General features: G+C 70.3%; 49 protein-coding genes and 11 pseudogenes. 24 read left to right on the top strand and 36 right to left on the bottom strand.

Annotated features, from left to right (window positions below; genetic code table 11):
* A partial coding sequence (locus tag ACZ573_RS35805; protein ID WP_471312636.1) for a tetratricopeptide repeat protein occupies positions 1-416 on the bottom strand: 416 nt, incomplete at its 3' end.
* Between the two features lie 164 nt (positions 417-580).
* Between ACZ573_RS35805 and ACZ573_RS35810 the strand changes: the two genes are divergently transcribed.
* The gene (locus tag ACZ573_RS35810; protein ID WP_471312638.1) at positions 581-1,114 is read left to right on the top strand and encodes a hypothetical protein; all 534 of its coding nucleotides are present in this window, start codon (positions 581-583) and stop codon (positions 1,112-1,114) included.
* A gap of 5 nt (positions 1,115-1,119) precedes the next feature.
* Here the strand turns inward: ACZ573_RS35810 and ACZ573_RS35815 are convergent, their stop codons facing one another.
* Together ACZ573_RS35815 and ACZ573_RS35820 are read right to left on the bottom strand one after the other, a co-directional pair.
* Positions 1,120-1,980 (bottom strand): IS5 family transposase, encoded by an 861-nt coding sequence (locus ACZ573_RS35815; protein WP_471312640.1) that lies wholly within the window; start codon positions 1,978-1,980, stop codon positions 1,120-1,122.
* Between the two features lie 34 nt (positions 1,981-2,014).
* Positions 2,015-2,209: a hypothetical protein gene (locus tag ACZ573_RS35820; protein WP_471312643.1), complete on the bottom strand. Its 195-nt coding sequence runs from the start codon at positions 2,207-2,209 to the stop codon at positions 2,015-2,017.
* Between the two features lie 86 nt (positions 2,210-2,295).
* Here ACZ573_RS35820 and ACZ573_RS35825 point away from each other — a divergent pair, with 86 nt between their 5' ends.
* Positions 2,296-2,724, top strand: coding sequence for a DUF6192 family protein (locus tag ACZ573_RS35825; RefSeq protein WP_471312645.1), 429 nt, complete (start codon positions 2,296-2,298; stop codon positions 2,722-2,724).
* Positions 2,725-4,202: 1,478 nt separating this feature from the next.
* Here ACZ573_RS35825 and pip read toward each other — a convergent pair.
* Positions 4,203-5,164: pseudogene (gene pip, locus ACZ573_RS35830) on the bottom strand (prolyl aminopeptidase).
* 261 nt (positions 5,165-5,425) lie between these two features.
* On the opposite strand from pip, the pseudogene ACZ573_RS35835 reads away from it, so the two are divergent.
* A pseudogene (locus tag ACZ573_RS35835) lies at positions 5,426-5,647 on the top strand (SAM-dependent methyltransferase); the annotation flags it as partial.
* A gap of 80 nt (positions 5,648-5,727) precedes the next feature.
* Positions 5,728-6,474 (top strand): PepSY domain-containing protein, encoded by a 747-nt coding sequence (locus tag ACZ573_RS35840; protein WP_471312647.1) that lies wholly within the window; start codon positions 5,728-5,730, stop codon positions 6,472-6,474.
* A gap of 48 nt (positions 6,475-6,522) precedes the next feature.
* On the opposite strand, the gene ACZ573_RS35845 is transcribed toward ACZ573_RS35840, so the two are convergent.
* Positions 6,523-8,334 carry a serine/threonine-protein kinase gene (locus ACZ573_RS35845; RefSeq protein WP_471312649.1) on the bottom strand — a complete coding sequence of 604 codons (1,812 nt, stop codon included), beginning with the start codon at positions 8,332-8,334 and terminating at the stop codon, positions 6,523-6,525.
* 1,083 nt (positions 8,335-9,417) lie between these two features.
* Here ACZ573_RS35845 and ACZ573_RS35850 point away from each other — a divergent pair.
* Positions 9,418-14,271, top strand: a complete 4,854-nt coding sequence (locus ACZ573_RS35850) for an RHS repeat-associated core domain-containing protein (RefSeq protein ID WP_471312651.1) — start codon at positions 9,418-9,420, stop codon at positions 14,269-14,271.
* 17 nt (positions 14,272-14,288) lie between these two features.
* Complete coding sequence (locus tag ACZ573_RS35855) at positions 14,289-14,777, top strand: hypothetical protein (RefSeq protein WP_471312653.1); 489 nt, start codon at positions 14,289-14,291, stop codon at positions 14,775-14,777.
* Between the two features lie 256 nt (positions 14,778-15,033).
* Here ACZ573_RS35855 and ACZ573_RS35860 read toward each other — a convergent pair whose 3' ends face one another.
* The 5 genes from ACZ573_RS35860 to ACZ573_RS35880 form a co-directional block, all read right to left on the bottom strand.
* Positions 15,034-15,630 (bottom strand): hypothetical protein, encoded by a 597-nt coding sequence (locus ACZ573_RS35860; protein WP_471312655.1) that lies wholly within the window; start codon positions 15,628-15,630, stop codon positions 15,034-15,036.
* Positions 15,630-16,091 carry a hypothetical protein gene (locus tag ACZ573_RS35865; RefSeq protein WP_471312657.1) on the bottom strand — a complete coding sequence of 154 codons (462 nt, stop codon included), beginning with the start codon at positions 16,089-16,091 and terminating at the stop codon, positions 15,630-15,632. The genes ACZ573_RS35860 and ACZ573_RS35865 overlap by 1 nt, the downstream gene beginning before the upstream one ends.
* A 55-nt stretch (positions 16,092-16,146) precedes the next feature.
* Positions 16,147-16,668, bottom strand: coding sequence for a hypothetical protein (locus ACZ573_RS35870; protein ID WP_471312659.1), 522 nt, complete (start codon positions 16,666-16,668; stop codon positions 16,147-16,149).
* A 402-nt stretch (positions 16,669-17,070) separates the two neighbouring features.
* Entirely contained in the window at positions 17,071-17,232 is a 162-nt protein-coding gene (locus ACZ573_RS35875) for a hypothetical protein (protein ID WP_471312661.1), read from the bottom strand.
* Between the two features lie 182 nt (positions 17,233-17,414).
* Positions 17,415-18,008 (bottom strand): tetratricopeptide repeat protein, encoded by a 594-nt coding sequence (locus ACZ573_RS35880; RefSeq protein WP_471312663.1) that lies wholly within the window; start codon positions 18,006-18,008, stop codon positions 17,415-17,417.
* A gap of 425 nt (positions 18,009-18,433) precedes the next feature.
* On the opposite strand from ACZ573_RS35880, the gene ACZ573_RS35885 reads away from it, so the two are divergent.
* Entirely contained in the window at positions 18,434-19,432 is a 999-nt protein-coding gene (locus ACZ573_RS35885) for an L-threonylcarbamoyladenylate synthase (protein ID WP_471312665.1), read from the top strand.
* Positions 19,433-19,705: 273 nt separating this feature from the next.
* Here the strand turns inward: ACZ573_RS35885 and ACZ573_RS35890 are convergent, their stop codons facing one another.
* Positions 19,706-20,317: a hypothetical protein gene (locus ACZ573_RS35890; protein ID WP_471312667.1), complete on the bottom strand. Its 612-nt coding sequence runs from the start codon at positions 20,315-20,317 to the stop codon at positions 19,706-19,708.
* Positions 20,318-20,412: 95 nt separating this feature from the next.
* Here ACZ573_RS35890 and ACZ573_RS35895 point away from each other — a divergent pair, with 95 nt between their 5' ends.
* Positions 20,413-20,934, top strand: a complete 522-nt coding sequence (locus tag ACZ573_RS35895) for a hypothetical protein (protein WP_471312730.1) — start codon at positions 20,413-20,415, stop codon at positions 20,932-20,934.
* Between the two features lie 272 nt (positions 20,935-21,206).
* On the opposite strand, the gene ACZ573_RS35900 is transcribed toward ACZ573_RS35895, so the two are convergent.
* A complete protein-coding gene (locus ACZ573_RS35900) occupies positions 21,207-21,503 on the bottom strand; it encodes a hypothetical protein (protein WP_471312669.1) in 297 nt (98 codons plus the stop codon).
* 120 nt (positions 21,504-21,623) lie between these two features.
* Here ACZ573_RS35900 and ACZ573_RS35905 point away from each other — a divergent pair.
* A pseudogene (locus tag ACZ573_RS35905) lies at positions 21,624-21,809 on the top strand (helix-turn-helix domain-containing protein); the annotation flags it as partial.
* A gap of 290 nt (positions 21,810-22,099) precedes the next feature.
* Here ACZ573_RS35905 and ACZ573_RS35910 read toward each other — a convergent pair.
* Positions 22,100-23,500, bottom strand: a complete 1,401-nt coding sequence (locus tag ACZ573_RS35910) for a DUF7507 domain-containing protein (protein WP_471312671.1) — start codon at positions 23,498-23,500, stop codon at positions 22,100-22,102.
* 677 nt (positions 23,501-24,177) lie between these two features.
* On the opposite strand from ACZ573_RS35910, the pseudogene ACZ573_RS35915 reads away from it, so the two are divergent.
* The 4 genes and pseudogenes from ACZ573_RS35915 to tpg form a co-directional block, all read left to right on the top strand.
* Positions 24,178-24,345: pseudogene (locus ACZ573_RS35915) on the top strand (helix-turn-helix domain-containing protein); the annotation flags it as partial.
* Positions 24,346-24,706: 361 nt separating this feature from the next.
* Positions 24,707-25,096 (top strand): hypothetical protein, encoded by a 390-nt coding sequence (locus ACZ573_RS35920; protein ID WP_471312732.1) that lies wholly within the window; start codon positions 24,707-24,709, stop codon positions 25,094-25,096.
* Positions 25,093-26,253, top strand: coding sequence for a telomere-associated protein Tap (tap, locus tag ACZ573_RS35925; RefSeq protein ID WP_471312727.1), 1,161 nt, complete (start codon positions 25,093-25,095; stop codon positions 26,251-26,253). Before ACZ573_RS35920 ends, tap begins: the two co-directional genes overlap by 4 nt.
* 5 nt (positions 26,254-26,258) lie before the next feature.
* Entirely contained in the window at positions 26,259-26,813 is a 555-nt protein-coding gene (tpg, locus tag ACZ573_RS35930) for a telomere-protecting terminal protein Tpg (RefSeq protein WP_471312673.1), read from the top strand.
* A 522-nt stretch (positions 26,814-27,335) separates the two neighbouring features.
* Here tpg and ACZ573_RS35935 read toward each other — a convergent pair.
* The 5 genes from ACZ573_RS35935 to ACZ573_RS35955 form a co-directional block, all read right to left on the bottom strand.
* A complete protein-coding gene (locus tag ACZ573_RS35935) occupies positions 27,336-30,356 on the bottom strand; it encodes a hypothetical protein (RefSeq protein ID WP_471312675.1) in 3,021 nt (1,006 codons plus the stop codon).
* A gap of 92 nt (positions 30,357-30,448) precedes the next feature.
* Positions 30,449-30,817 carry a hypothetical protein gene (locus ACZ573_RS35940; protein WP_362238714.1) on the bottom strand — a complete coding sequence of 123 codons (369 nt, stop codon included), beginning with the start codon at positions 30,815-30,817 and terminating at the stop codon, positions 30,449-30,451.
* A gap of 227 nt (positions 30,818-31,044) precedes the next feature.
* Positions 31,045-31,380 carry a hypothetical protein gene (locus ACZ573_RS35945; protein ID WP_471312677.1) on the bottom strand — a complete coding sequence of 112 codons (336 nt, stop codon included), beginning with the start codon at positions 31,378-31,380 and terminating at the stop codon, positions 31,045-31,047.
* 233 nt (positions 31,381-31,613) lie between these two features.
* Positions 31,614-31,859, bottom strand: coding sequence for a hypothetical protein (locus tag ACZ573_RS35950; protein ID WP_471312679.1), 246 nt, complete (start codon positions 31,857-31,859; stop codon positions 31,614-31,616).
* Positions 31,860-31,967: 108 nt separating this feature from the next.
* Positions 31,968-32,765: an NADPH-dependent F420 reductase gene (locus ACZ573_RS35955; RefSeq protein ID WP_471312681.1), complete on the bottom strand. Its 798-nt coding sequence runs from the start codon at positions 32,763-32,765 to the stop codon at positions 31,968-31,970.
* On the opposite strand from ACZ573_RS35955, the gene ACZ573_RS35960 reads away from it, so the two are divergent.
* Both ACZ573_RS35960 and ACZ573_RS35965 read left to right on the top strand, forming a co-directional pair.
* A complete protein-coding gene (locus tag ACZ573_RS35960; RefSeq protein ID WP_471312683.1) occupies positions 32,735-33,160 on the top strand; it encodes a winged helix-turn-helix transcriptional regulator in 426 nt (141 codons plus the stop codon). The genes ACZ573_RS35955 and ACZ573_RS35960 overlap by 31 nt on opposite strands.
* Positions 33,161-33,321: 161 nt before the next feature.
* Positions 33,322-33,459: pseudogene (locus ACZ573_RS35965) on the top strand (transposase); the annotation flags it as partial.
* Between the two features lie 19 nt (positions 33,460-33,478).
* On the opposite strand, the gene ACZ573_RS35970 reads toward ACZ573_RS35965, so the two are convergent.
* The 3 genes from ACZ573_RS35970 to ACZ573_RS35980 all read right to left on the bottom strand — a co-directional run bounded on the left by ACZ573_RS35970 (position 33,479) and on the right by ACZ573_RS35980 (position 34,620).
* Entirely contained in the window at positions 33,479-33,733 is a 255-nt protein-coding gene (locus ACZ573_RS35970; RefSeq protein ID WP_471312685.1) for a hypothetical protein, read from the bottom strand.
* A 158-nt stretch (positions 33,734-33,891) separates the two neighbouring features.
* Positions 33,892-34,026: a hypothetical protein gene (locus ACZ573_RS35975; RefSeq protein ID WP_471312686.1), complete on the bottom strand. Its 135-nt coding sequence runs from the start codon at positions 34,024-34,026 to the stop codon at positions 33,892-33,894.
* Positions 34,027-34,179: 153 nt separating this feature from the next.
* On the bottom strand, positions 34,180-34,620 hold the full coding sequence (locus tag ACZ573_RS35980) for a hypothetical protein (RefSeq protein ID WP_471312688.1): 441 nt from the start codon (positions 34,618-34,620) through the stop codon (positions 34,180-34,182).
* Between the two features lie 1,219 nt (positions 34,621-35,839).
* On the opposite strand from ACZ573_RS35980, the gene ACZ573_RS35985 reads away from it, so the two are divergent.
* On the top strand, positions 35,840-36,178 hold the full coding sequence (locus ACZ573_RS35985; RefSeq protein ID WP_471312690.1) for a hypothetical protein: 339 nt from the start codon (positions 35,840-35,842) through the stop codon (positions 36,176-36,178).
* Positions 36,179-36,594: 416 nt separating this feature from the next.
* On the opposite strand, the gene ACZ573_RS35990 is transcribed toward ACZ573_RS35985, so the two are convergent.
* Complete coding sequence (locus ACZ573_RS35990) at positions 36,595-36,930, bottom strand: hypothetical protein (protein WP_471312692.1); 336 nt, start codon at positions 36,928-36,930, stop codon at positions 36,595-36,597.
* 197 nt (positions 36,931-37,127) lie between these two features.
* Positions 37,128-37,517, bottom strand: coding sequence for a peptidase inhibitor family I36 protein (locus tag ACZ573_RS35995; RefSeq protein ID WP_471312694.1), 390 nt, complete (start codon positions 37,515-37,517; stop codon positions 37,128-37,130).
* A gap of 582 nt (positions 37,518-38,099) precedes the next feature.
* Here ACZ573_RS35995 and ACZ573_RS36000 point away from each other — a divergent pair.
* A pseudogene (locus tag ACZ573_RS36000) lies at positions 38,100-38,834 on the top strand (IS481 family transposase); the annotation flags it as partial.
* A 238-nt stretch (positions 38,835-39,072) separates the two neighbouring features.
* On the opposite strand, the gene ACZ573_RS36005 reads toward ACZ573_RS36000, so the two are convergent.
* From ACZ573_RS36005 to ACZ573_RS36020, 4 genes are all read right to left on the bottom strand, one after another.
* On the bottom strand, positions 39,073-39,261 hold the full coding sequence (locus ACZ573_RS36005; RefSeq protein WP_471312696.1) for a hypothetical protein: 189 nt from the start codon (positions 39,259-39,261) through the stop codon (positions 39,073-39,075).
* Positions 39,249-40,007, bottom strand: a complete 759-nt coding sequence (locus ACZ573_RS36010) for an ABC transporter ATP-binding protein (RefSeq protein ID WP_471312698.1) — start codon at positions 40,005-40,007, stop codon at positions 39,249-39,251. Before ACZ573_RS36010 ends, ACZ573_RS36005 begins: the two co-directional genes overlap by 13 nt.
* On the bottom strand, positions 40,000-40,263 hold the full coding sequence (locus ACZ573_RS36015) for a hypothetical protein (protein WP_471312700.1): 264 nt from the start codon (positions 40,261-40,263) through the stop codon (positions 40,000-40,002). The genes ACZ573_RS36010 and ACZ573_RS36015 overlap by 8 nt, the downstream gene beginning before the upstream one ends.
* A gap of 71 nt (positions 40,264-40,334) precedes the next feature.
* Positions 40,335-40,772: a hypothetical protein gene (locus tag ACZ573_RS36020; protein WP_471312702.1), complete on the bottom strand. Its 438-nt coding sequence runs from the start codon at positions 40,770-40,772 to the stop codon at positions 40,335-40,337.
* A 710-nt stretch (positions 40,773-41,482) separates the two neighbouring features.
* On the opposite strand from ACZ573_RS36020, the gene ACZ573_RS36025 reads away from it, so the two are divergent.
* Positions 41,483-42,703 carry a DUF418 domain-containing protein gene (locus ACZ573_RS36025; RefSeq protein WP_471312704.1) on the top strand — a complete coding sequence of 407 codons (1,221 nt, stop codon included), beginning with the start codon at positions 41,483-41,485 and terminating at the stop codon, positions 42,701-42,703.
* A gap of 847 nt (positions 42,704-43,550) precedes the next feature.
* On the opposite strand, the gene ACZ573_RS36030 is transcribed toward ACZ573_RS36025, so the two are convergent.
* A complete protein-coding gene (locus ACZ573_RS36030; RefSeq protein WP_471312706.1) occupies positions 43,551-44,432 on the bottom strand; it encodes a hypothetical protein in 882 nt (293 codons plus the stop codon).
* 530 nt (positions 44,433-44,962) lie between these two features.
* On the opposite strand from ACZ573_RS36030, the gene ACZ573_RS36035 reads away from it, so the two are divergent.
* Positions 44,963-45,358, top strand: a complete 396-nt coding sequence (locus ACZ573_RS36035; RefSeq protein WP_471312708.1) for a hypothetical protein — start codon at positions 44,963-44,965, stop codon at positions 45,356-45,358.
* Positions 45,359-45,828: 470 nt separating this feature from the next.
* Here ACZ573_RS36035 and ACZ573_RS36040 read toward each other — a convergent pair.
* The 3 genes and pseudogenes from ACZ573_RS36040 to ACZ573_RS36050 form a co-directional block, all read right to left on the bottom strand.
* Positions 45,829-46,963 (bottom strand): annotated as a pseudogene (locus tag ACZ573_RS36040) (IS630 family transposase).
* A gap of 533 nt (positions 46,964-47,496) precedes the next feature.
* Positions 47,497-47,790: pseudogene (locus tag ACZ573_RS36045) on the bottom strand (helicase associated domain-containing protein); the annotation flags it as partial.
* 231 nt (positions 47,791-48,021) lie between these two features.
* The gene (locus tag ACZ573_RS36050) at positions 48,022-48,441 is read right to left on the bottom strand and encodes a MarR family winged helix-turn-helix transcriptional regulator (RefSeq protein WP_351161944.1); all 420 of its coding nucleotides are present in this window, start codon (positions 48,439-48,441) and stop codon (positions 48,022-48,024) included.
* Positions 48,442-48,546: 105 nt separating this feature from the next.
* On the opposite strand from ACZ573_RS36050, the gene ACZ573_RS36055 reads away from it, so the two are divergent.
* The 5 genes and pseudogenes from ACZ573_RS36055 to ACZ573_RS36075 all read left to right on the top strand — a co-directional run bounded on the left by ACZ573_RS36055 (position 48,547) and on the right by ACZ573_RS36075 (position 54,336).
* Positions 48,547-49,305: an alpha/beta fold hydrolase gene (locus ACZ573_RS36055; RefSeq protein WP_471312710.1), complete on the top strand. Its 759-nt coding sequence runs from the start codon at positions 48,547-48,549 to the stop codon at positions 49,303-49,305.
* Positions 49,306-49,327: 22 nt separating this feature from the next.
* Positions 49,328-50,173, top strand: a pseudogene (locus ACZ573_RS36060) (IS5 family transposase).
* Between the two features lie 563 nt (positions 50,174-50,736).
* Positions 50,737-51,192 (top strand): hypothetical protein, encoded by a 456-nt coding sequence (locus ACZ573_RS36065; RefSeq protein ID WP_471312712.1) that lies wholly within the window; start codon positions 50,737-50,739, stop codon positions 51,190-51,192.
* A 651-nt stretch (positions 51,193-51,843) separates the two neighbouring features.
* Entirely contained in the window at positions 51,844-53,562 is a 1,719-nt protein-coding gene (locus ACZ573_RS36070) for an amidohydrolase (RefSeq protein ID WP_471312714.1), read from the top strand.
* A gap of 318 nt (positions 53,563-53,880) precedes the next feature.
* Positions 53,881-54,336 (top strand): RpiB/LacA/LacB family sugar-phosphate isomerase, encoded by a 456-nt coding sequence (locus ACZ573_RS36075; RefSeq protein WP_471312716.1) that lies wholly within the window; start codon positions 53,881-53,883, stop codon positions 54,334-54,336.
* Between the two features lie 183 nt (positions 54,337-54,519).
* Here ACZ573_RS36075 and ACZ573_RS36080 read toward each other — a convergent pair.
* The 5 genes and pseudogenes from ACZ573_RS36080 to ACZ573_RS36100 all read right to left on the bottom strand — a co-directional run.
* A pseudogene (locus tag ACZ573_RS36080) lies at positions 54,520-54,790 on the bottom strand (IS5 family transposase); the annotation flags it as partial.
* Between the two features lie 54 nt (positions 54,791-54,844).
* Positions 54,845-55,009, bottom strand: a complete 165-nt coding sequence (locus tag ACZ573_RS36085) for a hypothetical protein (RefSeq protein WP_471312718.1) — start codon at positions 55,007-55,009, stop codon at positions 54,845-54,847.
* A gap of 681 nt (positions 55,010-55,690) precedes the next feature.
* A pseudogene (locus tag ACZ573_RS36090) lies at positions 55,691-55,786 on the bottom strand (plasmid stabilization protein); the annotation flags it as partial.
* 349 nt (positions 55,787-56,135) lie between these two features.
* Positions 56,136-56,543: a DUF5133 domain-containing protein gene (locus ACZ573_RS36095; RefSeq protein WP_471312720.1), complete on the bottom strand. Its 408-nt coding sequence runs from the start codon at positions 56,541-56,543 to the stop codon at positions 56,136-56,138.
* Positions 56,544-56,696: 153 nt separating this feature from the next.
* On the bottom strand, positions 56,697-56,971 hold a 275-nt coding region (locus ACZ573_RS36100; protein WP_471312723.1), incomplete at its 5' end, for an STAS domain-containing protein.

The raw sequence follows: 56,971 nt of genomic DNA on the forward strand, positions 1-56,971 counted from the left end.
ATGCTCTCCTCCCGCCGACCCGCCTCACTCAGCCGGCTGGCCAGGTTGTTCAGGGCCAAGGCGAGGTCAGGCAGGTAGACATCGGGGTTGCCCTCGGCCAGCATGCGGTAGTGGCTGGTGGCTTCCTCGATGGCGGCCATGCTCTCCTCCCGCCGACCCGCCTCACTCAGCCGGCTGGCCAGGTTGTTCAGGGCCAAGGCGAGGTCAGGCAGGTAGACATCGGGGTTGCCCTCGACTAGCCCGCGGTAGTGGCTGGTGGCTTCCTCGATGGCCGTCAGGCACTCCTCCCGCCGCCCCAGTGCGCCCAGCCGGTTGGACAGGTTGTTCAAGGAGCCAGCGAGGTCGGGCAGATAAGCGCCGGGATTGCCCTCGGCCAGCAGGCGGTAGTGGCTGGTGGCTTCTTCGATAGCGGCCATGCCCTCCTCCCGTCGGCCCGCCGCACCCAGCCGGTTGGACAGGTTGCTCAGTGGTTGTTTTTGAAGCTTGGCCGCGGTTGTTCTGCTTCTGACGTGGCACGAGGAGAGCAACTGAGGCCAGGGGTGCCTGCAGCGTGGCGCGAGTCGTGAGAGATCCTTCGTGTATGGAGAGCAGAGTGGGCACCGGCGGATGGCCACGGAACTCCATCGAGGAGGTCCGTGAGTGGGCGGATCGTGCTGGTGCCGATGGCCAGGAGATGGAGCACATCCGGTCGGTTGCGCTGTCCCGCGCCGAGGACAGGAGGCTCCCCGCGGGGTTGAGGAAGCAGTGGGCCAAGCTGTCGCTTCAGGTCAACAGCCGCATGCATGGCGACGACCCGTGGGGTCAGGCACGAATGGCCGCGAACAGCTTCGGGCTCCGGACGCTGATGATCGAGGAACTTGGTCCGGATCCCGACGACTCTGACTGGGACGCTGCTGCCGTCGTCTCGGACGTCGTGAGTGCGGTGATTCTGACGCCGGCGCAAGCCCATGAGATGAGTATCCGGTGGCAGGACCAGCCAATCGAGCTGATCAGTCTCCTGCGCCGCGTCAAGAACGTCACTGCTCCGCTTGAGCGGCTTCAGCACCACCTCCGGCCTGGTCCACTCCATGACTTGGTCCTGGAGTGGCTGTCCGTCCGGAAACGGCTGCCCTGAACGCATCAGTGGGTGGCAGGGGTCTTCTTGTCCCAGCTGTCGGTGCGGGGACCCTTGCGGGCGATGCGCCTGGTCATGAGGGTGATGAGTGACCAGTTCAGGTGGGCTTCGCTGTGCTGGGGCAGACGTTCGTAGTCTCGCGCGTTGCGGCGCGCGTTCATGATCCAGCCGATGGTCCGCTCTACGCGCCAGCGCCGGGGAAGGACGATGAAGCCCTTCGTGCCTTTGGGGCGGGAGACGGTCCGGAGGGTGATGTTGAGGAAGTCCCGGGCCCAGTCGACGAGCTGGCCGGCGTAGGCGGAGTCCGCCCAGACCTGGGTGATCTGCGGCTGGGTGAGGCGAAGGCGCCAGAGGAGTTCGCGGGCGGCATCGCGGTCGGTCATGTCGGCTGGGGTCACCATGATCATGACGGGCATGCCTTTGGTGTCGACCACGATGTGTCTCTTGCGGCCGTTGATTTTCTTCGCGGCGTCATACCCGCGGGTGTCCTGGCTGACGGTGTGTGCTGCCTTCACCGACTGGGAGTCGACGATCAGCGTGACCGGGTGCGGGCATCGTCCCAGGCCGGTACGGATGCGGCGCCGGAGCTGGTCACGGATGAAGGTGACGTGGCCGGCCCGGTTCCAGCGGGTGAAGAACCCGTAGACCGTTTCCCAGGGCGGAAAGTCCGCTGGGAGGGCCCGCCACTTCGCGCCGTTGTCGACGATGTAGCGGATCGCGTCCACGATCTGCCGGCGGGGCCACTTCTCGGGGTGCCCGCCGGTCTTGGTCTGCCAGGCAGGGGTCGGCAGGAGGGGCTCGATCAGAGCCCACTCCGCCGTGGTGGTGTCGGAGGGATAGCGGCGGCGGCGAACAGGTGTCGGCATGGCGGCACTCGCGAGGTAAGGCCTGGTGGGAAGGCTATTTGGCGAGCTGGGCGAGGGTCGCGCGGACGCCGGTCAGCTGGGCGATGACCAGTTGTGCCCATTCGTCCTCGGGGCGGCGGGCCAGGTGCGGGGTGACGGTTCCGGTGATCACCCGGGTCAGCTGGCCCAGGACCTGCAACAGCTGCTTCTTCTCGTACTCGATCCAGTCCGCGGGGTCGTCGGAGAACATGTAGCCGTCCCGCCGGCGCCAGATGATCGGGGTCAGGCCTCTTGCGCCGTCCGGCCGCGGCGGCTCAGGTCAGCCAGGAGGACCGCGTGCGGGTGGTCGCGGAGCTGACCCGGGACGACGAGGTCGCCAGGAAGGTCACCACGGATCTGCTGCGGCGCCCGCAGGTTGCGAGGGAAGCTATGCGGGATGACACGGCCAGGCTCCTGGTCAACCGGGCTCAGTTCGACAACTCTGAGCGGGCCCGCGAGACGCTCCGCGAGCGGGTTCCGGCGGTCCGCAAGATCGAGCACACCATCGAATACCTGGACCTCGTGGGCTCCTGCCACTCCTATGTCGCCTCGCTCGGCCGACTCGTTCCGCGCCTGCGTGGGCAGGAGTTCACCGAGGACGAGCGGGAGACCGTCCGGCGCGGCATAGCCAGGGTGAGGGCCGCGGCCGACTGGCTGGAGTCGGCCATCGACGCCGGGGTGTTCACCCTGGACGAGCAGCTCGCCCAGCTCCTCAAGGGCGAGTAGACGATGGCTCGCCGCCAGATACTCCCGCTCGCTGAGCACTACGGCGACCTGGTCCGTGTCGCTCTGATGGAAGCCCGGCCGGCCGGGCTCCAGTCCAGCCAGCTGGTTGCCGCTACCCGGCTGAGGAAGTCCCAGGTCACTCGGGGGACCCGGCACCGGTGACCTGCTCTACCAGCTCGACTCCGGCCGCGACGATCTGCTCGTAACGCTGCACGGTCACGTTCCCGACCATGTCCGCCATGATCCCCACCACTCCACTCGGTCCGGAGCCGGCCGCCGGTAGCAGCCCATCAGGGCACTCCGTTCCAGGTCCCTGTCAGCGTGATGCGTCCACGACATCGACCGGCAGAGCGCGAACCCACGGCGCGAAGCACTCCATGGCGCCCCCGAACATGTGACACCACCGGCATGCCCTCGTTCGCGCCGTTCGGCTACGGCGTTTCTGTAACACCATTCCGCGACGTCCGGTCCCGGAAGGCCCTCACCCGGCACCGCGGCGAGCAGTACCGAGCCGACCGCTGCCGCTCCACCCCAACCGTCCAACCGCGGCCACATACCGGGCATACGGCCAGCTCACCCCGCTGCATCGCCACCACCCTGAGGCGAGCCCGCTGAAGCCTCCGCCACCGCCGCGACCTGCACCGAGACGAACAGAACACCGCGTCCAGAGCCAACGACAACGGCAGCGAATCACCACACTCACGGCAGTACCGCCGGCCCACCCCACCAGAACCCACGACCCAGATCATCCAGCCAGTCAGACCCCAAAACCAGCCTTCAAAAACAACCACCAAAGCCATCCAGCTGAACAACAGGCCAGCCAAGAGGATGCTGTCGACGCAGCTGCAGAACTGCTGAAGAAGCGCATCCACAGCCTGGGACCCGACCATCCCCACACCTTGCAAGCCTGGGCGGACCTCGCCTACAAGAGAGGTACGGCAGGAGAGCCGGCCGGGGCTGCCGCCACGCAATCGGCACTCCTGGAAAGCTGTCTGCGCCTGCTCGGCCCGATCCACCCCGACACGCTCGCCACCCGAGAAGGCGCCGCCTACTGGCAAGCCAGAACCGACGAGGAAACCCGCTGAACCCCGATCACGGAGCAGACCCTGCTTTCGGTCTCTCACCTTCATGTCAGTACGCCCAGAGCGCTGGGGGGGTACGCGACGCGGGGGCTGGGCAAGCCATCTTGCAGCGACGGCTTGCGGGGAAGCGCCGGATCCTTAATGCGATGGCGCCCTCCCCTGGATCTCGGTAGGTGCGCCGCCCGGCAGCCGGGAAATCATCGCGCGCTCGGGCCACCGGCATCAGGTCCTCGCCGTCTGGGGTCTGCACCTAGCAGGTATCCGGGTCGATGCCGGTGGCGACCGCACGACTCCATAAAGGCCGGGCCCGGGGAAGTGACAGCTCCCCCGGGCGACACGGAAGTGTCCGCGGTCGGCGACACGTGAGGTGTCAGTGACTCGCTGCGCGGTCTGGTCTCATTCCTGGCGAGCGAATCGGTCGAGTGCCTTGAGTACATGGGCGCGGGTTGTGTCGCTGCCCAGATGGCCTGCGTTGCCGACGATGGTCAGCTCGGCATCGGGCCAGGCGCGGGCGAGTTCCCATGCGGTGTCGAGCGGGCCGGCCAGGTCGAGTCTGCCGTGGACCAGCACGCCCGGGATGCCGGCCAGCCGGTGTGCGTCGCGCAGGAGTGTGCCTTCTTCCAGCCAGGCGCCGTGGGAAAATAGTGGGAGCAGATGCGGACCAGGGCCAGTTGCGCGGTCGGCGGGCGGTCGCCGTAGGGGTTGGAGGTGCCGTTCGTTTCCCCGGACAGGACTGCGTCCTCCCAGGCGCACCAGTCGGCTGTGGCCTTCTCTCGTACTGCGGGGTCCGGATGTTCCATCAGGCGTGCGTAGGCCGCGACGATGTCACCGTCACGCGGTGTGCCGCCAGCTCCCGCTACGAAGCGTTCCCACTGCTCGGGGAAGAAGCGGCCCGCCCCGCGGTAGAGCCAGTCGATCTCGGAGCGCCGGGTGGTGGTGACGGCGGGGATGACGATCTGCGACACCCGCTCCGGGTACGTCTCGGCGTAGGCCAGGATCAGGGTGGAGCCCCACGAGCCGCCGTACAGCAGCCAGCGGTCGATACCCAGGTGCTCCCGCAGCCGCTCCATGTCGGCGATCAGGTGCTGGGTGGTGTTGTGCCGCATGTCGGTCGTGGGTTCGCTCGCGTTGGGAGTGCTGCGGCCACAGCCGCGCTGGTCGAACAGGACGACCCGGTAGCGGTCCGGGTCGAAGTACTGGCGTGCCCCGGTCCCGCATCCTGATCCTGGACCGCCGTGGACGACGAGTGCGGGCTTGCCGTCCGGGCTGCCGCAGACCTCCCAGTACACGAGGTTGCCGTCGCCGACGTCGAGCATCCCCTTCTCGTACGGCTCGACCGGTGGGTACAGCTCGCTCATTTTTCGGATCTCCTGGCAGCTAAATGTGGACAAGGCCTTGTAGTAGACAACACGGCCGAGGTGACTCCGGCACCTGCACGATCGGCGGGGCTGGGCTCTCGGCCAGCGCCTACTGACACGCCTCATGTGGCTGACCACTGACAGCTCGTGCCGTTAGCCACTGACGTTCTGGTGTCGTCCGTCAGAGGAACGGGCCGCAGCCCCGGCAATCCATATCCCCAAGATCCACAGGGGACGCCCCTGTCATGAACTGCTCAGGCACAGGTACTCAACCCCGGCGGACGCTTCGTCTTCCCCCAGCCGCCCGCTATCCCCGGCGCCTACGGGCCGCAGGGCATGTACAAGGGTGGCTTCGCGGGACCGGCCATGTTCACCTACCGGTACAGCTACACCCTGGAGGCGTGGGAGGACTTCATGCGCGCGGCGGGGTTCGAGCAGGTGCTGGCTCGCGAACTCGACGCGCCGACGTCCGGCCACATCGGCCCTCATCGTCCAGGGCACCCGGCCCTGACGACCCGCACGCTCGCCCATGTCACCGCGGGCCACATCGAAGGCGGGGCGCGGTGCTGCCCGGCTTCGGTAGGGTGCTGCCCCTGTTCCTGGGAGGTACGACGTGGAAGACGAACCCCTCGACCGGTGGGCCGCACGCCGCCAAGGTGCCCGGCGCCCCGGCCACGGACGCCGGCGGGGAGCACGCGGGGCACGGCGCCGGCGACGGCGCGCAGACGGCGCCGCCCACCCCGGCCGACGCCATCGGCATCGACGGCGCGGTCGCGGCCGCGCGGGCCGCGGGGGTCACCGAGTCCCTGCGGATCACCCTGCCCGCGAAGGGCAAGGGGTACGTGGTCAAGGAGCAGGACAAGCAGGTGCCGGTGCACCTGGACTCCGTCGCCATCGACCCCGCCGACGGCCGGGTCATGGACGAACTCCGCTTCGCCGACTACCCGCTGCTCCCCCAGCTGACCCGCTTCGGCATCGACCTGCACATGGGCCTGACCTTCGGTCTCGCCAACCAGCTGGCGCTGGCCGCGCTCGCGGTGCTGCTGATGTTCATGGTCGTCTGGGGCTACCGCATGTGGTGGCTGCGCCGCCCGACCAAGGAGCGCAAGCTGTCGGCAGGCCGGCCGCAGCCGCGCGGAGCGTGGCGGAAGCTGCCGGTGACGGTGCTGCTGCCGCTGGCCGCCGCGACGGCCCTCGTGGGCTGGTTCGTACCGCTGCTCGGGATCAGCCTGCTGGTGTTCCTGGCGGCCGACGTGGCGCTGGGCTTCGCCGCGTCGCGGCGCCGGGCCGGGGCCGGCGCCGGCGTCTAGGGCAACGTCCGTGGGCCGGGGCTTCCCCGGGAGCCCCGGCCCACGGCGTCAGCCGATCTTCCAGAGGGTGAGTGCGGTGACGTAGTCCGGCATGGGGCCGATGGACCCCTTGCTCGTGTCGAGCACGACCTCGGTGATGCGGAGCATCGCCAGGTTGTTGTCACCGGTGACGGTGCACAGCACCGTCCCCTTCGTGAGCGTCTTGCCCGCCTTCAGCTCGTCCTTGCCCACCCTGGAGGCCAAGGTGTTGGTGGCGACGGCGTCCCGGCACTCCTCCGGCGTGGTGCCGGTGCTCTTGCCCATGGCCGTCAGGAAGCGCAGATCGGCGTCGCCCCAGTCCTGGTAGGTGAGCTCCATGCCCTGGGTCTTGCCGATGGCTCCTTTCGGGAAGATCTGCGGGGCGTCCAGGTCGACGTGGGTCCCGGTGCTGGAGGAGGGCGCGCGCAGGGTCAGGGGCTTGTCCTGGAAGACCGGCGTGTACGCGGACTTCGGCGAGGAGGAGGCCGAGGGCGCGGTCTTGGGCCCGGACGAGACCGGGGCCGGAGCCGGGGCCTGGACCTGCGCCTGGTCGGAGGAGGCGGGCGCGACCGGCCCCTCCTGCTTCGCGTCGTCCTTCGCGGCGCCGCCGCCGTCGAGCAGCCGGACCGCGCCGGCGCCCGCGAGGACGGCCAGTACGAGGCCGGCCCCGATCAGCACGCCCCGGAACCGCTTCGGTCCGGGGGCCGGCGCGGGCGCCGGGCCCGGCACCGGGGGGTGCGTCGGGTGGCCGGCGGCCGGCGGGGGACCCGCGGGCCGGGGCGGCGCGCCGACCGTCGGCGCCCCGTACACCCCGCCGAAGGCGCCGGCGGGACCAGCGCCCGTACCGCCCGTACCCGATCCGCCCGCGCCAACGCCCGCGCGGCCCGTACCCGCGCCCGCGTCCGCGACCGTGGGCACCGGCGGGTTCTCCGCGGCCCGCACCCGTCGGGCGATCTCCAGCCCGACCGGCTCCGGGAGCCAGCCGTCGAAATCGTTCAGCGGCCGCCCGGCGAACAGTTCGCACATCGCGGCGAGCTCGTCCGTACCGATCCGCTCCGCCGGATCCGCCGTCAGGCAGCGCTCCAGCAACGGCCGCAGCTCCGCCGGGTAGCCGTTCAGGTCCGGAGGCAGCCGGTCGGTGTTGGCGATCCGCACACCGAGGGCGGTGGCCCCGCCCTCCCCGTACGGATGCCGCCCGGTGGCCGCGACCGCCGCGATGAGCCCGACCGCGAACAGGTCGCTCGCGGCGGTGACTTCGGAGCCCAGCGCGTGCTCGGGGGACATGTACTGCGGGGTGCCGATGACCCCGCCGGTCCGGGTGAGCTGCGTACTGTCGGCGGCCCGGGCGATCCCGAAGTCGATGACGTACGGACCGGCCGCGCCGAGCAGGAGGTTGGCGGGCTTCAGATCGCGGTGCACGACCCCCGCCGCGTGGATGGAGGCGAGCGCCCGCGCCGTGCAGCCGACCAGCTGGAAGACGGTGTCCAGCGGGAGCGGACCGTAGGTGCTCACGGCGTCGTGCAGCGACAGCCCCGGCACGAACACCGACGCCAGCCAGGGCGTGGCGCCGGTGGTGTCGTGGTCGAGGACCGGGACGAGGTGGTAGCCCTGCACCCGGCGGGCGGCCTGCACTTCCTGCTCGAAACGGCGCCGGAAGTCGGGGTCCTGCCCGAACTCCCGGCGGATGAGCTTCAGTGCCACCGGCTGGCCGCCGCGCGTGTGCGAGAGGTAGACGGTCCCCATGCCGCCTTCGCCGATCCGGGCGAGCAGCCGGTAGCCGGCGTTCTCGCGGGGGTCCTGGGGTTCAAGTGGGGCGAGTATGCCGCCGGTTCCGGTAGTCACGCTTGCGCAGCCTACGACAACGGGCGGTGGAGGACGGCACTGGCCTGCGGGAACGGGGGCCGGGGCGGAGGGTGTTGGGGTGGGGGTGCGGGCCCGGGGGAAGGCATCGGCAGCGAACCCACGAAAACGAGATAGCCGCGAACCTGGACCACATCCACGCCCTTGGAGCCCGGCGCCATCGACCCGTCGACGGTTCCGGGCGGCCCATGCGCTGACCAGGTCGGGCCAGATGTACCGGACGGTGATGGAGCGGTCGCTGAGGGGGCGGGCGTACTTGGCGTCGACGTGGCTCTGGTCGACGGGGTAGATCTCCATGCGGCTGCCGCGGCCGTTGTTGTCGAGGTGGCGGACCAGCCAGCCGGAGCGGATCAGGTTCTCCCGCCGGCGCCACCAGTACGCCGCGTCAATCCGCTCCTGGACCCCGGGGACGGGGTGGCCTTCCCGCGCATCCAGGAACGCACCGTGCGGGGCGTGACGCCCTGCCCGGCCAAGGCCTCACGGCCGGCCGGGCTGTCGAGGTGATGAGGCGGACGCCGGACTTCTTCCGATCGTGGACGCCGCTGGTGGTCTCGCGGAGCTGGCCGATCGGAGCCAGTACTTGAACGCCGACAAGTTCGCCGCGTTCATGTCCAGGGCGCACCTCTCGAACTCCGCTCCCTTCTAAGCCGCTTGGAGGATCTCGGGATGGCGCCACTTGGGACGGCCCTCCCAGATCTCGTCCGCACCCTTCTGCGAGCGCTTACGCAGGACATCAGGGGTCGGCGGGAACTCGGTAGTGCTCGTACCGGCCACCGGCCCGCGAGGCCTTGAACAGGGCCAACACGTCGGGGATCGTCACGGTCCGCCGAACACGCCACGCTGAACGCCCTCCTGGACCGCGCCACCGCCGTACTGATCAAGCAGACCCGCCAGACGACGACATGTCCAACCTCCCCCTGTGTCCCCGGCCCACCCGCGGCGCCTGCGCCGTCCGCCTCAACCCCGACCCCGGCGGTTTGCGAATGCGGATTACCCGTCAGGCCGGTCGCATGATAGGACTGTTCGACTGTTTGAGCGAATTTGGCCACGGAGGGCGGGGGTTGCGTGTCTGTCACGGTGCCCGATTGGGCGGACACACTGCTGGATCTGATCGGTGTGGCCTGGCCGAACGTGGACGAGGACGCCTACCGGGACATGGCGGACTCGCTCCGGGAGTTCGCCGAGGACCTCCTGGACGACGGCCAGCTCGCGAACAACCACGTCGAACGCCTGCTCTCCGCGAGCAAGGGCGAGTCGATCGAGGCCCTGAACAAGCACTGGAACACGGTCAAGGGCAAGCACTTCAAGGACCTCGCCTCCGCGGCCCGCACCATCGCCGGCGCCATGGACCTGGCCGCCGACGCCGTGGTCGCCATGAAGTCCGCCGCCCTGGTCCAACTCGGCTACCTGGCCACCGAAGCGGGCATCGCGCTCTCCCTCATACCCGTCACCGGCGGCCTGTCGATGCTGATCGGCGCGGGTGCCATGCGCGCCACCCAGGAGGTCATCAAGCGCCTCATCAAGGAGTGCATGGAGGAGGCCGTCGGCTACATCGTCTCGGCCATGACCGAGCCGGCCGTCGCCGCCCTGGAGGGCATGGCCGCCGACCTCGTCGTCCAACTCGGCTCGATGGCCCTCGGCTTCCAGGACGGCGTGGACCTCGACCAGGCGAAGAACGCGGGCAAGGACGGCTTCAAGGAAGGCGTCCAGTCCGGCAAGGAATCCCTCCACCTCGCCTCCGCCGGAGGAGGCGGGGGCGGAGGCGGGGGCGGTACCGGCCTGGTCGACCTGCACATCGAGCACTCCGAACACGACCGCGCCGGCACTCACCTCAACACGGTCAGCACCGGCATCCACGGCAAGACCACCTCCAAACTCACCAAGGCCAAGTCCCACCACGGCCGCACCCGGGGCCGCGACTCCATCGCCCAGGCCATCGACCCCGTCGCCGACAAGGCCCTCACCGCCCTCACCAAAGCCACCAAGGCCATGGGCGACCACGTCGGCACCACCCTTCCCAAAGCGGTCAAGCAGATCTCCACCGACCACAAGAAGAACGACCAGGCCCTCCACGACGACTTCAACCGCCTGAAACGCAATGGCTCCGGCTCCGGCGACGCGAGTGCAAAGGGCAACGGAAAAGGCGGCTCCGGCGGCGACAGCGACAGCCCGCCCTCCGCCCGGGACCCGCGGTCCACACGCGACGTCAAGGACGATCCGCGCGGGAAGGGTGTACCCCTCAACGGGCGCCGCTGCGCCACCGACCCGGTGGACGTGGTCAGTGGTCAGATGGTGCTCGCGCACACCGACCTCGCCCTCCCCGGTGTCCTGCCGCTGATCCTGCGCCGCACCCACATCTCCGGTTACGACTACGGACGCAGCTACGGCCCCGGCTGGGCCTCCACCCTCGACGAGCGCCTCGACATCGACGTGGACGGCACGGGCGGGAGCGTCTGGGCCCGCGAGGACGGCTCTCTGCTCTTCTACCCGCGCCTGCCCCGTGACGAGCGCGACGAGGTCCTCCCCGCGGCCCGCTCCCGGCTCGCGCTGCGCCTCGTCGAGCGCACCGAGTTCGGCGACGTGACGTACGCGATCTCCGACGGCCACTCCGGCCTCACCCGCTCCTTCACCGGCAACCCGTACCACGGCAGCGCGTGCCACTGGCTGACCTCCCTTACGGACCGCAACGGCAACGCCGTGCACTTCCGCCGGGGGGCGGACGGCCGCCCCCTCTCCACCACCCACGACGGCGGATACCAGGTCGAGTTCACCACCGACCCCGCCGGACGCCTCACCTCGCACGCTCTGCGCACACCCGACGGGCCGCGGACGCTCCACGTCTTCGGCTACGACGACACCGGGAACCTGCGGACCGTGTCCCACGCCGACAGCGCCCCGCTGGTCTTCGCCTATGACGCGGCGGGCCGCATCACCTCGTGGACCGACCGCCACGGAGCGGCGTACTCCTACGCCTACGACGCCGCTGGCCGCGTCATACGCACTACGGGACCGGACGGCATGCTCTCGTCCCGGTTCTCGTACACGACCGACCCGCGCCACCCGGAGCTGCGCATCACGCGGTTCACGGACTCCACCGGCGCCGTGACCACCCACCGCATCAACGCCCTCGGCCAGGTCGTCGCCGAGACCGACCCGCTCGGGAACACGGTGCTGCGGGAGTGGGACGGCTATGACAACCTGCTGGCACGGACCGACCCGCTGGGGCACACCGCCCGCTTCACGTACGACGACAACGACAACCTCACCATCCTGCACTTCCCCGACGGCACCCGGTCCACCGCCCGGTACAACGATCTGAACCTGCTCGTGGAGCTGACCGGACCCGACGGCGCCACCTGGCGCCAGGAGAGCGACGAACGCGGCAACCGGACGGCCGTCGTCGCTCCCGACGGCTCCGCGGCCCGCTTCCACCACGACGAAAACGGTGCGCTGATCAGCCGTACCGACCCGTCGGGCGCGGTCGAACGGCTCACGCGCGACGCCGCCGGCCTCGCCCTCTCGCTGACCGACGCGCTCGGCAACACCTTCTCGGTCGTACGGGACCCCTTCGGCCGCCCCCTCGAAGGCACCGACCCCCAGGGTGCGGTGACCCGTACGCAATGGAGCCCGGAGGGGTGGGCGCTGCGTACGACCGCGCCCGACGGCGGTGCGGAGAGCTGGACATGGGACGCCGAGGGCAACTGCACTTCGCGCACGGACGCGGCGGGCGACACGACCCGCTTCGAGTACGGCCCGTTCGACCTGCTGACCGCGCGGACCGGTGCCGACGGCGCCCGCTACGAGTTCCGTCACGACACCGAGCTGCGACTGGTCCAGGTCCGCAACCCGCAGGGTCTCACCTGGGACTACACCTACGACGCGGCCGGAAACCTGACGCGGGAGAGCGACTTCGACGGCCGCGGCCTCGACTACGCCTATGACGGCGCGGGGCGGATGGTCTCCGTCACGACCCCGACCGGTGACGTGCTCACCAGTGAGTACGACGCCTGCGGCCGCGTCACGCGCAAGCAGGTGGGCGACGTGTCGACCCGCTTCGGTTACGACACGTCGGGACAGCTCGTGTCCGCCCTCTCGACGTCGGCCTCGGCATCCTCGTCTGCATCTGCCGCCGGGGCCGCCGTCTGCTCCGTCACCGTCGAACGCGATCAGCTCGGCCGGATCCTCGCGGAGACGGTGAACGGGCGCACCATGCGCTACGCCTACGACGCCACGGGCCGGGTCGTTGCACGCACCACGCCGGGCGGGACCGTCTCCCGGGCCTCCTACGACACGGCGGGGCGGCGCGAGGCGCTCCTGGTGGGCGGCCACCGCATCGGCTTCGAACGGGACGGCCGAGGCCGGGAGCTGACCCGCACCGTCGGGAGGGAGGACCGGCCGCTCGTCATCGGTTCCACCTGGGACACCGCGGGCCGGCTCGCCACCCGCAAGGTGACCGCGGGCGACCGGACGCTGCGGTCCCACTCCTACGGCTACCGTGCGGACGGCCACCTCGACCGGCTCACCGATGAACTCGGTGGTGTGACGCTCAACTTCGAGATGGATCCGGTCGGTCGCCCACTGCGGGTCACCGCGGCGGACTGGCAGGAGTCCTACGCGTACGACTTGGCCGGCAACCAGACCGCGGCCGACTGGCCGGACCGCGCGCACCGCGCCGAGGGGCGCGGCGAGCGCACGTATCGGGGGACGCGGCTGATGGGCGCGGGGGGCATCCGGTGCGAGTACGACGCGGCGGGGCGCACCGTGGCGCGGCACCGGACGACCCTGTCGGGCCGCAAGGAGGCGTGGCGCTACACCTGGGACGCGGAGAACCGCATGACCTCATGCCGGACGCCGGACGGGGTCCTGTGGCGCTACGACTACGACCCGCTGGGCCGCCGGACCGCCAAGCACCGCATGGCGCAGGACGACCGCACCGCCGTGCACTCGGTGCACTTCGTCTGGGACGGCACCCGTCTCGCCGAGCAGGTCGACACCGCGCACTCCACGGTCACCACGTGGGAGTACGACGGGTACCGCCCGCTGGCGCAGTGGGAACGGCGACTGCGCGCGCCGCAGAGCGCGCCGGCCGTGGAGGGGGCAGCCGTGGAAGGGGCAGCCGACCGGGACATCGACGCCAGGTTCTTCGCGATCATCACCGACCTGGCGGGCGCGCCGAGCGAGCTGGTGGACGAGGACGGCCGGATCGCCTGGCACGCCCGGTCCACCGTGTGGGGCGCGACGACCTGGAACCGCAACGCGGCCGCCTACACGCCGCTGCGGCTGCCGGGTCAGTACGACGACGCCGAGACGGGCTTGTACTACAACCTCCACCGGCACTACGACCCGCAGACGGCCCGCTACGCCAGTCCTGACCCGCTGGGCCTGGGCGCGGCCGCGAACCCCGTCGCGTTCGTGGTCAATCCCTACCGCTGGTCCGACCCCGAGGGCCTCATCGCCAAGGGCTGTACGGAGCACGGCGGCTGGTACAGCGGTCTCAGCCCGGCCAACCTGAAGAACGAGGACGGTACGCGGCGCACGGAGACCAATATGGAGGTCAACCACATTCCGGCGAAGAATGCGTACGCGCACCTGGACGAGCCCGGCTTCAAGACCAACAAGGACGGCGGCGGCGCCGGCATGGGCCCGGCGATCCGGATGGAGTACGACGACCACCGCGGGGTGACGAGCACCGGATCGAGCGCGGAGTCCATCAAGTGGCGGGCCGACCAGCGTGCGCTGATCGACGCCGGCCGGTGGGACCTCGCGATGAAGATGGACATCGACGAGATCCGGGAGTTGTACGGCGACAAGTACGACACGCACATTGCGGACATGGTGGAGAGCCTCAAGGTGAACAAGAAGTTCCAGAAGATGCTCGAGAAGCGGGAGTGGACAATAGACTACGAAGTGCTCAAGTAGACAATCGGAGAAGCAATATGGATCTGCTCCTGACACCGCCGGCCGCCGCCGGACCCGTGCACCTCGGCAGTACGTACGAAGAGGCGGTGGCCGCGCTGCAGCCCTGGGGCGAGCCCCGGGTCGTCGGCCCGACCTCCCGGCGCGCGCGCCGGCTCATGGGCGATGTCGACGGGGTCGGCTACACGGTGTTCTTCGATGCGGAGGACCATGTGACGGCCGTGGAGCTGTGGTGGCCCGGCGAGGGCCGCCGGAGTACCACGCGCGTCCTCCTGGACGGTCATGATGTCTTCGCGGACCCCGCCGACACGATCCTCGCGGAGCTGACCGGGCGCGGCGCGACCGTGGACACCGAGGACCCGGAGAACATCGTGGTCCCGGGCGTCTCGCTGGGCTTCACCCGCCAGACCTCCCAGGAAGTGCCCCGCGGACCGCACGGCCTGCCCGTCTCCTTCACCTCGGTCCTCGTCGCGGGCAAGGACTACTACGATTTCCGCGACGCGCAGTAGCGAGGCGGACGGCCGGCACGCCTGGCTGTCCGCCTGCACTGCGCCTGCACTCCGCCTTCCAAAGCCGTGAACTCCTCGGCCACCACATGCAGACGGCCGACCCACGCTTCCTCGGCCGACAGAACCCCCATGCCGATCCGCGACGACTCGGTCGTCGAGGCGCCCGGAGGGCGAACAACAGGACGGCCGCTGCCGAACCGGTGGCGGCCGTCCTGTCGCGTACGAGCGGCCTCAGCCACTTCCGTCAGGTGAGGGGTCAGGCTCCGATGCCGATGGAGGAGACGTAGGCGTAGGCGGCGTAGTCGGAGTCGAGGTCGGTGATGACGTCGTCCCAGATCTCGTCCACCATCGCCTCGTTACGGGCGGCCCAGGCGTGGACGAGGTCGGGCCAGATGTACCGGACGGTGATGGAGCGGTCGTTCAGGGGCCGGCTGTACTTGGAATCCACGTGGCTCTGGTCGACGGGGTAGATCTCCATGCGGCGGCCCCGGCCGTCGTTGTCGAGGTGGCGGACGAGCCAGCCGGAGCGGATCAGGTTCTGCCGCCGGCGCTCCCAGTACGCGGCGTCGATCCGCTCCCGGCTCACCGGGGAGGGGCTGGCCTTCCCCCGCATCCAGGAGCGCACCGTACGGGCCGTGACGCCCTGTTCGGCCAGCGCCTCACGGCCGGCCGGGGAGTCCAGATAGCGCAGGCGGGCCGCCAGGCCGCGGCGGGACGTGACGGGCGAGACGATGCCCGAGGAGTGGACGATCCGGTTGAGCTCCAGGATCAGGGCCTCACCGCCCTTCATGCCGCGGGCGTCGTGCTTGCGCCAGTCGCCCCAGCGGGCCCACAGGTCCTCGGAACCGGCCATCAGCGCTTACCCCCGAGAATGTACGTCTGCTTTTCCTTCACCTGGTTCAGGTCCCGGCCCTCGGAGAACACCGACCGCCAGTCACCAATCACGTGCAGTTCGTCCGTTCCGGAGATTTCCACGTCCTGCAATCCGGCTTTGTGAGCCTTATTGGCCTTCATCCACAGATTCGCGAACGCTTTCGCACGGATGATGTGCATCCAGTCCGGGCGGCGGAGTTCACGGTTCGCGGTGGATTCACCCACCGTCGATACCAATTTAGAATACATGGATTTGACGTAGGCGACGGTCAGTTCGTCACCTTCTGCCAATGCGGTTTTCCGGGTTTCGGCCAGGGCGCGGCGGAGTTTTTCCAGCAGGCCCTCGGTGGCTCCGGAGACGAGCGAGCGGTGAATTGTGGGGGCGTCGGCGAGGCCTTGGCGGGCGCAGTCGAGGAGGAGGCGGAGCGTGGATTCACTCACCCACAACTCGCCCGGCTCCATCCGGTTGCCCAACGGGTTGGGCAGATCGAGGTGTTCACTCGGCCGGGCTGATGAGGTGGACGCCGGCCTTCTTGGGGTCGTGGATGCCGGTGGTGGCCTCGCGGAGCTGACCGATCGGGAGCCAGCATTTGAGGGCGGAGAGGTAGGCGGCGTTCATGTCCAGGGCCGTCACCTCCAGCTGGGCGCCGGCCTTCGCGGCGGCCAGGGCGGAGGCGTTGCGCCACTTCGGGCGGCCCTCCCAGATCTCGTCCGCGCCCTTCTGGGAGCGCTTGCGCAGGATCTCGGCGGTGGGCGGGAACTCGGAGTGCTCGTACCGGCCACCGAGCCGGGACGCCTCCAACAGGGCCATCACGTCCGGGATCGCGCCCTTGACCAGCTCGGCCTGGGCGGCGTCGACATCGCCCTCGTGCTCGGCCAGGACGTCGTGGACGCGACCGGTGATCCGGCCGATCAGGTCTTCCGAGGCGTACGTACGCGGGCTCCGCGGCCTCGCCGCGGCCGCAGGCTCCGGTGCCGGAGGCGCAGCGGGTGACGGCTCGGGCTGGGCCGGCTGCACGGCCGGCTCCGTAGGGAGCGGCAGGGCTGGAACCGGGGCCGGAGCAGCGGCCGGAGAAGGGCCGGGGGTGGGGTTCGCGGCGGCGACGGCGGCCGCGCACTCCTCGGCGCTGAAGTGCTGCGGGAACCCGTCCAGCTCCCCCGCGCACGGCTGCCCGCACAACACGCACAACCCCACCGGCACCGCGGGCGCGGGTGCGGCGGGGCCGGCTGCGCAACGGCCGCGGGAACCATGGCGTCCGCGGGGCGCAGGGCTGGGGTCGAGCCGTGGCTGAGACAGCGTCACACTTGCCGCGATAAAGGCCCCAGACAGCGATCCCCACCGATCTCTCACCTCCAAAACAGTGCCCTCACCCCCCGGAACAGCCCCCGACCAGCATCAACACCATCGCAGCTGCCAGGCTTACTCGTGTATGCCTTCCAGCCGCTCGTGCCCGCCCGGGACCTCGTTGCCATCGGCGTCGGAGACCGTAGCGAACCACGAGGTGGCCCAGACGGTAATCCGGTTCGGCTCATGGGCCGTCTCGAAGGGGTGGTCGTCCCAGTGCCCGTACGACGTGACCATGAATGCCTCGCCGGGCCCCAGCCAGTAGTCCTGCCCGAACGGTGCCGACCGCCCTCGGCACCCTTGTCCTGGTCGCCTACCTCGAGACGGACTGACTCCTTCGAAGGGCCGTGAACAGCCGGCCACAGCAGAGCCCCGGACGCGAGGTCCGGGGCTCTTTACCCGTACTCGCGCAAGCCGGGTCAAGCTGCGCGCGCACACGAAGGCGACCTTGGCCTACAGGCCGAGATCGATCGCCGCAGGAGATTGCGCCTAGCTGCAGGAAGGTGACCGAGCCGCAGACGGACGTCCGCCGCGCAGCTCAGCGCGAGGCCGCGGATGCGCGATCCCAGACCAGGCTCGGGGTGCGTGTGAGCCTCCGTGAAGGAGGCCAGCGCTTCGTCGTCGCGCCCCCTCAGGTAGTGGGCGCGGCCGAGCGTGATAACCGCGATTGAGGTGCCCCAGGCGTTCCCGAGCCGCTTGGACAGGTCGATTGCCGCGGTGAGATGCGCGCTCGCCCGCTCGGCCTCGCCGAGGCTCAGGGCCACCGACCCGAGCCCGGCGAGGGCCCGGGCCTCCTCGTGGGGCTCGTGGCGTTCGCGGCTGAGGTGCAGCGCTTCGGTGTGCCAGGTGAGGGCCTGCCCGTAGCGTCGCTGTTGCACACCGGTGTAGCCGAGGCAGTTGCGCAGGGCGGGGGCCGTTCGCCCGTCTGTGGCTCGGTCCGCGCAGGCGAGTGCCGTCTCCAGGCCCGTCCGGGATTCGTCGTAGCGGCCCTGCCGTACGAAGTAGTCGCACAATGCCTCGGCGTTCCAGCAGGCAAGGTCCCCTTCGCCGTGCGCGGTTGCGTAGCCGATGACGTCGAGGAGTTCGCGGTCGGCCGCGTCCAGCCACCGTTCGGCGTCGAGTTGGCCGGCGAACGGTGACGGGCCGGACCGGGGCCCTGTCGGAAATCCGTGGGCCCCCAGTCGCTGGCGGTGCGGGCCGCGTCGAGGTGGAGGCGGAGGGCGGCCATATGCGCGTTCGCGGCCTCGTCGGGCCTGTCCTCAGAGAAGAGAGGGGCGACGGCTTCCAGGCCACGCTGTCCGAGATGGGCGAGACGGGAGTCCGGGGCCGTCCTGGCGGTGTTCCGCACGCGGTGCCGTCGGCCTTGGTTCGGCGTCATGCGCCGACGAGACCACGGAAAGCGGAGAGCTGGATCTGGATCAGTGGGAGGATTGCGAGGGTGACGGCAAGAACCAGTGACATCGAAAAGGCAGCCGGTGTGCTGCGCGCCGGAGGCCTGGTGGCCTTCCCGACCGAGACCGTCTACGGCCTGGGCGCCAACGCCGAGGATCCCGCCGCGGTCGCGCGTATCTTCCAGGTCAAGGGTCGCCCGCCCTCGCACCCGCTGATCGTCCACATCGGCGGTGCCGAGCAGCTGGGCGACTGGGTTGAGGAGGTGCCCGCGACCGCGCGCCTGCTGGCCGAACACTTCTGGCCGGGGCCGCTGACGCTGGTCCTGCGGCGCGGCCGCCGGGTGCCCCTGGAGGCGACGGGTGGCCTGGAGACGGTGGCCGTGCGCGTGCCCGACCACCCCGTCGCACTCGCGCTGCTGTCGGCCTTCGGCGGCGGTGTGACGGCCCCGTCCGCCAACCGATTCGGCTCGGTCAGCCCCACCACGGCGGACCACGTCCGTGCCGAGCTCGGCGATGGCGTCGACTTCGTACTGGACGGCGGGCCCTGCGAGGTCGGCGTCGAATCGACCATCGTCGACGTCACGGGCGATGCCCCGAGCGTCCTTCGGCCCGGCGGGGTGACGCGCGAGGCCCTCGAAGCGGCGCTGGGGTATCCGCTTGCGATCCCTACGGCGAGCCGGGTCCGGGTTCCGGGCCAGCATCCGTCCCACTACGCGCCTCGGGCGCGGGTCGTCCTCGTCGAGCCCGAGAAGGTCGTCGCCGAAGCGGAACTCGCGCAGGAGCTGGGGCACCAGGTCGGCGTCTTCCTCCCTCCCTCCTTCGCCGGCGCTCCGGTGAAGGCGCACGCCGTGGTGGCAGTCCCCGGTTCGATGGCCGCCTACGCGCGCGGGCTGTACGGGTTCCTGCGCGAACTCGACCAGCAAGGGTGCGACCTCATCATCGCGTCCTTGCCGGTGGAGGAGGGGCTGGGACTCGCGATCGCCAACCGGCTCCGCCGCGCCGCCGGACCCCGGCCCTCCGCCACCGGCAACGCCCCCCGACAGTGATCACGGTTCCCCACCCGTGGCACCCCTCGCAGTCCGCGGCTACGGCCAGATCGGCGCGAGGTACGGGATAGGCCGCCGGATCCGAAGCCCATCACCAGACCTACGCGGCCGCGACCCGGGCCCACCAGTCGACCTCGGAAACGTCCCCGCCCACTCCCGCACCCACGCCTCGACGCCGACCCGATGGGCGCGATCTGGCGCGGGTATCCGTCGAGCGTGGCCCAGCGCGTCCGCAGGAGGTACGAGGGTGAGCGTTCAGCGTTTGCGGCGGGCTCAGGTGACGGCGCGTTCGACTGTGGAGAGCACCCGCACCAGTGCCGGTGACGCGGGGGCCGACGCGAAGCCGAAGCGCACGGGCGGCACGACAGGAGCCAGTGCGCCGAGGTCGGTCCCGTCGAAGCAGGTCCGCGCGGTCACGATCGGCCACAGGCCGCCTGCCGCGTACCACTGGCGACATCCTGGGCGCGAGCTGCCCCGGGTCCGTACGCCGGACATCAGGCGTGCGGGAACGTCGGTCACGGCCGCCCACAGCGGCCGTCGAGCGAGCGGCCAGGGGACAGCCCGCAGAGCCAGGCCGAGGACTCCCTGATGCCCGACCCGGAAGCGCAGGTCCAGGGGTCCCGCCGCGACGTCCCACGCGCTGTCGCGAATCTGGACTCTCACGGGGTCCGTCCGTACCTCGTCGAAGTGGTACGTGCCGGCGATGTACTCCGCCGTCCGGGCGGTGGGGGCGAGCAGCGTGCGCCACCCGTCGGCGCGCTCCAGCATCACGTCACTGAACGGCCCGAAGGGTGACCGCGGCCAGTGGCCCACGATCACGCGCGTACCGGACCCCGTGCCGACGGCGGCGATCCAGCCGTCGAACACCAGCCGTTCGCTTCCCACGCCACACCCGTACCCCGCTGCGCGGCTGCCCATACCGCCTGACCGGGCGCGGACGGTCTCGCTGCTACGGCCTCGACTCGTAAACACCTTGATAGGTGTCCCGGCGGATCTTTGGCGAGTTCGAGGTCGACCGCCCGGGCGCGGCTGATCTCTTCCTGGGCCTGTTGCCCGGTGACCGATCGCCGCGGGTGGGGCGTGCTCGGGGTGGTCGTCGCGGTGTAGCGGGTCCGGCTCAGCTTCTCGGCTGCTTTCAGGTCCGCTTTCAATGCGCGGGCCTTGCTCTCGCGGACCCGGGCCAGGGTGCGGCGCTGGGCCGGTGTCGCGGCTTCGGCGAGGTAGGCGCTGCCCGGGTGCCGGGTCGGTCCGTCGGCGGTGAAGACCTCGACCTTGCCGTCGAAAGTGCGGTCCACACCCCGCTGAGCAGCCCGACCCCGACAACCCACACGGACAACGAAAACGCGGCCTCACAACGACAAACAAACGCAGCCCATCACGCCGCCGTCCTTGAGGACATCGCCACCAACGGCCTGCCCTCGGCGGAGGAGTGCACGCCCTGGGAGGAACTGCGCGAGGCCCATCTCGCCCGCCTCGCCGCCCAGCGTCCGGCCGTCGCCTGATGGCCCCACGACGCGCCAGGATCGCAATCAGCGACAGCTCGAAGACCTCACCACCGAGCACGCAGTTCATGCCCTGGACCGCGCCCTGGTTGCCATCTCCGTGAACCCGGAGATCGGTGAGCCCATTCCCGCCGTCGGCACGGGGCCCGAGCTGCGTCACCGCACTGCGCACCGTCGTCGTGGTCGCGTACATCGAAACCTGACCAGGACAACCGAGGTCACGTCTCCAGACGCGGACATCCCGCCGAGTGGGGACACTGTGGTGCGTGCTGTTACCTGTCCTGCGCGGTCAGGAGCAGGACCAGGGCCTTGGAGCGGGTGGTGCCGAGCGCGGTGGCTACCGCTTCGGCGGACATGCCGTCGTCGCGCAGCGCGCCGGCGGTCTCCCGGCTCACCCGGGCGGTGATCCGCTCCAGCACACCGGCGGCGCGCAGCGCGGCCAACGGCGCGTTGGCGGCCGTGGCAGTCAGCTGCTCGGTCATCTTGACGAGGAGCGCGGCCAGCGGCTCGGGCAGCGGCACGGCCGCCTCGCGGACCACGGACAGGTGGGCCAGAAATCCACCGTCCACCAGTCCCAGTGCACCAGCACACCGCCCTCTCCCCCGTCCCTACCCACCGGCCGGCCGGATCCCGTCTGCGACCTTGCCCCGCCCGCACACGCGCCCACACCCGGGCGGCCCCAACATCCAGTGCAGTTGGGTACCGGGCCGCGCGACACAGCGCTGCTGGAGGGCGAGCCCCGGTTGACGTCTCCGGCGGAGCGCGCGGCTGCGTGAGGCGGCGGGTGTCACGCAGGCCCGGCTCGCGGCCGCGTTGAAGACGCCTCAGACGGTGAACAACCGGGGAGAACGGCCGCTCCGAGCCGAAGAACCCCGACCAGCGGGGGCCGGCCGGGGCATGCGGGGGCGGAGCCTCTAGGGGACCTCGCTTCACAGCGGATCCCCCGACTCCAGCCGACCGGTCTTCGCAGGCGAATGCCCACCAGGCCCGCCGGACACGCATCCTGGGGATACCACGCGTCCCGTCGCGGGACCGGCCGCCACAGCTCATGCGGTCGCGGACGGTAGCGGTAGGGCCCCGGAGCCCTATTCCCGGCCGTGTACTTCCGCAGGGCTGGGCCGGGAGTAGTTGTCGGCGAGTGGTCCTCGTGGCGATTGGCTGGGGGCTATTCCTGGCCGGCGCAGGGGTCGCAGCAGGAGGGGGCCGGTTCGACGCAGACGCTGACGGTGTCGGTGTTGTTGGTGGTGTCGGGGTCCTTTTCGTTGCCGGTGGCGGTGGCGGTGTTGCTGATCAGGCCGGCTTTGGTGGCCTTGGCTCGCAGCACGAGGGTGGCGGTGGCGCCGTCGGCCAGGTCACCCACGGTCCACTGCCCGGTGGCCGGGGCGTAGCTTCCGGGGCCTTCGGCGGAGAGGAAGGTGAGGCCGTCGGGGAGTTGGTCGGTGGCGGTGACGCCGGTGGCGTCGTTGGGGCCGGTGTTGTGGACGGTGATGCGGTAGGTCACCGTCTGGCCGACGGTGACGGTGGTGGCGTCGGCTGCTTTCGCCACGGTCAGGTCGGCGGCCGGCTTGACCTGTGTGACCTGCTCGTTGGAGGTGGACGTCAGGGGCTCCGGCGTGTCACCGAGCCGGTTCTCGTAGGAGGCGGTTGCGGTGTTGCTGATCTGCTTGCCGGCGCTGGCCCGGTCGATGACGGCCCGGTACTCCACCGTGGTGCCTGCCGGCAAGGTCTCGGTGCTGGGCAGGCTGCCCCCTTCCACGGCGGAAGCACCGTTGCCGAGATGGAAGACGACCTTGTCCGCCTGGGCGTCGTAGTACGCCTGGTCGTCTCCTTGCGCGTCGCTCTTCGCTCCGGCATTCGGGCCGTCGACGATGCACAGGGAGCCGGGCAGGTACGTCGTGCCCTGCGGGATCACGTCGCTCACGATGAGGTTCTCGGCCCCGCCGCCGCCTTCGTTCTTCGCGGTGATGCGGTACGTGACGATGTCGCCCACCTCCAGCGGCCCCGCGGGAATGGCGGTCTTGGCGAGCACCACGTAGGGAGCGGTGCCGAAGAAGATGCCGTCCAGGAAGTTGCCGACGCTCCGGTTGCCTCCGGCAGCCGAGATGGAACGGAAGGCGAAGCGCGTCAGGGTCTGGCCTGCCGGGACGGTGTAGGTGCCGGTGTAGTAACCCCAGGCGGTGTTGCCGTCGGTGAAGCGCCTCTGCTCCGCCGCGGAGCCCGGCGCGCCGATGTCCAGTGCCATGGTGTCGTTCCCCTGGCGGCCGCGGTGGTACAGCCGCCAGTACAGCTTCGTACCGGGGGTGGTCGGCAGGTCCTGGTAGAGCGTGGAGACCTCGTTGGCGTTGAGCTCGGCGAACTGGGCACCGTCGGCCGCCGGTACACCGTTGAAGCCCGAATGCCACAGCTCGATCTTGCGGTCGGAGGCAGTGGTGAGCCAGCCCGGGACCCGCTTGGCCGCCTGCGTCTGTGAGGCGTCCGGCAGGATTTCCACATCGGTCACGGCAGGCTGTTCGAAGCTGCCATTGGCCAGGGCGACGCGGAGCGGAGCAGCGGGAGGTGTGGTCATGGTTCTTTCCCCTCGGGACGCTTCTGGAATGCGCCGCCGGCCGGCCGCACAGTGCGTGCCGTGGCGGAGCCGAACGTCCCGTAGCGCACCGCATTCGACCGAACACGTAAAGTGACGAACGGAGGGGTTTGGCCAATCCCGCGAAGTACGTTTGCGGAACCGCCCGCGGGACCCCTTCCCCCCGACACCGTCATGGATGAGGCCAAGGCCACCGCAGCCACCACGCACGCCTCCCGCCCCTCTCCAGCCCGCCCCGTCATGACCGAAAGTCCCCGTTGCGCCTTTGCAGCCATCCCCGACAAGAGTGAATTCGCCACCCTCAAAGTTGACGCACCTGCTGCAGCGGCACGGCGCAGCAATCGGGGCTAAAGGTGGTATTCGGCGTGAGAATGACCTGACCAGTCGTCACTCGCGTCAGCGGCAGGTGCTCGCTGACTGTCAATGTTCTCGACGCCCCGGCTACAGGGCGTCCATCAACGAGTGACCAACAACAAGCCCCGCCCGAGCCCACCTCCCCCTGCCCCGCCCGCGCACACGGCACCACACCCGGGCGCCTCCGACAACCAGTGCAGTTGGGTACCGGGCTCCGCGACACAACCCGAAAACACGAGAGCGATAGGGTTAAATCCAACATTTAGCTGGGGTTAATTTTACTAGGGTTCGGGTGGAGGTGGGCCATGCCGAGCCAGGAAGAGCTGTTCGATGCGGTGGACGCGCTGCTGGAGGGTGAGCCGCGGTTGCCGTCTCCGGCGGAGCGGGCGCGGCTGCGTGAGGCGGCCGGTGTCACGCAGGCCCGGCTCGCGGCCGCGTTGAAGTCGACTCCGCAGACGGTGAAGAACTGGGAGAACGGCCGCTCCGAGCCGAGGCCGCCGCGCCTGCAGGCCTATCTGCGGCTGCTGGAGGGCGCACCCGTGCCGGTGCCCGCGGCGGTTGCGGAGGCGTTCACCGGGCCCACGGAGCAGCCCGCCGATTCTGTCCGGCCCGCCGCTGGCGCCACTGCCGCGGCGCCGGATCCGGTCGTGAAGGCCCCGGTGGCGGCGGCCGGGCCGTCGGCTGCGCCGCGCCGCCCGGCGAGGAAGGCCGCCGCACTGCCGGCCGTCGACCCGCGGTTCCCGCACGGCCCGCTCGTGGTGCTGGACGGTGACGGGAGCGCGTACGGCGTGGACGGCATCGTGCTGGACTGCCCCGGCCACCACCATTCCGCAGTTGGTGGAGTGGACGCTGAAGGAGTCCGGGCTCGGTACGCCGCGGCTGAACCGCAACGGCAAGGAATCCGACCCGCTGGTCGTGCTGACCGCGGCGGCCGCCGTACGGCTGGGCCTGCCCGAGCGGCTGGAGGGTCACGAGCAGCGTCGCTCCCTGCGTCTGGAGGACGACCACCCCGTCGTCAAGCAGGTCGCGAAGGCGAAGTGGAAGCTCACCAAGCGCGGGTTCGGGCCGTGGGCGCGGATCTACCGGCCGGCGCAGGCCGGCCGGCGGCGGTGCGTGCAGCTCGCGATCCTGTCCTGGGACGCGCTCGATACCCGGTCGTGGCCCGGCGTCGCCGACATGGAGCCGGCCGACGTCGCCCGCGTGCTGGGTACGCGGCCCGGGTGATCACCCCGCGCGGCTCCACCGCCACCTCCGGGCTGGAGCATGACCGCGCTGCGGCCGCCGACCCGCGCCGTCAAGAACGAGACCACGGGTGCGTGGGAGTCCCCTACAACCCAGGCTCGCTCGGCACCGAGTCGATGGACCCCACCCCGCCGGAGGCCCCCGCCGAACACCCCGTTGCGCAGGGCTGGACCGGCGGGTTCCTCGACGAGGAGGCGTACCAGTGGGTGCGGGACCCGCAGCTGCTGTCGGATGAGGAGTGCCTGCTGCCGTACGCGGTCGGGCTGGACCTGAACACCGCGTTCCTCGCCGCCTCCGCGCGCCTGGTCGTCGGCCTGTCCGCACCCGACCACTTCCACCGCCCGAAGTTCAACAAGAAGATCCCCGGGTCCTGGCTGGTGGACCTGTCCGGGATCGAGCTGGACCCGCGCCTGCCCTCGCCGTTCACGCCGTCCGGGCAGCGGACCGAGGGACCGGCCTGGTACCAGACCCACACCCTCGCCTACGCCCAGGAACTCGGCTACGACGTCTCCCCCATCAAGGCGTTCCTGCGCAGGGAGACGGGTGCGTACCTGGATCCGTGGCACGACCGCTTGAAGACCGCCTACGCCGACACGCTCGCCGACCTCGGCGTCACCGCCGATCTGGACGACCGGCAGTTCCTCGCCGCGATGGAGCACCACAAGACCATCGACCCGGGGATGGCGGCCGTCCTCGCTGCGATCAAGGCGACGGTCAAGGGCGGCATCGGCAAGCCCCGCGAACGCCCCCAGGGACGGCACTACCGCGACGGGGAGCGGTGGCCGGCGCTGGAGCGGCCGACCTGGCGGCCCGACATCCGGGCCGCCGTCATCTCCAAAGCGCGGGTCAACATGCACCGCAAGCTGGCCAACACCGCCAAGGCGACGGGGCAGTACCCGCTCGGCGTGCTCTCCGACTGCGTCGTCTACGCGAGCGGCGGACCCTCCCCGCTCGACTTCCTGCCCTACACCACCTCCGGCAAGCCGCTCCCCGGCGCCTTCCGCCTCGGCACGACGCCGGGCCTCGCGAAGCTCGAGGGCGTCCAGGAGATGGCGTGGGCCGTCGACCTCATGGAGAAGGGCCTCAACCCCGCCCGCCACATCAAGGGCGGCGACGCCGTCACCGACGAAGGAGAATAGAAACCGTGGGGGACATCGACGACGCCCTGGAACGCGCAGGCCGCGAGACGTTCACGCGAGACCCGCCCAAAACTTTGAAGGGCCGCATCAACTTCCTGATGGGCAAGCTGAAGACCACCAGGGCCGTGGCCGCCGAGCTCGGCATCACCCAGCGGTCCGTCGAGCGCTACCGCACCGGCGAACGCAAAACCCCGCCCAAGGCGATCACCGACCGGATCGACACCGCCATGCGCGCACGCTGGCAGCCGGTGGTGCGCAACCGGCGGCTCAAGGAAGCCGCCACCAGCACCGGCATCACCGTCGAAACCCGCGCCCGCTTCGACTACACCGCACCCATCGGCACCACCGACGACGGCCGCATGCGACGCCTCACCGTCCACCTCCCGCCCGCCTACGCGCAGCGCCTCTTCAACGCCCAGCAGCAAGGCGCGGGCGATCCGGAACTTCGGGCGATCGTCGCCGAAGGCCTGCAGGACATCTACTTCAAGGACGGCGGAACCCGCGCCGACCACCTCGAAGTCGAATTCACCGACATCGACTACATCGACGTCTCCTTCTGAAGAGACCACGGCAGCCCAGCCCGACGGAACCAGGTGGGCCAGCCCCACAGGGCAGCCGCGCACCCGCCCCGTCACCCCGGACCGCAGGTCTCCGTCTCGTCCGCGAACAGAGGCTGGAGGTAGGTGCACTTGAATCCGGGCGGCGTCATGGCCGCAGGGTAGAGCCGCCCACTGACAAACAGGTCGGGCCGGGCCCGCCGGGGCTCACGATGTCCCCCCATGCCGAGGCGGACCTCGACCGTACACGGATGCTCCTTACCTGCGGGGCTGAGTGCATGGGTGCAAGAACCGCCCTGGGCGGCCGGGGACAGGGGCACGCGCACGCCATCGCCCGCCTGGTCGAGGAGCTGGAGGCCGAGCACGAGGCCAAGGACACGCTGCGGCGCGGCGACGGGCCGTACGTGGCGCCCGAGCCGGTGGCCGGGGCTCTGCGTGAGGCGCTTCGCCCCGCAGGTATCGCCTCATCACGTGGGCTGGACCGTGCTCACCGGCACGTGGCGGGCAGGTGGCGCCCGTGCCGGATTACGCCCCGGGCGGTGATCCGGGGTCGGCGCGGGGGTCGTCGCGTCGGGGCGGGTCCGGCCGGGGTTCGTCGTCGAGCAGGGCGTGGGCGCGGGTCAGGGCCTCGTGTTGCAGGGCAGCCGTCCACTCCTCGAACGCGGCTTCGGCGGCGGGCCAGTTCACGGGGCGGCCGATGAGCAGGCGGTCGAGGGACCGGCCGATGCCGTAACCGACGGCCGCCGCCGCGGCGGGCAGGCCGAAGGTCCCCAGCCACGCCGCCACCAGGTGCCGGCCGTCGAACGCGTCGGGCGAGGCCCGGCCGAACCGGCTGTCCAGGATTCCGAGGAGCGCGAACATCAGGGACAGTACGGCCACGAGGACGTACACGGTGCCGATGACCGGCGCCGCGATGGGGTGCTCGTCGTCTTCGAGGCCCAGGACCCACAGTGGTGCGATCAGGAGGGCGAGCACGAGCCCGATGCTGAGGGCCCCCTCCAGGAGGCCGACCGGCTCTCCGTCGTAAACGACCAGTCGGACGAGGGGGCTGGTGCCGAGGAGCAGCCACACCAGGGCGATCGGGAGGTAGTACCTGATCGTGGGGTCGGCATCGTCGGCGGCCCGGGTGTGGTGGAGCACGGCACGGTACGCCTCCTCGTGACCGGATACGTGGGACAGCACCGCGGACCGCCGGGCCGTTAGGGATTCCCGCAGGCCCTCCTCCCCGAGGTCGGGGCGCCCGGCCAGCTTCAGGCGGATGTCGCGCCGTGCCACCGTCTCGTCCAGCACCCCGGCGAAGAGCCTGTCCGGCCTGTCGTACCCGCTCGCCCAAGGGCCGGAGGTGCTGGTGGGGGCGGATGCGTCGACGGGTTGGCCGGCCAGGGCGACCTCGACCGCGGAACGGATCGTGGAGTGCACGAACCGGTACCCCTTGCCGGTGACCACGAGGAGGCCGTGGTCGGTCGCCGTCGACAGGAACGCCGCGAGCCGCCAGGGCACGCCGTAGTTCAGGCTCAGCCGCAGCCGGTCCATCCCGTGTCGCATCAGCGCGAATCCGCCGGACACCGTGAAGACGTAGAAGCCGGCGAAGGCCGCGTCGCCGGCCCATGGGCCGATCGAGAAGCTCTTCGTCCCCGCCAGCTCCGCGCACCACCACGCCGCCGCCGCGTGGACCGGGCCGAGCACGGCTGCGGCGGCGAGTCCCCGCAGCAGGACGCGGAGCAGGGAGCGCCTCGGGTCGGCCGCGGTGCCGCGGGTACGGAACTTGGCCAGGCCAGCGCCGGCTCCGACGACCAGGAGCGCGGCCGCCATGATGGCGGCGACGACCGCGGCCGTCCCGGAGGGCAGCCTCGTCATCAGCGCGTACGCGAACGTCACCACGTAGCCCAGGGCCGCCGTCCACAGCGGTGCGCCCCACTGGCCGGGCAGGACGTGGGTCCAGCGCCCGACCCAGCGCAGAGCCGGAGCCTCGAGCAGCCCGCCGTACACCTGGGTGTACCGGAGCATGAGCAGCGACCATCCGAACAGCAGCAGGACGCCCGGGGCCATGGAGTAGGCATGGGTGCTCAGAACGATTCCGGCGATCGCCAGGTCCCGCAGGATCTCCTGCCGTACCCGCGGGGCGAAGTGCCGGGCACCCATGAGGCGGGCTTCGGCTGGGTCCGAGGCGGCCAGCAGGGTGACGCCGTCTAAGTACTCCTGCCCGCTGTACCTCATGGCGCGCGCCAGGCCGCGCAGCCCGCGGGTCAGCTTCGGGTCCGAGCGCAGTGTGGGTACCGGAGGCACGGGTCGTTCGAACGGCCGGCTCTTGCTGGTCCTGCGGGTGTTGCGGGGGTTGCGGAGTGGGGTGGCGGGAGCAGGGGCGGGTTCCCGCAGCAGGCTGTTGATGTAGTGCCGCAGGGCCGCGTACTGCTCGCGCAGGTGCTGCCTGGACTGTGCCGATTCCCATGTCGCCTGAAGGTGGCGGGGGTCGGACGAGGTGACCGCGAACTGCAGGACCTCGTCGTGCGAGGGGGCGTCCCAGTCGCCGGGGTCCACTGCGGCGACCACCGCCAGCATCAGCGGGGTGGTACACCATTCTCTGATGCCCGGGTTGTCGGCGAGCAGGTCCTGGACGGGGTGGCGGTTGTCACCGAGTAAGGCGACGGCATCGTCGAGCAGTGTGTCGGTGAGGGGCTGGATCCGGACGCTGCCGGTGAGGGCCGAGCCGAGGTGCATGGCCTGCGCCGTCGCCTCGCGGCTCGCTACGACCATCGGTTGCTCGCGGTGCCGGTGAAGGTGCTCGGTGACAGCCGCTGCCCATCCTTCCATGTGGGCTTCGGCGACGGCGTCCAGGCCCTCCAGGCACGGGACCAGCAGGCCGAAATGGAGCAGTGCCGCGACCTCGGCGGGCTTCAGGTCGAACCAGGCGGTCACCTGGGGGATCAGCCAGTCCGTCACGTCGGCGGGGGCGGGACGGTCGTGCGGTACGACGACCGGTACGGGCAGAGGTGTCGTCCACGGATCGCCGTCGCGGAGCAGGTCCTCCATCAGGCGCAGCATGAGGGTCGATTTGCCCGCGCCCGGCTCCCCGAGGATCAGCAGCTGCCGAGCGGATCGTTCGAATACGTCGCGTGGTGGGGTGCCGGGGGGAAGCGGCGTGGGCTGGTCGGTGCTGATGGCGAGGGTCATCGGGACGTCGACCAGGTGCAGCCGCTTGCGGGCGTCCTGGAGCTGGGGTGTGACCCACCCGAGCATGATCGCACCGGCCATGCGCCGTCGCCGGAGCTCCCAGAGTGCCGGGACGTCGGGACTGCCCTGCGCGTCCTTGGGGGATCGCCGAGGCTGTACCACGGTCACGTGGTCGACGTAGCCCGAGCTGGCGAAGGCTCCATGGGAGGCGTTCACGTTCCCGGTCCCGGACACGTGGATCGTGGGGCCGGGGGCCTCTCCGGTCGTCGGCGTGGATGCGGGTGTGGGGGTGGGGGTGGTGCCGGCGGCTGTCTGCTGCTCGTCGGCGGGGTCGGAGGGGGGCGGTTCGCCGGGCTGGTGGTCTCCTAGTGTCATGAGCGGATGTCCCTCGCCTTCGGCCGGCTCTGCTCTCAACCGTGGGGGCCGGCTGGTTGCCGGGTGCCAGGGTCTGACCGCCGAGGGGCAGGTCAGGTGTCGATGCCGCTGACTCCGCGACTGTTCTCGCCGGTGGCTCTGGCGTTGCCGGTGTCCTCGGCTTTCGCCGAACCGCTGCTGCCCTGGCCCGGCTGGCGCCTGATGCCCGAGACGGCGCGCGCACCGCCGCTCGCGTCCGCCGTACCGGTCCGCACCGCCGTGTCCTCCGTACGGGGCGTCGTGTCGCGGGGGGCGCGGGGCTGGAGCAGTGCCCAGACCAGGGCCGCGATGCCGACGGCGGCCTGGATGGACGCCCCGGTGAGCTGTCCGGCGTCCGAACCGTCCAGTGCCCAGATCAATGGTGTGGAGCCCGTTCCCGCCAAGGCCACCACGATGGCCGCGGCCTTCCACGCACGCGACATGCTCCCCCCTGCCCCGGAATCCAGCCGCCGTGGCCTGAGAAGGCCGACGGTGTGCCACTCGTAATTGTCTCCGTGCGTCCTGCCCCGAAACACGGGTACGTCAGGGGTGCACCCGCTGCCCCGACGAGCCCACACCCGCAAAAACCCGCCCCCGCCCGGATCAGCCCACACCGCGGCAGCCGTGGCGTACGTCCTTGTCCCGCCCGGCGCCACCGCGAAAACCCTCATCACCGAGTATCGGATGAGAGTGGCCGAGCGGTCCTGCAGGACTCCGTCGCGGCCCTGATCTGGGTCTGGGTCATGCGGGTGGTTGTGGGGATACCGAGGGGGAGCGGCACCCCGAGGGCCTCCGTCAGCCGGTCCGCCGCCACCCCGGCCTCGATCCCCCGCAGCGCAGCGCGGACCGCTTCCGGGTCGGCGGCCTCCACCACCGCACGCGACCAACGGCCCGGCCCGACGTCCGCCGCCGGGACCAGACCCGAACCCGTCGCCCACCGCCACGCCGCGACCGGCACCCGCAGCCAGCCCGCCGCCTGCCCCTCGTCGAACACCTCACGCACCATGAACCCCACTCCAATCCGCACACGAGCAGCCCGACGACCGGGCCGAGCCCGAAAGATGCCGAAAGATCCCGTTTGCTATCAATAGCCCTTATTTCAGGGCACGTTGGAGGCGCACCGCACAAGTCGCCTACGCGTACACGAGGGCGAAAATCACCCCTTCGGGGGAGGCGAACCGGCCTCGGACAAACCGAAGCGGGGGCCACCATCGCGACCCCCGCTCCTCCCCGGACGGCCTACACGTGGTCAGCCGGCTCCGCGATGTAGGCACCGGCGTACGGGCTGCTGGGCAGGCGGGTTTCCATCAGCCCGAACCGCACCACACGCCCGCTGGACGGCGGCACGGCGACCACGGAGCCCGGCTGCTCGGAAGTGCGGAACGGCTTCGCATACCCCTCCACGCCGAGGGGGGTGAACCAGCGGGTGCGACCGAACGCCAAATCACACACAGCAACCGAGATGTCGCCGAATTCCGAGAACACCTCGGTGCTTGCTTCGGGACCGTGGTTGTGCTCACGTGCGCAACGCAACGGACTTGGCAGGACCCACTCGATCCACAGCCGCACGCGGGATCGGCCGGAAGGTCCTGGCTAGTCGTCCACGGCCCCCGGGGCCAGGGCCGGGGCCGGGAACGCCAAGCGGGCCTCGGCGCCCGACCACCAGACGCCGATGGCGAAGACGGCAGTGGCCTCCAGCAGGGCAGCGCGATCGAGCCCGCCGCAGGGCAGAGGCGAGCAGTTCATCGAGGTGATGATCTCCGTCACCCGTTCGGCGGCGCTCGGCTGGTCGGTGCAGAACGGCACCGCCAGCGGGGCCCCTTCGAAGGCCGGCCGGTCCAGGGTCCAGATGCTCTCGTGGCACACCCCGAACGCCTTGACCACATGGGCGCCGGGAGCGGCGTCCGCGATGAGCCTGGCGACGGAGGTGGCGCCGCCCGTGGTCAGGGCAGGGCCGTCCTCGCCTGGCGACATGGGAACGGTGCAGTCGATCACCGTCCGCCCGGCGAGCAGGGGGGCCAGTTCCTTGGACAACTGCGGGGCGGCGTCCGCCGGTACGGCGATGAGTACCACGTCCCCGTGGGCCGCGGCCTCGGCGAGGCTGCCGTGCTCGGAGGCGCCGGTGAGCAGGGCGGTGTGGGAGGCCGCCTCGGTGTCCCTACCGCCCACCCGAACGTTATGGCCGGCGCGTACCCAGGCCGCGCCGAGGGCCGTGGCCATCGCCCCTGTACCAAGAATGCCGATGCGCATGTGCTTGCTCCTGTCGCCCGTGTCGCGAGATGTGCGAGGTGTGACGGAAAGGACGCTAGGCGCGCCGATGCACACCACATGGTGTGCATCGGGCCGGGCAGGATGAACGCATGAGCGACGCGGCGGTAGAGGCAGGCGCACAAGACCTGGGCGAGGACCTGGGCGGCGGCGAGTACGCCGCAGACTGCCAAGCGAGGGTGGCCTTCGAAGTACTGTCGAACCGCTGGGACAGCGTGATCGTTTACATCCTCGGCGAGAGCGGACCCATGAGGCCGCGCGCGCTGATCACCCGCATCGGCGGGATCAGCCCCAAGGTCCTCAACGAAGCCCTGCGTCGCCTTGAGTGCAACGGCCTGGTCGTACGCCAGGCGTACGCCGAGGCGCCACCGCGCGTCGACTACTCCCTCACCGAGGCGGGCCTCGCACTGCTGGGCCCGATCCGTGCGATGGGCGCGTGGGCGGGGCGCTACACCGAGGTCGTCCTAGCGGCCCAGGTCCGCTTCGCACCCCGGGAAGACCGCCAGGACAGCAGCTAGCCAGGAGGTTCCACTACCCTGGCCGCTGCCTCTGCTGGCTGCCGTCGCGCGACACCCGCGGGCTCCGTTCCTGTTTCTCGCCAACATTTCCCGCAGCAGCCTCCCACGGTCGTTCCCAGAATCCGGCAACAACCGTTCCTGCATGTGGCCTACGTAGCCACTACTTCGCTCTCGACGGCACCGACCACCCCACCCACAAAGCTCAGGGCAGCATGATCCGCCGCTACATCATCTGGCGGAACAAGCACGCCGCCGACAAGCGCCTCAAAGCCCTCGTGAGCAGGGCAAACGTCGCCTGACCTGCTACGACAGGCGGCGTCACCACAGGTGCAGGAAACTCCGGACATCGTCATAGCCGTCGAGGGCCCGACCGTCCACGTCCGTCGGATCCGCCTGGGCCCTCGCCGACAGCGACTCCGCCAGCGCCAGGGCTTCATCACCGAGACGACCGAAGCGTCGAGCGGCGTGTCCCAGACACAGGCCGGCCAGTCCGAGCAGCGGACTACCCGGCACAGCCCGCGTCCCAACCTGTACGCACCAGTGCTCGATGAATCCCGCGTCGTCGTCGTTCAATGCGGTTCCGACCAGGACTCCCGCTGCTTCGCCCTCTGCTGAGCGGTCACGCAGGGCCCGCTCCATCGTCTCGACCCGACCTGCTGCATGCGGGCAGCCAGCAGCGGCCACTGGCGTGAGCCCATCAGGAGGCCCGCGTCCCGCTCCGGCAGGACCTCTCACACCATCGACACCATCTGGGAGTACTCGGCCAGCTGCACCCTCAGCTGCTCCAGGGCGCGCGGCCGGTTGCCGAGGTCGAGGTCACGGGGAACCGTCAGGCCCTCGGTCAACGGCCCCCAGGCGCGCTTCACGTCCGTACTCGCGGGCGCAGGAGCGGCCCACGGATCCGGGGCCTCCCGCACCCGCGGCGCAGCAGCGGGCACGGCGGCCGGAGCGGGACCGGGCGGTGCGGCGGCGGTCAGATGACCACCGTCTCGACTCGTGTGTGTGTGGGTGATCCCCGCTCAGCGGCGGCCGGTGGCCAGGATGACGAGGAACTGGCCGCCGCCCGCCTGGATGTCGGCGGTCACCAGCATTCCCGGTACCAATCGGGAGAACCGGTCCACCAGCCAATCCGCCGCCTCTTGGGCGTCCTTCCTGGTCGGACAACGGCCCACCATCTCGCGGCCACCCTTGCGCTCCAGCCTCTCGGCGACGGCGATCAGCGGTGCGGGTTCGACTACGTACAGGCGCTCCGGCCAGGCGATGACCACCTTGACCGCACCCTTGCGGGTGTTGCACCCGCGGTGCGCGAGCCGCTCGGCCACCTTGGCCTTCCGGTCGGCGGTCCGGCTGTCGACACTGGGCCCCCGCGGGTCGTTCACCGACTCGTCGGGGTCGACCGGTTCGTCACACACCCAGCACTGCCAGCCGTCGCGCTCGGCCACATCATCAAGGAGACTCATCCGAGCAAAGTAGCCTGCCCGGCTGCCACCCGCGCACCAGAGCCATGGGCTCGGGCGGCGTCGTCGAGGGGAGCTCCTCGTGTACGGCCGTGCGCAGGGTGCCCGCGGCCCGCAGCTGCCAGAGCTCACGCAGCCAGCGGTCGTAGAGTTCAGGCTTCCCAACGGCGATGGCCCGTATCTGGAAGCCGATCATCGAGGCGGCGCAGCGGACGAGGGGTTCGTAGGCCCGCACCGTGCCACCACCGGGCTGAAGGCCACCAGGCGGCCCCCGTCTCAACCTCTGTTTCAGGGCCACCGTGTCGGGGCAGCGCGCGGCCGGGAACGAGCAGGCACCGGCGAGGAGTGTCTGACCTCTGGGGTCCGATGGAGAACGTGCTGTCCATGCCCGCCAGCACCGTCGACGGCGTCGGTTGGATCAACGGAACGGTGACCTGGCTCCCTGGCAGTGAGCCACGGCGCCCCGGACCGGAGCGCACCGTGCTGCTGATACGTGGACGCGTCCCAAGGTGTCGGGGGCAGGCCGGCCCGCGAACAGGCTGGTCGGCGACCTGTTCAAGGAATTCTTGAAGCGCCTGGCGCTGGATCTCGGGGGTGTTCCAGGTGTACGTCGTGACCCGCTTTGGGGACGCTCACAGCCACTGTGTCGGGTCGCTGTTGGAGCATGGCTTCCGTCTCGTGCGCGGGGATGACGCCGGATTAGGGTGCCGCCGAACACCGTGCCACCGGCTGCAAACGGCGGCTCTACTTTGCCGGCTTTGCAGGTCGGCGCAGTTTGAATGTGAGGACTGCCCCGGTGAGCGCGGGCACCACGAGCGGCAGATCCGCCGTCTCGGCGTCGGGCACCTCGAGCCCTGCTCTTACCGCGCCCCGGATACACGCTCCGCGTGCTGGACGAGGTGGTCCGCCGCAGGCTGGGGACATGGCCGACCAGGCAGAGATTGCCACCCATCCCGTGTCGCTGGAGGGAGGTTGGAAGGGCACCACGCACGACCCGCTGGCCGTGGGCTCCGGCCACCTTCTGGCAGACATGCTCGGCAGCGACGCCCGTCGCCGCGACGTCACCGGTGGTTCGACACGCCCAGGCGTCTGCGGGAGGCCTGATCCGGCCCCGCCAGAGTGTCCGGTTCCGGGGCTATAGCGGCCCCTGACGCATCGGTACGCTGCCATCCCTCTGGCCCCAACACTCATCCACACGGGGCCTCTTCGACAGGGGACAAGCGTGCGATTCCGCATACTCGCGGTGGCCGCGGCCACCGCGGCAATGTTGCTGGGCGCCGGGGCACCGGCGGCAGTGGCAAGTCAGACCGCGCCGGCCGGCAGCGACGACTGCTCGTGGCCGTTCTGCGGGGTGGTCTACAACCGCAGCGGCCACACCATCCTGATCATGCGCGACGCTAGCGGTCCGAACGACTCAGACTGCACCGGTGACCTGATCGCGTACCTGCCCGACGGCCGGGCGTCCGACAAGGTCACCGGTTGGCAGGACACGGACTGTTGGACGGAGAGCTTCGGCACGCCCTGGCACCGGTTCAGCTCGCACCCCATTTGGGTCTACTGACCGAGGATCGGCTACACCTCCACACTGTTGCCTGCGGGATCGCGGCCCTGGTCCGCGAATCACCCTCCGGTTACCGCCGCCCCTCCTTTCGGGGGCCGGCCACCTCTCCGCCGTCTCACCCGGCAGAGGCCGCGCCCGAGCCCAAGGCCGTGCCCCTGGTCGGAATTCCGACCAGCAGCCTTGGCTGCCGCCCGGGAGGCGTCCCCCAGCGCCGGGCCTGGGACCGGCTGATCGAGGAGCTTGGGATCGTCTGGGGCATCGCTGACCACGGCTTCGCCGGGAACCTCGCCGTCCCGGCGCCTTGCTAGCCGGTCATCACCACCCCGGCACACCCCCCTGCAACTGGTGCGGCCACCCCCGTCCAGCTGACGCGGCCGCCCCTGTCACCTGGTCGCTCCCCCGGGCCGGACGCCCTGTCAGCGCCCCCGCCCCGCTCCCTTGGTGGGCGTGGCCTGCTGTTTGTGTGCGGGGACGGCGGCCTCGGCCGGGGCCGGCTGTCCGGGGGCCGCGGCGGTGGGGGTGGTGGAGCGGGAGCGGGCCGCCATCGGGGAGACCCACAGCCGGGACGCGGGCGCGGGGAGGGGCGCGGACGCGTGGCCCTGCTGGCCGGTCTCCCAGAGTGCGATCAGCTCTGCCTTCCAACCCTTCTCCGCAGGCCATGGAACACCCCATTCGGCGAGCTGGGCACGCGTACATCCGCCCTTGGGCGTGCGGGCGGCGTCGATCTCTTCAGGTGACGGCAGTACAGACATATGGGATCAACGGGCGACAGGACGTAGGTGTCACCCGCCGACCGGTCAGGGTGTGTCGCCGGACCAGTCCCCGCGGCGCCGCCCGCCGGGGCGCAGGTCGTACAGGGCTCGGCCGCCGGGTGCCGAACTTCCCGATCTCGGTCATCAGCGCGGCGCCAGTCTGGATCTCGTCCCGGCACACGCACCGGAGGTCGATGTCAGCCCGGGCAGGAGCCGGCGCAGAGGGAGCCGATGGTGTAGGTCCCCGCGAGATTTCCCCTGGTGCCGGCGGTGGTGCTGCCGATCCGATTCGTGTAGTTGACGCTGTGGTAGTAGTGGAACCTGCTATTGGTGCGGTTGTAGACGGACCGGGTGTTCGTGCCGGCTCGCATCCATGAACACTGGGAACGGGTGTCGGTGGAGCTCTGGGACCACTGACATTTCTGTCCGCCCCCGTCCCTCTCCGAGTAGAAGCAGATCCAGCCGGACGCGCAGTTGTCGTAGCCGCTGATCGAGACGTCGTCGGCCTGGGCCGCGGGCGCGAGTGCAAGCGCTGCACCGACGAGTCCGGTCGTTACGGCCAGGGTGAACTTTGTCCGACGGTTCATTACCCCTCCTTCGACTGAGGCGAGATTGCCGTGGCGGCCTGCACCGTCGAGGCTCGGGCTGCCACCGAGAAGTCTGGTGGGTACACCGATTGAGCGGCTACGGATGAATCAGCCAGTTCGTTGAACTTCGTTCGCGATAAGGCATGTTCGAGGCTCTTCGTGCCATCAGAGCCGGAACTCCCCATGTGAGCGGTTTGTCGTCCACCGATTCCTGAGGGGTTGTTCGTACGAGCCGGATCGGTAGTGCTCCACTTCGCACCGAGCTCAATCGGTGGTGCCACAAACGCGGGGGAGAGGTGTCAGATGCCCGTGAGCTCGGACGATGGCCCCTCGAAGGCTAGGCCGGCTGGTTGTCGGACGAGAGCACGATCATGGCTGAACCTGAAGGAGGTCTTGCCCGTCGTCGACTGCGGACCAGGAATCCCAGAGGCCAGCCCCTGGACCCCGTCAGCGTCTAGGTGTATTGCCCCGGGAGGTTGTGGACGGGTGATGCAGGTCTCGGCTGAGAGATCTTGAAATGGGTGAGGGCCTTCTGGCCTGGTGTGGATTGCGACATCTGCACCGGCGACCAGAAAGGCCCTCGTGCCCCACCGTAATGCACCCCTGACCCAGACCGGACGGCTGCGGCTGGCCCGCTGCGTGGTCGAGGACGGCTGGCCGCTCCGGCGGGCCGCCGAACGCTTCCAGGTCTCACCCACCACCGCCCAGCGATGGGCTGCCCGCTACCGGGCCCTGGGCGAAGCCGGTATGAGCGACCGCTCGTCCCGCCCGCACGCAAGCCCGCGCCGGACCCCGACCCGCACCGAACGCCGGATCATCAAGGTCCGCCTCACCCGCCGGTGGGGCCCGGCCCGCATCGCCCACCTGCTGGACCTGGTGCCCTCCACGGTCCACCGCGTGCTGACCCGCTACGGACTGGCCCGCCTGACCCACCTGGACCGGGCCACCGGCCGTGTCGTACGCCGCTACGAACGCGAGCGCCCGGGCGAACTCGTGCACGTCGACATCAAGAAACTCGGCAACATTCCCGACGGCGGCGGCCACAAGACCCTCGGCCGCCAAGCCGGCCGCAAGACCAAGACCGGCGCCGGCTACCAGTACATCCACACCGCCGTCGACGACCACTCCCGCCTCGCCTACAGCGAGATCCACGCGGATGAGAAGAAGGAGACCGCGACCGCCTTCTGGCAGCGGGCCCAGGCCTACTTCACCGCCTGCGGGATCACCGTCGAACGCGTTCTGACCGACAACGGCTCCTGCTACAAATCCCACGCCTGGCGCGACACCCTCACCGCGGCCGGGATCACCAGCTGCAGGGAGATGGCGTCCATGTTGAAGGCGACCACCATCGACCACGAAGACGGGGCCGTTCCGGGTTCCAGCCCGATGGGCGCAGTCACTCCGGCGAGCAGGCTCAGTGCCGCGATGGCGCACAGGAGAATCCAGGTGGAGCGCAGGGCGGCGAGGTGACGCCATTCGTAACGTATCGCGCGCTGCAGTGCGGTTGCCCGCGTGACCGGGTCCACGCCCGCGTCCAGGGTGGGCGTCGTCAGGCTCATGAAATCCGGAACTCCTCTTCGGCCACCGACAGGTAGTAGTCCTCCAGGAAAGGCGCCTGTTCATCGAGCCAGTGGACGGGGATGCCCCGTTCGGCCGCGAGGTCGCCGACCTGGAACCGGCTGATGCCGCGGATCTTGGCCCTGCCCTCGTCCAGGAACTGGAAGGAACCGTTCAGCCGCTCCACGGGCTCGGCGAGTTCGCCGGCACGGGGCTCTGAAGGGTGACCTCGGCGCCGAGGCGGGCCAGATCCTCGATCGAGGTCTCCGCGACGACGCGTCCTCGCGCCAGGACCACGACTCGGTCGGCCAGCTGCTGCATCTCGGCGAGTAGATGGCTGGAGACGAGTGCCGCCTTCCCTTCGTCCGCCAGCTGCCGCGGGGTGTCGCGTAGCCAGCGGATCGAGTGGGGATCGAGCCCGTTGGCCGGTTCGTCCAGGAAGAACACGGCCGGGTCGGCGAGCAGAGCCTGCGCGATCCCGGCGCGCTGGGCCATGCCCAGTGACAGTGCTTCGAGTCGCTTGTCTGCTGTGCCGGTGAGGCCCACCCGGTCGATGGCTTCGGGCACACGGCTGTCCGGTACTCCCGCACCGGCCGCGACCATGCGTAGATGGGCGGTGAGGGTGTGGCGGGGGTGTCCTGCGACGCCTCCCATGGCCACGCCGACGATCCGGGCCGGGTCCCGCCACTGGGCAAGAGGGCGCCCGAAGTAGTTCGTGGTTCCCTGGCCGGATGTCAGTCCGAGCATCAGGCGTAGTGTGGTCGTCTTTCCTGCGCCGTTCGCTCCGAGGAAACCAGTAATCACCCCTGTCGGCACGTTCAGGTGGACGTTGTCGACGATCCGCTTGCCTCTGCGCTGCCATGTCAGGCCCTTGGCGCGCACGGCGTCGGGTCGGCCGGGGTTTGTTGCCGTGGAGCTGTGCTGTTCAGGCATGGTTGAGCCAGAACAGGAGGCCGAAGGTGGCCAGCAGGGCCGCTGCGAAGACTCCCCCGACGCCCGGGCTCTCCTTGCGGGCGGCGCAGATGGCCAGCGCTGTCAGAGGTGGCAGCCAGCCGGCGAAGTAGAGTATCCAGCCGACACGGACCGCGGCGTCCGAACGCACCACGACGAAGGCCATGAAGGCGGCTGCAATGAACAGCGCCGACGACGCCCAGAGATTGCGTATGACTGTCTCACGGGTCAGGGCCACGCGTTCACCTTTCAGGACGGGGCGGGTCCTGCCCGCCGGGTGGGAGTCCGGCCCGGCGGGCAGGAGGGGGATCAGCGGGAGAGCTGGCTCACGATGTAGTCGATGAGCTCGCCAAGGGCGTAGTTCGGCACGGCATAGATGGCCCACTTCACCGGGTTCAAGTCCGACAGGCCGCTGACCCAGGCCCTGAAGCTGCCGATGCCGCCCTTCGCGGCTTCATAGGCCTTCTTCGCCAGGCCGGCCCTCTTGATGGCCTCCCACGCGGCCTTGACCAGCTTGCCGGCGCCGGCCTCCGATGCCTCGCCGTTCGAGGGGCCACCAACGGCCGCGGTGTTGCCGGCCGTGGACAGCGACAGCGAGCCCGTCGGCTGCTGGACGTCGGCCGTCTGAACCGCGGCGACGGTCCGGACCGGCGCCTCAGTGGCAGCGCTGGCCGCGGGCGCAGCGATTCCGATGGCAACAGCGGCGATCGCCGAGATCCCGGCGGCGCGCAGAGTAGTGCGCTTCACGCACACTTCTTGGTGCGTAGTCGGGGAAGAAGGCATGCAGGAGCGTCGGCGATGGTTCCAAGCAAAACCAGTGCCCCCGCGGTCTTCTTCCCCGTAATTCTCCCCGAATCCGATCCGGTTGGTCTGGCCGGGGCGTGCTCAAGGAACGTATCCCGCAGCTCTGCGTCTGATCAATTGACGAGTGCGGTGAACAGGATCACGGGTGACACGCCCCCCAATCCTTTGACGCTGCGGAATCTATGCTCATTCACCAAGTATTGCTGGGCCATCTTCGCACGTTCGGCCAACACTATTGGCCATGACGTCCGGAAAACGTCGGCGGATCCTCCACAGAGGGCAATCCAACGGGCTTTCCGACCCGGTTAAGTTGAAACGGGAATTATTTAACGAAAAGCGCCACGGCTGAAACTTGCACGCCGCGCCACGCGACTGTCGGAAAACAGTTTTTCAGTGACGCAATTCTTCCCCCGCATAACCGGATCGGTCAAGATGGCGCGATGCAGGCGACCTTGACGTCTGTCCGATTGTCCGTTCCCCCCTGCGGGCCACCCGTGCCTCTCAGCTCTTGGCGTTTCAACTGGGCTACCGTCACCGGACCAAGGTGCGGCGCTCCTCCCGTCAGCTCTGCCAAGTTCCGCCCGAGGATCACTCGCCACGCCGCCCACATGTACGGCAGGGGCAGGAGCCCCCACGACCACCTGGGGGAAGCAGTGTCTTTGACAGCCGCGCACACACGAGGAGACGGGCCGGCACGAATACCGGAGGTCGACGCCCTGCGCGGTTTCGCGCTCATGGGCATCCTCCTGGTCAACGCGCTGATAATGGCCGGTCCGTACGGCCTCGGAGCCATCGCCGATCCGGGGGCCTCAGCACTTGACCGGACCGTCGAGGGTGTCGTCCTGACCTTCGCGGTCGGCAAGTTCTACCTGATGTTCTCTTTCCTCTTCGGCTACAGCTTCACCCTCCAGCTGGCCTCCGCCGAGCGCGCCGGCACGAGCGCCGTTCCCCGGCAGCTGCGCCGCTCGCTCGGCCTGCTCGTGCTGGGCGTCCTGCACGCCGTACTCCTGTACACCGGCGACATCCTCACGACGTACGCGGTGCTCGGCCTGATCCTCATCGCCGCACGCGACTGCACACCCGGCGCGGCACTCCGCGCCGCCCGAATCCTGTACGGATGTCTCGGCGTCTTCCTCCTCCTTCTCGGCTCGGGGACCCTGTTCATGTCGGATGCCGAAACAGCCGAAGCGGACGCCGAACTCGCGGAAGGCCTGCCCGAACTCATCGCTGGCTACCGCGGCGACGCGTCGTCCGTCGTGCAGGCCAACATCGGCCAGCTGCCCGACCAGTTCCTCGCCATGCTGCTGATGAGCGGCTTCGTCGGGACGGCCTTCCTGGTCGGGCTGCACTGCGGCAAGCGGCGCCTGCTCGCCGACACGGGGAACCACCGCGCACGGATGCGCCGCATCCTCGTACTCGGTGCCGCCGTCGGCCTTCCCGGCAGCCTCTTCATGGCCCTGGCCGTCCTCGGGCCGCTCGGTCCGCGATGGTCGATCTTCGGCCCGATGGTGGGAACGGTCACGGCCCCCGCCCTCACCGCCGCATACATCTGCGGGATGCTCCTGCTGATGAAGACCGCCTGCGGCGCGCGGATCGCAGCGGTCTTCGCCCCCGCCGGCCGGATGGCCCTGACGAACTACCTGAGCCAGTCCCTGATCATGGCCCTCGTCTTCACCGGCTACGGACTGGCCCTGTACGACCGACTCAGCCCGGCCGTCGTCGTACTCGGCGCACTCGTGCTCTACGCCGGTCAACTCGCCCTCAGCAGATGGCTCACGGCTCGATACCGGTACGCCCCGGTCGAATGGCTGCTCCGCGCGGTCACCCTCGCACGGCTCCCCCACGACCGCGACCAGTCAGCAGCCTCCCGGTGAAACACACCCACCGCCTTGCGCGTCCCGCCGCAGCGGCAAGACTGGCCAGGGCGCGAAGTCGACCGGTCAGTACGGCCTGCGGTGATGGTGAAGGCCAGGAGGCGGGCCCGGCCGTCGGCCGCACGGCGGATCTTGGTGCTCAGGCCTGCACGGGAGCGTCCGCGGGCATGGTCGACTGGCTCTTGGCCCTGATGGACGCCACTGACGAGAGCATCCCTCAGCCAGAGCGCGCGATAGGCCTCCAGAGGGGACCGGAATGGCCAGCAGCGCCGGTTGCCAGCCCCTCCGGGCGCGGCTCAGGCGGTCCAGGTACTCGCGGACGGCACGGCAAGCCCGGCGTAGAAGTCGACGCGGTCCTGGGTCTGAACTTGGACGCACACGGTCAGCAGACCGGTGCGGAGGCCTCGGGATGATCCAGGACGGGGGCCAGCCCGGTCCGGACGTGGGCGGACGCTTCGGGGGTTTCTCCGTCCACTTGGAAAGATGCCTGTCACCAGCGGTTCCCCTTCGAATGCATCAGCGTCACCCGACTGCGCTGAGAGCCGCTTGCCGAGCACGCTCCTGTCACCTATTGCATGGTCGCGCACACATCGCCGCTCTGATGAACGTGGAGCGTGTCTCCCCCACGGCATATTGCGCGTTGCATTCTTTCGACCAGCATCCGGCAGTCTCGCCTAGTTGACCGATCACTAAATACTGTGGAGCGTTCGAGACATGGCTCAGACTTTTTCGGCCATAGTAGAAACCGAAATGCCGCACTCCGATCCTGCGGCCGCAATGCTTTTGCTGAGACGTCGCGCCGCAATGGGTTGAGTGGATCCTCGCCAGCGGACCAGCACCATCGGCGTCAGCGGGAAGCCCTACGGCGCCGGAGGACGGCGTAGCCGGCGGCACCTGCTGCGGTCAGAGCTGCGGCGCCGCCGAGCAGCCAGGGAGCCGACCGCCTGAGGGAACTCGCCTGGGGTGTGACCACCGGGTCCTGGCAGCCTGGTGCGGCGGTGTCGACCACCCTGTAGCGGGCCCAGATCTTCGCCGACTTGCCCTGCTCGTTCCAGCGCACGACGTAGAGCCCCGGCTGTGCATCGCACCGGATCTGAACGACGGCCGATACCAGCTTCGCACCGTGCATCACCACCGACCGCGTGAAGGCAGGGGATGACAGAGTGACCTCCCCGTCGCTTGCCATCGCGAAGCCGTCCGAGGCCGTCATCCGCTCCCCGGGCCGCACGGAACGCACGTCCCACGGTGTCGCCGGCCATCCCGAGTCCTCGGGCCAGCGCTCTTCCTGGGACACCGGCGGCAGTTCGGCCACCCGCCGTTCGCACGCCTCCCGTTCGGCCGCTTCAGCCGGTGCCACCCGGACGCTCCCCCACAGCCGGTCGATCTTGGACACGTTCTCGTCGCCGACGGGCGAGCCGAACCGCACCTCGTAGGAGCCGGGAGCGGCCGTGCAGGACACCGTCACGACTGCCGTGAGGACTCGGTCGTTCATGCGCAGGGTGCCGTCCGACACGAAGGCGGGCGAGACCACCCGGACACCGTTCCAGGCGTCCCCGGACACCCCTGCGTCGGTCGAAATGCTGATCCGCTCCCCCGGCGTCACAGGCAGCTCCGCACCACTGGGCATGGGCCGGGGCGGATCCGCGGCGGGCACCGCTAAGGCGCCGCCTGACACCCCGGACAGCAGCAGCGCCAGCGAGGTGGCCAGACCGACCCTCATCCAGTTCATGCTCATTTGAACCCTTTTCATTTCCGTTGACGATCTTTCAAACCGCTGCATAGTCTGCCCCCTCGTCGAACTGGCGGACTATTACGTCTCGTTTTCCGCGTTATCGCCTCGCTCAGGAAGTAAGTTCTTTGAGATCCAAATGGTTGACCACACTCGCTCTCAGCATCACGACCGTCGTACTCGCCGGCCCTGCCGCTATGGCCTCGGGCACTCCGGCTCCGACCGCTTCGATGCCGGCCTCCCCTTCCGCTTCTCCCTCCTTACCCCGGCCCCCGGCGGCATCTCCACCGCAGGCCACGCCGTTACCCTCGGCGTCGCCTCCCCGAGCCACTCTCCCGCCGGCTTCCCCTTCCCCCTCCCGCTCCGTCGCCCCTGAAGAGGAGTACTGGACCGCTGAACGGATGGCTCAGGCCCAGCCCGTGGACGCACAGGCAGTGAAGCCGTCCCCAGGCTCGTCCTCGCCCTCGGCCCGAGACTCGGCCGGCGCCCCCGCAGGCACTCCCACGGCGCGACACTTCGACGGTCTGCCCATGGTCGGAACGTTCTTCTTCGACGGCCAGGCCCTCAACGGCAAGAGCACCTACTGCTCGGGGAGCGTCGTACGCAGCAAGAGCAAGAGCCTGGTGCTCACCGCGCGCCCCTGCCTGCACGCGGTGGTGTGGGACGGGGTAACCGGGCTACTTCCGGCCGGCGCCGCGCGCCGGCACGCGCGCCCTGGCCTCGCGTTCGTCCCTGTCGACGGCCATCCGCCGAGCCGCCTGGTGCTGGCCCGCCGCGCGGACGCCCCCGACCCGCTCGTGGACGCGGTGGCCGCCGCCCTGGCGGACGCCCACGCTTCGGCGGACCCTCTGGTCGGTGTCCACCCCGTCGTTCCGCTCGCGCACCCGGCGGCCGTCGCCGGTGCCGAAGCCTCCCGCCCGGCCTGAGCGAAAAGCCGCACGGCGTCCTCGGACTCCGGCGGGACGGCCTCCGGATGCCGCTGCACCGGCGCCTGGGTGGTGTGAAGGGACCACCTGGGAGGATCAGTTCCTCGGACCGCGGTCCTCGGAAAGCCACGTGGTCGTGGCCCGGCGGCGGGGCTCTCAGCACCCCTTGACCAGGTCGGGCCCGGCTCCGGCAGTCGACCGGATCCGGCCTGGTGCAGCGAGAGTAGGGCCCGAGAGCCGAGGCGGTCCGCGGGCTGTTGCGGGAAGTCCTCTTCTCGGGCTGGCCGGCCTGTGCCTGGGACACACCGCGCGACGCTTCGGGCGTCTCAGTGATGAGGCTCTCGCGCTGGTGCAGTCGCTGGCGTCGCGTGCCGAGGCCGACCCGACTGACGTGGACGGTCGAGCTCTGGACGGCTATGGCGGCGTCCGGAGCTTCCTGCATCTGTGGTGAGGGGGTTCGCGGATGCCGATCAGGCGGCGTTTGCCCTGCACACGAGGGCGTTGAGGCGCTTGTCCGCGGCGTGCTTGTTCCGCCAGATGATGTAGCGGCGGATCATGCTGCCCTGGGCCTTGTGGCTCGGATGGTCGGTGCCGTCGAGGGCGAAGTAGCGCAGGGCGGTGAACTGGGCCTCGATCCGGTTGAGCCAGGAGCTGTTGGTCGGGGTGTAGGCGATCTCCACGTTGTTCGCCGCGGCCCAGGTCCCGCCCCGCTGGCACCGCTTCGTGGTCAGGTGGGGAGAGTAGTTGTCGCAGACGATCGCTATGCGTACGTCCGTCGGATGCAGCGAGCGCAGGTAACGGCAGAACTCCAGGAACTTGGAGCGGTTCTTGGTCTTCTTGATGTGTCCATAGAGCTGGTCTTTGCACAGGTCGTAGGCGGCGAACAGGTGCCTCACCCCGGTGCGGGCGGTTGCAGGTCGCCCGTCGGCGCGGCCGCGGTTCACGATCCGGGTCCTTGTGCTTGCCACCGGCTTCGGCCCGCTGTCGGCCGGGGTGGGGTTGCAGGTTGAGCGGCCCGAACTCGTCGAGGCAGAAGACGACCTCGGCTTCGCCCGGCTCGGGCAGGATCTCGCCGTCGGCGATAGCGTAGAGGTGCTCGACGCGGGCCTTCTTGACCGCGTAGTCGGGGTCCTTCGAGGTCTTCCACGTCTTTACGGGTTGAAAGGTGACGCCCTCCTCGCGGAGCAAGATGCGTAGACCTCGTGGCTGATGTCGTCGACCACCCCCTCCGCGACCAGGAAGTCGGCCGGCTTGACCAGGCTCCAGGTCGAGAACGGCAGGCCGTGCTCGACTGGCCTGGACTTGGCGATCTTCTTGATCTCACGCCGCTCGGGCAGGGTGAAGGTCCTCGGCCGGCCGCCCTTGTATTTTCGGGTAGAGCGAGACGAAGCCGTCGGCGTTGAAGTTATGGATCACATCGCGGACGCGGTCCGCGCTGGTGAACGTCACCTCGGCGATCTTGGCTACGTTCATGCCCTGCGCGGACAGCAGTACCATCTGGGCCCGCCGCCAGGTCACCACCGAGCCAGTGCCCCGCCGCACGATCCGCAGCAACCGTTGCCCCTTGTCGTCGTCGATCTCGCGGACCCGCACACGCTCAGTCACCCGGACAGCGTGATGCACAACACCGCGCCCAGATCACCTTCCAGACGCGGCGTCACACACGGCAAACCTTGGTTGACGCGGCACTAGCAGTGGCGGAGGGTCTCCGGGCCGGCTGTCGGGTGGACACCCGGATGCGGCCATGCACCCGACAGACCGCCCCAGGGCTACACCCGCTCCCCCGCCAGGGCAGGGAGTCTTAACCGCTTCTGCCGCTGCGCACCAGCGCGGCAATAGCACCAGGCGCCACAACGATCGCTGCCCCCAGCGTCGCCAGCAACACAGGCGACGGCCCTTCATAGCCGATACCCACATCCGCCGAAGCACCGAAAAGAGCCGCGACCAGCACAATCAGTACAGAGACACCCAGGACACCCCTCCCCCACGCCCTACGGGCGGAAGGACTCCGCATCGGAACCAACGCGATCAATAACCACACCACCGCGAAACCCAGCACCACGGGCAGACTGCCCATTGACCCTCCCCAAGTCACCTACAAAACAAGCTAGATGACAATGTCACGCCCCCGCCCAACGTCACCACCACCACCACCCGAAGCCTCCAGACGGCACCCAGGCCTGGACCCGCGGCAGCGGGCCAGCCGGCAGCAGTGGCGAGACTCGGGCTGGCTTCTTCTGCTGGCGCCTGCATGATGGACCGGTAGATGGGCTGAAGAACGAGTGGGGGCGCCAGGCGGCCTGGTGTTCGTCCCAGATCATGCCGAGCGCGTCGAGTTCGGCGATCCACTCCGGGTCGAGGCGGCCCGCTGCCCGGGCTTCGCGCATCGTGTTGATGAAGCGGCCCAGTTCGAAGCCGATCGGGTCGGTGTGGTCGGCGGGGACGTCGAGGTGGCCGTAGTCGTCGTGGAAGGCCTGTGCGGCGGCGAGGCCCGTTCAGCGTGAGCGGGTCAGGGGGCCGCGGGGGTTGAACGCGATCAGGTCCATGGCGCGGGCGATGCGTTCGGGGTGGAGGGTGAAGTCGAAGTGCCAGCGCTTGGCGACCAGCGTGCTCGTCTCTTTCGTCGTTGGCGGTGACCGATCTGGTCCGACGGGAGACAGGCGCTAGCCCTCCCCCGCCGCGAGAACCTGCTCCAGCAGCGCGCCGAGCTGGTCGAGTTGGGCCTCTGCGAGGGGGGCGAGTGAGCGCTCCACCTCGGCGGCGACCCTGCGCTCGCCCTCCTGCCGGATCTCTTCGCCGTGCGGGGTGAGGGCATGCCGGACCGCCCGGCCGGGGCCCGGGACGCGTTCGATGAGGCCCCGGGCCGCCATCCGGGCGGCGAGGGTACCGAACGCCTGGTCGGTCTGGAAGGTGAGCTGAGCCAGGTCGTGCAGCGAGGCGTCCGGGTGTGCGTGCAGATGGCGGAGGGTGTCCCACTGCGCGAGGGAGACGCCGAGCGGGGCGAGGGTGGCGGTCAGCGCGCGGTGGTGGCGGTTCTGGAGGCGCTTCACGGCGAGCGCGACCTGCTGCGGGGTCCGGGTCACGGGATTCAGGCTAGCGCAAACCCAGCCTGCTGATCTAAGGTTGCTTATATAAACATGTTGATTAGCGAGCCCCGACGCGGCCGCAGTTATCCCCCGGGAGACCCCATGAACGCCACCGCCCCCGTCCCGTTCACCGTCAAGGAGACCGGCTCCGGCCGCCCCGTCCTGCTGCTTCACGGCGGCGCCGGGCCCGCCTCCATGCGGCCGTTCGCCGCGCTCCTGGCCGAGCGCCACTCCGCCCGGGTACTGCTCCCCACCCATCCCGGCTTCGACGGCACCCCACGCCCCGCCACCCTGGACGGCATCCGCGCGCTGGCCGCTGCGTACACCGCGCTGCTGGCCGAGCGCGGGCTGACCGAGGTCACCGTGGTGGGCAACTCGATCGGCGGCTGGATCGCCGCCGAGATGGGCCTGCTGGACGAGGGGCGGATCGCCGCCTCCGTCATCCTCAACGGCGTCGGGATCACCGTGCCCGGCCACCCGCTCGCCGACTTCTTCGCGCTCCGCCCCGACGAGGTGGCCGCGCTCTCCTTCCACGACCCGGCCCGCTCCCCGCTCGCCGCCGCCGACCGGTTCACCCAGGCCCAGCGCGCCACGATGGCCACCAACCGCGAGACCCTGTCGACGTATGCGGGCCGGGAGATGGCCGACCCGACCCTGGCCGAGCGGCTGGCGGCGACCCGCGTGCCCACCCTGGTGGCTTGGGGCACCGCCGACCGGATCGCCTCACTGGGATACGGCGAGGCGTACGCAGCCGCCATCCCCGGCGCCGTCTTCCGACCGCTGGCCGACACCGGACACCTCCCGCAACTGGAGACGCCGGAGACGGTGCTCGCAGCCGTCGCAGAGTTCACCACGCCCTAAGGGCTGTCTGATGATTGATCTTGTGGCAGGTCGAGGCGAGTTGACGGACGCGGCGTGGGAGCGGATAGAGCCCTTGTTGCCGCAGGTGGACGGGCGTGGCCGTCCGTGGCGTGCTCACCGGCAGGTGGTCAACGGTGTGCTGTGGCGGTTGCGGACCGGGGCTCCGTGGCGTGACCTGCCGGACCGGTACGGGCCGTGGCAGACCGTCTACGAGCGGTTCGCCCGCTGGGAGGCGGACGGCACGTGGGCGAGGCTGTCGGAGCATGTGCAGGTCCGCGACGACGCGGTGGGCCGGGTGGAGTGGACCGTCGCCGTCGACTCCACGGTCAACCGGGCCCACCAGCACGCCGCCGGCGCACGTAAAAAGGGGCCGCGGACGGGGACGAACTGGAAGATCCGGGCCGCTCGCAGGCGGGCCAGGCCCTCGGCCGGTCCCGAGGCGGGCTGACCACCAAGGTCCACCTCGCCGTCGACGGCCGGGGCCTGCCCCTGTCCATCGTGCTCACGCCCGGCAACGTCAACGACGCCACCGCCTTCGCCCAGGTCCTCGACGGGATCCGCATTCCGAGAGCCGGCACCGGCCGCCCGCGCACGACCCCGACCCGGCTCCTGGGCGACAAGGCCTACTCCAGCCGGGCCATCCGGCACCTGCTGCGGCGCCGCGGAGGCCGACCGCCCGCATTCGACAAGGAGATCTACCGCGACCGCAACGCGGTCGAACGATGCTTCGCACGCCTCAAACAGTTCCGCGCGATCGCGACCAGGTTCGACCAGCTCACCGACCGCAACCACGCCGGAGGCATCCTGGTCTCCCTGATCCTCTGGCTCCGGGAACCAGCCAGATGATCATTTGTCAGACAGGCTCTAGGGCCGGGAGGCCGGTGCTCCTCGCGCTGGCATCTGCGGGGTTGGCCAGCTCGTCCCTGTCTTCAAGGTCGAGAAGCCTGGCCCGACCCCGACCCCGACCCCGACCGCCCAAACTCAGGCCGATATGGATCCGTTCGTTCTGGGCTACGAGGGTCCCGGCTCCCGAGCAGCGGGCGTCGGGCTGAAGCCGGAGCCGAACGACATGGCTCTCTGCACCAGCACGGAACACACCGTGTAAATGTCCTTCAACGCCGACCGGCCGGTCCTACTTCATCCGCATCCACGGGCGGATGGCAACGTACGGGCTCCTGCTCCAGCTCGCCGAGCTGGTCCACGAAACCGTGCAGCCAACGAGCCAACCATCAGCCTGAGAGCGAGGCGGGGCTTGCGCACTCCACCACGGAACGTCGGGCCGACCGCTGCGCCGGAGAGTTTGACCCTCTGACGGAAGAAGTTCAGGGCGCGATCATCTCGCCTTCTTGCGTGATGTGAAATATCACATCACACAAGGCGGGTTGATGGCCCGTCACGCACCGACGAAAACACAAAGGAGAGCACGTCCCCATGAACCGCTTAGCCCTTCTCGCGGTCGGCGTTGCCGGCCTGACCGTTCTGGCCGCCGGCCCGGCCGCCGCGACCCCCGAGGCCGCCGCCGACCAGACCGTGACCACCTGCGGGAACTCGGGCCTCCAGGCAGGCCTGCTCACCCGGCTGTGCGCGGAGGTCACCGGTAACGCGGTGCAGTTCTATGGCAGGGTCAGCCTCGCCGGGCCGCCCTCTCCCGGAAGCCCGACGCCGGCCGCAAAGGAGCTGTCCACCACGCTGTCCGCCGAGGTCGTGGGCGCTGGCGCCCCGCCCCTCACGCAGTACAAGCCTGTCGTCTTCACCGCCACGACGCTCGAGGTGCGCGGCCCGGCGAGCACCGTCCCCTGTGGCACCACGGTCCGCGGCACGTTCGGCGTGGCCTCCTTCCCCTGGACACCCCAGCCGGTCGTGCACGACGTCACCCTCACCTGCTGACGCCCCGCCGCGTCGGCGACTCGCCCAAGCGGGTCGCCGACGCGGCCTCCACCCGCGCTGCCGCCACGCAACCGGCCCCAGGCCCGCTCCACACGGCAACCTGCCCCGCCCGGCTCTCACCTGGACTGCCACCTCTCATTCGAGTCCTCGGGTCCCAGCTGGATGCCTGTCGATGGGCGGCCGACTTCAGCCAACAGGGCCGATGTTGTGACGCGTGGTGTCACCTGTCCTGCGCGGTCAGGAGCATGACCAGGGCCTTGGAGTAGGTCGTCCCGAGCCCGGTGGCCACGCAGCGCGGCCAACGGCGCGTCCTCGGCCGTGACGTTCAGCCGGTCGGCCATCTCGACCGGCCAGGCCCAGTGCGCACAGCCCGTTGACGACGAGCACCGCCACTCGACCCGGAGACCAGGGTCCAGGAGCTGGTCACGCTGAGGTGGTCGGCTGGCATCAGGGCCGGGCTGGTCCGGGGCCTGATGTGCTACCGCCACACCGGTGACCTCGGAGACGGCTTCCTTCCCCCCTCCGCGGGCCCCGTTCCTCGACCGCGCTGCCCCGTTCCGGTGAAGTCCGGCCGTCCTCGGCGAAGTTTGCCCACGTCGCTTCTAGGCTCTGGGCCGCTTTCACCATCCTTCTACCGAACGGAATACCAGCATGGCCGAGCAGGCCGACCTCATCCTCCACGGCGGCGACATCGTCACGCTCGCGGAGCACGGAGACGAACGGGGCGAAGCGGTGGCCATCAAGGACGGCACCATCGTCCTCGTCGGCCCCGAGCAGGAGGTGCTGGAACGCTGGCGCGGCCCGCACACCGTCGTGCGGGACCTCGGGGGCCGCGCCCTGCTGCCCGGGTTCATCGACGCGCACGGACACCTCGGAGGCATCGGCCTGCAGGCCGTCATCGCCAACCTGCTCGCCGACCCGGACGGCGACGTCACCGACCTCGCCGCTCTGAAGGACAAGCTGCGCTCCTGGGCTGCGGGCCCGGTGGGTGCGGACTCCGATTGGATCATCGGCTTCGGGTACGACGACGCGATGCTCGCCGAGGGCCGGCACCCCAACCGCGACGACCTCGACGAGGTGTCCACGGACCGCCCGGTGCTCGCCATCCACCAGTCCTTCCACCTCGGCGCGGTGAACAGCCTCGGCCTGAAGCGGCTCGGCTACTCGGCCGCCACACCCGACCCCGAGGGCGGGGTGATCCGGCGGCGCGAACTCGCCGTCCCGCCCTCGTACGGCGAGCCCGACGGCGTGCTGGAGGAGAGGGCGTTCACCCCGGCCTCGGACCTGGCGCTCGTGGGGCTCCCGGAACGGGAGCTGCTGATGCTGTTCGCGACGGGCGCGGCCACGGCGGCGAGCTTCGGCTTCACCACCGTGCAGGAGGGCGGCACCACCCTCGCCAACCTCAAGGCGCTGCGGGACACGGCCGCCGCCGTGCCGCTCCCGGTCGACGTGGTCGCGTACGTGAAGGCCGATGAGGCAACCGCATCCACGCTCGACGACCCGATCGGGGTGAGTGACGAGTACGTGGACGGCGTCCGCGCGGCCGGCGTGAAGCTGGTCCTGGACGGCTCGCCGCAGGGGCGCACCGCGTGGCTCACCGAGCCGTACCTGACGCCGCCGCCCGGACAGCCCGATGACTACTGCGGGTACCCGGCAGTGCCGGACGACGCGGTGGTGGCCAAGCAGATCGCTACGGCGGTCGAGCGGGACTGGCAGGTCCTGGCGCACGTCAACGGCGACGCGGCGATCGACCAGTTCCTCAAGGCGGTCGAGGCCGCCGGGCCGGGCCGGCGGCCGACCGTGGCGATCCACGCGCAGACTGCCCGCGAGGACCAGGTCGACGTGTTCGCTCGGCTGGGAATCCTGCCGTCCTTCTTCTCGATGCACACCTACTACTGGGGCGACTGGTACCGCGAGACCGTCCTCGGCAAGAAGCGGGCGGAGAGCATCTCCCCCGCCCGCTGGGCACTCGACAAGGGCCTGCGCTACACCTCGCACCACGATGCCCCGGTGGCGCTGCCGAACTCGATCGCCGTGCTGTCCAGCCAGGTGACCCGCCGCACCCGCAGCGGCCACGTCCTCGGCCCCGACCAGCAGGTCTCCGCCCTGGACGCGGTTCGCGCGATCACCATCAACGCCGCCCACCAGTACGGCGAGCAGGACCGCAAGGGCAGTATCGAGGTCGGCAAGCTCGCGGACCTGGTCATCCTCAGCGCGAACCCGTTGACGGTCGACCCCGAGCAGATCCGCGACATCAAGGTGATCGAGACCATCAAGGCCGGCACCACCGTCCACCCGCCCGCACCCACCGACCAGGCCTGCGGAACCCCCTCGACCGCACCCGCCCCGCAGTGGGGCTGCTCCTGCTGAATCGGCTCGCCCCTGCCCCACCACGCCCGGCGGCTGCGGCCGCCAGGCATCCAGACGTCGCTGCGGCCAGCCGCTGCCAGTCACACTTGGTAGAAGCTGTACACGGAGGACTTGAAGCCGTCGGAGCTGCCTCCGCTCCACCTTCCGATCGGTGCGGCCGGAGTGCCGGCGCCCCCGCCACGGTCGTCGGAGAGGCCGCCGCCCGACACACCACGACCGTCGTTCCCACCCGCACCGCCCCCGCCTCCTCGGCAACACCAAGGTGCTCACTCCTCGACTCGCGGCGACCGTCCGTTCCAGGGCGGTTAGTCTCGGGACATGCGGATCTCCGTTTCCTCGGACATGGACGAACCCGTGGCTCGCGCACTCCTCGGTCAACTGCGCGACCGCGGACACGATGTGGTGACGTACGGCGCGCTGAACCCCGGCGACGATCCACAGTGGGCAGCCTGCTCGGAGGCGGCGGCCCGCGAGGTCGCCGCCGGGAACGCCGACCAGGCCGTCGTGTGCTGCTGGACCGGTACGGGCGCGTCGATCGCCGCGAACAAGGTTCCCGGCGTACGCGCAGCCCTGTGCACGGACGCCTACACGGCGGACGGTGCGCGCCGCTGGAATGACGCCAACGTGCTCGCGCTCAGCCTGCGCCTGACCTCGGAACCGCTCCTCAAGGAGATCCTCGACGCCTGGTTCGCCGCCGAGGCGAGCACGGACGCCGAGGACCGCGAGAACGTAGCGCGCGTCAAACGGCTCGACGACACCAGCACCACACCCTGAACGAACTCGGCGAGCCTCCAGCCGTGTACGCGGGGTCTCGTTGGCGAGGTGCGTGCGGACGACGGCCGCCAACTCGGTGACAGCGCCTCGGCCGACGCCATCACGGCCGTCGGGCTGGCCCGCGATGGATTCCTGGACGCTGGTGGCGGTGGCCGGCACGGCCAGGAGCGGCCGCATCCAGGCGCCTCGCCAGGTTGGAGTCGATTCGCGGGTGAGGCGGCGGGTCATCAGGGCGATCATCGCGATGTAGATCATGGCGGTGGAGCGGGCAGGGAGTCCTTCGTAGTCGCGGGCGCCAAGCGGCGGAGGTGCATGAGCCGGCCCAGGGTGCGCTCGCCCACCCACCTGCGGGGGAGGACGGTAAAGCCTTTGGTGCCCGGGGTGCGGCGGACGACGCCGAGGTCGAGCCGAGGCGGGGCGGGGCGGCGTGGTCGACGAGGTATGCGCGGTAGCCGCGGTGTCAGTCGTGCGGGGCAGCTCTCCCCGGCGGACTTCCCGGACGACCGGATCAGTGCCCGAGGTGGGGAGGCCCGTCGGTAAGGGCGTGCTGGCGTGCTCGGAGGTAGGCGGTCCCGTCGGTGGCGGCGCGGCGGCGCCCCTGGACGGCCGTGATCGGGTGGAGGCCGAGCAGCGGGCCGAGGACCGCGGGCGGGAGGTCGCACGCGCGGGCCACCAGGGCGGTGGTCCGGGCGGGCCGGTTGGGGATGTGACGGGCGGCCAGGCGTCGGCTGAGGGCGGCGGCGGAGATGTTGGCCGGTACTCCCGGCTACTCCCGGCCCGGGAGTCCGGCCACCCCGCGGAGGACGATCCGCTCGAACTCCGATCAGAACTTCTGGAGGGGAAGGCGTTTGAGGGAGGGCGGCCGGGACAGACGCGTGGACACCGGAAGCGAACACCTCGCGGGTGGGGCGCTTCCGGAGCGGGCCCCGCCGCATGCCGCCCTTCCCCCCGGCGTCATGCGGCAGGCCCGCCCGCACGACGGGCTGCCGCCCGGATCCGTACGGCACCCCGACGCCCCGTCCCGGCCTCCTCCCCGGCCGGGACGGAGCGTCCGGCGAACCCCCGGCGCCGGCGCTCATACCGCCGCCCCCGGGCAACGGACCCGACGGCAGCAGCCCAGCACACACCACGCAGGCACCCCTCCAGTTCGCACGTCCAACCGCACTCAACCGGCAACCGCCGCGGTCGGTGCCGCGCACCATGCCCGCGTCTCACCACGCGCGGGTGCCCGCCCCCACCGGGGCCCCACCGAAATCAATGTCGGTGAGTTCGGGAGTCACCGGGCGCCGCGGCCATGGCTGCCTTCCCACCCCGCAGCCGGGGGCCACACCATCACCGGCGCAGCGCGCCGGGGCTGGCGGGCTGTGTCCTTGCTCTCGCCACGCTCCTCGGCGCTCTCCTTGATGTGCTCGTACTGCCGTTCCCTCTTCGGCCTGGAACCACGAGGCATGACAACCCTCCTCGGCTCGTGGTGGGGTCTCGGCCGTGTTGCGCCTTCCTGCGCCGGCCACCTCATTCAGCGCGCTCGTCCGCAGGCAGCTGCGCACCGGCCTTCCGGTGTGTCCCTTCCTTGCCGGCACGCTCCACACGGGCCGGGTCGGCGGGCGGGCCGGCGCCGGGGCCCGTCCGGGACGGGACTCCCGGCGGGCGGCCGTGCTCGTCCACGGCCGCTCCCTCATCGGGAAGCAGCCCCGGGCGCGGGTCGTGTTTCTTGGCGTTCATGATCGACTGTCTCTCCGTCAGGGGCGGGGCGGGGCCTGCCGACCGGCCTGGGCTTCGGGGCCGTAAAGGCCATGGGGTCAGCTCTCGGTGTACTGGACGGCCTCGTGCAGTGCCTCGGGGGCGCAGGGCTGGCCCATGAGGATGCACAGGGTGAACAGGCAGTCCTCGAAGGCACGGCGTGTTTCGGGGTCTGCGGGCGCGGCGGTCAGGCGCAGGCGGGCCTCGAAGAACCGGCCGAGGGCTTTTTCGGCGTCCTCCCGCAGCGGCAGCAGGTACGGGCCCGATGCCGAGGACGGTGCGGGGTCCGGGGTGCGGGCCGTGTGGACGGCCTGGCGCAGTGCCCGCTCGGGGCGGGCCGGGACGGGTTTGCCTCGGGAGGCGTCGAGTACTGCGGCGGCCAGGGCGGTTTCGGGCAGGCCGGACCCTGCGGCAGCGGCGGACAGGATGCGCTCGGCCTCGCGGGCCGTGGCCGGGGTCGTCGCCATCAGCGTGCCCACAGCCCGCTGGACTGCCCGATCGGACGGCACGGGTGTGGCGGGGGTCCCGGGAATGGGGTGGGCTCCGGGGCCCCGTGCGAGGGGGGCGGGGGCGGGGGCGGGGGCGGTCATGGGGGGTCACCTGCTTTCGGGCGGGTGCGTTCAGGTGAGGAGGGGGCGGGTGTCGGTGAGGTTCAGGAGCCGCTCGACCCGTCGGCCGGCCGCCGTGACGTGCAGGCTGCGTCCGGCCTGGAGGGCCGCGTGGCGGGCGGTCAGGAGGGTGTTGAGGCCGGCGCAGTCGCAGAAGGTCACCCGCTCCAGGTCCACGAGCAGGGTCGCGCCGTGGGAGACGAGGGCGGCCAGGAGGGCCTCGCGGAGGAACGCGGCGTTGTCGAAGTCGATCTCGCCGCTCACCACCACCTGAACCGTCCCGGGCA

The organism is Streptomyces sp. NPDC040545, from assembly GCF_055595065.1.

Coding starts and splice junctions, on each gene's coding strand:
- ACZ573_RS36055 (WP_471312710.1), top strand. CDS start 48,547: ATGAACGCCACCGCCCCCGTCCCGTTCACCGTCAAGGAGACCGGCTCC.
- ACZ573_RS36010 (WP_471312698.1), bottom strand. CDS start 40,007: ATGCCTGAACAGCACAGCTCCACGGCAACAAACCCCGGCCGACCCGAC.
- ACZ573_RS35945 (WP_471312677.1), bottom strand. CDS start 31,380: ATGGTGCGTGAGGTGTTCGACGAGGGGCAGGCGGCGGGCTGGCTGCGG.
- ACZ573_RS35815 (WP_471312640.1), bottom strand. CDS start 1,980: ATGCCGACACCTGTTCGCCGCCGCCGCTATCCCTCCGACACCACCACG.
- ACZ573_RS36075 (WP_471312716.1), top strand. CDS start 53,881: ATGCGGATCTCCGTTTCCTCGGACATGGACGAACCCGTGGCTCGCGCA.
- ACZ573_RS36065 (WP_471312712.1), top strand. CDS start 50,737: ATGAACCGCTTAGCCCTTCTCGCGGTCGGCGTTGCCGGCCTGACCGTT.
- ACZ573_RS36095 (WP_471312720.1), bottom strand. CDS start 56,543: ATGGCGACGACCCCGGCCACGGCCCGCGAGGCCGAGCGCATCCTGTCC.
- ACZ573_RS35980 (WP_471312688.1), bottom strand. CDS start 34,620: ATGAGTCTCCTTGATGATGTGGCCGAGCGCGACGGCTGGCAGTGCTGG.
- ACZ573_RS35995 (WP_471312694.1), bottom strand. CDS start 37,517: ATGAACCGTCGGACAAAGTTCACCCTGGCCGTAACGACCGGACTCGTC.
- ACZ573_RS35910 (WP_471312671.1), bottom strand. CDS start 23,500: ATGACCACACCTCCCGCTGCTCCGCTCCGCGTCGCCCTGGCCAATGGC.
- ACZ573_RS35875 (WP_471312661.1), bottom strand. CDS start 17,232: ATGGTCACGTCGTACGGGCACTGGGACGACCACCCCTTCGAGACGGCC.
- ACZ573_RS35960 (WP_471312683.1), top strand. CDS start 32,735: ATGAGCGACGCGGCGGTAGAGGCAGGCGCACAAGACCTGGGCGAGGAC.
- ACZ573_RS35935 (WP_471312675.1), bottom strand. CDS start 30,356: ATGACACTAGGAGACCACCAGCCCGGCGAACCGCCCCCCTCCGACCCC.
- ACZ573_RS36070 (WP_471312714.1), top strand. CDS start 51,844: ATGGCCGAGCAGGCCGACCTCATCCTCCACGGCGGCGACATCGTCACG.
- ACZ573_RS35820 (WP_471312643.1), bottom strand. CDS start 2,209: ATGTTCTCCGACGACCCCGCGGACTGGATCGAGTACGAGAAGAAGCAG.
- ACZ573_RS35860 (WP_471312655.1), bottom strand. CDS start 15,630: ATGGCCGGTTCCGAGGACCTGTGGGCCCGCTGGGGCGACTGGCGCAAG.
- ACZ573_RS35990 (WP_471312692.1), bottom strand. CDS start 36,930: ATGTCTGTACTGCCGTCACCTGAAGAGATCGACGCCGCCCGCACGCCC.
- ACZ573_RS36035 (WP_471312708.1), top strand. CDS start 44,963: ATGGTCGGAACGTTCTTCTTCGACGGCCAGGCCCTCAACGGCAAGAGC.
- ACZ573_RS35810 (WP_471312638.1), top strand. CDS start 581: ATGGAGAGCAGAGTGGGCACCGGCGGATGGCCACGGAACTCCATCGAG.
- ACZ573_RS35940 (WP_362238714.1), bottom strand. CDS start 30,817: ATGTCGCGTGCGTGGAAGGCCGCGGCCATCGTGGTGGCCTTGGCGGGA.
- ACZ573_RS36030 (WP_471312706.1), bottom strand. CDS start 44,432: ATGAACTGGATGAGGGTCGGTCTGGCCACCTCGCTGGCGCTGCTGCTG.
- ACZ573_RS35855 (WP_471312653.1), top strand. CDS start 14,289: ATGGATCTGCTCCTGACACCGCCGGCCGCCGCCGGACCCGTGCACCTC.